Source organism: Catenulispora rubra (assembly GCF_015356825.1).
In the GTDB taxonomy this organism is placed as follows: domain Bacteria; phylum Actinomycetota; class Actinomycetes; order Streptomycetales; family Catenulisporaceae; genus Catenulispora; species Catenulispora rubra.
Genome location: NZ_JAACYW010000053.1, coordinates 1 through 52085, shown reverse-complemented (window position 1 = coordinate 52085; position 52085 = coordinate 1). Strand labels below are relative to the sequence as shown.

Below are 52085 nucleotides of genomic sequence, written 5' to 3'. Positions count from 1 at the left end.
GCGGGACGGAGCGCGCTCCGTTGGCTGTTCAGCGCTATCCGTTCAGCGTTCAGCCCTCAGCCGCGCGCCTTGGCCAGGAACATCAGCTCCTCGGCGGTGCGCCGCGCCGAACCGTTGTTGGCCTCGTAGTAGTTGGTGACGGTGAACCCGCCGCCGGCGGCCCCGGCCGCCCCGAGCACCGGCCCGCGCGCGCCGGCGAGCATCGCGGACAGCTTCGACAGCGGGAGCACCGCCTCGGACTGCCCACCCTCACCGACCAGCGCCAGCGTGCCGCCCGGACGAGGCAGCACGATACCGCCGTCGGCCAGGGTCGGGATGTGCGGGATGTTGACGCCGAAGGACTTGCCGCCGATGCCGGGGACCCAGGAGGGGATCGAGATGTGGACCGAGTCCAGCCCGTCGATGGCCCTGTTGACCAGGCCGATGATCGCGTTGATCGGGTCCCGGACGGCGGCCAGCACGGCCTGGAACGCCGCCTTGGCGATGTTCGCGAGCCCGCCCCACACCGAGCTGATGGTGTCGTGGACGTCGTTGACCACGCTGGTGATCATCTTCTTGATGTCGCCCCAGGCCTTCCCCACCTTGCCGGTGAGCAGGTCCATCGCGATCTGGAAGATCCCGGAGATGATGTCCCAGGTGACCTTGATCTCGCCCTTGACGTAGTTCATCGGGATCATGATCAGGTTCTTCACGATCTCGAAGCCCGACTTGACCTCGGTCACGATGTTGCCGATGACCGACTTGAACAGGCCCCAGACATAGGGCCAGACCACGTCGAACACGCCCTTGACGAACTTCGAGACGGTACTGATCGTGTCACCGATGATCTTGAAGGCGATCTGGATCGCGGCCTGCACCGCCTTGGAGTTCATGATCATGTCGGTGAACTTCTGGATCAGCGGCGCGAGCAGCGTCAGCAGCAGGCCGATCGCGTTGGCCTTCATCGCGCCGTTCAGGCCCTTCATGCCCTCCTCGGACAGCCCGAGGCCGGTCTTGAGCTTGGTGAACAGGCCCCCGCCGGTGGCCGCGGTGTCGGCGGACTTCTTCACCTCGCGCTCGGCGGCCGCCGAGCCGGTGGCGAGGTCCCGGGCCGAACGGGCGGCCTCGGACGTCCTGGTGCGAAAGGTTCCGAGTCTCGCGATCGCCGTGTTGAGACTCGCGTTCAACGTAGCCATGGTTCATCTCCACTTTGGTTCGGGGTCTCATCGGCCGGCGGTCAGACGCCGAGCTTTTCGGCCAGCTCTTCCACCGCCTTCTTGATCGCGTCGAGCTCGGCGGTGTTCGAGGCGACACCCCGCTTTCCACCTTGGGTGAGGTGGGTTTTGCGGGCGCCGCTCAGGCTGTCGGGCAGCTCTTTCACGGTCGTCGCGATCGCCAGGAGCTTCGCCTTCAGGGCTTTCGTCTCGGCGACCAGGCCCGTTCCCGGGTACTCGACCAGCTGAGTCAGCCTCCCGGAGGCTTTCGCGATCTGGTCGACCTGCGCCTTGAGCGGATCGTTGCCGAGCTTCTTGCCGAACAGGTAGAACCCGGTCTCGTCCGCCTTGAACGCGGTGTAGGTCGCCGAGGCGAGGTTGCCGCCGACGGCCAGCCCGGAGACGCTCGGGTTGACGAACTGGGCCGCCCCGGACCCGATGCCCTGGGCGGTGACGCTGTTCGGCTGTCTCGTGAACCAGGTCGAGCTGGAGCTCGACGACGAGCCCGAGGCCAGACCCACGAGGAAGTCGTGCACGACGCTCCATGAGCCTGACTTGGTTTTGTCGGCCGCGTCCGCGATCGCACCGATCGCGGGTGATTCAGCCATCTGGCACTCCTGTCATGTCGAAGATCCGATCCGGGTCGAGGTGCTGCATCGGTCACCGGCCTCAGCCGAAGAACCGCGCGATCTCCCACGGCGCCGGCATGGTCACGTCGCCCGAAGGCGGCGGTTCGGCTTCGCCGTCCGGCGAGGACGACGCTTCCGCCTCCCCCGGACGCGGAATCGGCTCCGGCGCCTCCGGCATCGGGCTGTCCTCGTCCCGGTTCACCGCCGAGAACATCCAGTTCCCGATGGCCAGGTGGTCGACCGCGGCGGCGAGCAAGTACTCTGCGACGCCCCATTCGGCACCCTCGCCGTGCAGTTCGCGGGCCAGTGCGCAGTCGGTGGGGAGGTGGCGGAGCAGGACGGACAGGCGGCGGGAGGACAGGTCGCCGCGGTACCAGTCGAGCAGGTCGACCCGGTAGTGCCGGAGCAGGTCGGCTTCTATCGCCTCGGCGTGGTCCTCGACCAGGACGCCGAGGCTCAGCCTTCCCCCAGGGACAGGCCCGTCTGCTCGCCGTAGGCGGTGAGGATCGCCGCGATGTCCTGGACCGTCAGGTCGTGCCGGGCGAAGCGCTCGTACTGGACGTCGCCGAGCAGCAGGCGCAGCATCGCGTCGATGTCGTTGTCATCGGTGGCGGCCATGGCGCGCGCGGTGGCCCGGGGCAGTTCGCGCGGCAGGGTGAAGGTCTCGGTGTCGAGGGTGAAGGCCCAGGTGTGGCCGCCGGCGGCCTCCAGGCGCTGGGCGCGCGCCGCGTTGACGTCGAACGTGGTCATGGATGTCTCCTTCGGGACGTGCGGGTGCGGAAGCTGGTGGATACGGGTTCTGTGAATACGGGTTCTGTGAAACGGGGCGCGCCGACCGGACGGCGGACCGAGCCCCCGAAGGGAACCCCGGCCGCCGATCCGGTCGGCGCGTTCAGCGCCTAGATCGCTTGGCTCGCCTAGCTCGCCCAACCCGCCTGGAACACCCAGATCGCCTACGACAGCGCCGGGTCGTTCATCAGCCAGGTGGCCAGCGGGGTGGCGTCGTTGACCTCCATGGCCTCGAAGGTCACGCCAAGCTTGATGGAGCCGTTGTTGACCAGGGACAGGTCGTCGGTGTCGATGACCGAGCCGCGGTTGACGATGACGCGGTACTTCACCGCGCCGCCGCCGGAGCCCTGGACGGTGTCGGTGAACTCGATGCCGAGCATGCGCTCGTCCAGGTCCGGGGTGGTCTGGACGGCGTAGGACCACAGGGGGGCCGGCGGGGTGCCGGTGCCGATGTTTGTCACCGCGTTGGTGGTCGGGTTGCCGCCGAAGAAGAACGGCAGGGTGTCGGTGTTGACCTGGATCATCGAGAACTTCAGGGTCAGCTCGCGGGCCGAGAACACGTGGCGGACCGCGGAGGCGGTCTGCCAGGAGTCGATCTTGTCGAGCTTGTCCTTCTTGCTGAACTTCACCCCGGTGTTGTCGGTGTAGCCGAGGTCGTGCCAGGCCGCGCCCCACGCGGTGGTGGTGTCCGCCGGCGCGGCGGTGCCCAGCGGGGCGACGAAGACGTGACCGTGGCCGGCCACGCGGATCTGGCTCGGGTTGGTTCCAGGCATGGACCATCTCTCCTTTGACTTGTCTGTTGAGGGTTACCTCACCCGGTCGGTACCGGACGGCCCGCCGGTGTCGTGGGCCCGCGGACCGCGCCGGAGGCCGGCGGGGCGCGGGCGGCGCAGGGGCGGCGCTCAGGCCATGCGCAGGTTGAGCTGCGTCATCGAGACGTAGCGGTTGGCGCCGTTGTGCAGGTAGTCCGGCAGCCAGCGCGGACCGTCGCACTCGGTCACCATCACGACGGTCGCGCCGCCGTCGGCGAACCCGTCGATCGCCAGCAGCCGCGCCCGGGCGGCCATGGCCACGGTCATCGCGATGAGCTTGGTCGACCCGTAGCACTCCAGCTGGATGATCGGGACGTCCTCGTAGGTCGTGTCGATCCAGGCGCCGCCCATCCGGGAGACGAGCACCACCGCCTGGGTGCCGTCGAATCCGCTCGGCGGGACGCGGTCGACGGTGGTCCACGGCGCGGACGCCGTGTTCTTGAGCCAGTCGATGACGACGAGTTCGACGTCGGGCAGGCTGCTCGGAGGCGAGGTGGTCATGCGGATCACTCCTTTCGCTACAGGTCTTGGGGCATAAGGCAGGGGTTACGGACACCGCGACGGTCAGACGGCCGCTCGGCGAAGCAGCGCCAGCCGCTCCATCTCGCCCATCCCGCCCCAGACCCCGTGCGCCTCGGGCAGGGACAGCGCGTGCTCGGCGCACTGGGCACGGACCGGGCAGTCGGAGCAGAAGACCTTCGCCTCTGTCTCCCGGCGCCGGCGCTCGGCGATCCGCTCGCGGCGGCCGTCGGTGCTCAGGAGGTCCGGGCCGAAGAACAGCGTCGGATCAGCCTCCTGACAGGCGGCCTGCTCGATCCAGGGCAGGGTCGAGACCGCGGGCCAGGCGTCCCCGAAGGCACCGGGTTCGGCACCGGATTCGGCAACAGGTTCAGCGGTTTCAGAAGGTTCGGGCGGTGGCTGCACCGGAACCGCCGACGGCTCGGGCTTCCGGCGGCGCCGCGCGGCCCGGATCCCGGTGAGCGCCTGCTCCAGAGCTCGCCGGCGCGCCGCCTGAGCTTCGGGTCCGTCATCGATCGGCGGCTGATTTGTGACGTCCACATCAGCAACTTCCATCAGCGCGAGAACGTCATACGAGTCGAGAGCAAGCAGCCACCCCTTCGCGGGAAATCGGGGAATCAGATGACGACCACACAGGGCCGGGCTCCGGACGCGGCATGCCGCGTCGCCGGCGGGGCGTGGGAACGCAAAAGCCCGGCGACCGCACCTGGGATCAGGCGACGATCGTCGGGCTCGAGGTTCTCGTTGCTCCGGGGCCCTGCGGCCACACCGAGAACAACTTATCGTCGAGAATGTTGCATCCTCCGACCACGGCGGCGCAAGCGTTTAGTTATCCACAGGGCCTGACCTGCGACCCGCCCGAATCAGGGTTCGAAGACGGCGGCGCGACGGTGTGCGGCCGGTTGCGGCCAGGCAACGCCTGAACGGTGGCTTTCGAAGCGGACCTCGGCCTATGCTTCGAATCAATTCGAACTGATGTTTGATTTGGCAGACCTGAGGGCACGCCAGAGCAGGCGTGGCCCCCGCCACGCGGCCACCGGCAGGTTCGGTGGCGCGCGGACCCACAGGTCCGCGACCATGAAGAGTGAATGAGGGCACTGTCAAACTATCGGGAACGCACCCGGCCGGCGGAGGCGCCGCGCCGGACGCGCATCCGATGACACCTTCGGTGACACAGGAGATGAGGTACGTGATCGAGGAACGGGGGCGCATCGTGCGGGAAGCCGCACGTGCAGCCGATCGGCTCCAACACGCCCTGGAGACCGGGGCCTCAGGACGCGGATCGGCAGGGGATTCCGAGCGGACCGGCGGCGGACGCAAGGCTCCCGTACACGGATCGGCACCGCTGGACGTGACGATCCTGGACTGCCTGGTGCAGTCCTACGAGGTGGTGCTCGACGAGATCGACACCATGCGACAGGCCCTGGCCCACCCCGAGGCGGCGACGGTGGACGTACCAGTTCAGACCCTGCAGGCGGGGTTCGCCTTCCTCGCCGAACACCTCGACGAGGTCCCCGAAGAAGTCGGCGACACCGTGGCGATGACCTGCCGCAGAGAGCACGGCCGGTACGCCAGGACCCTGGCCGGCGCGTACGGCGAACGGTCCCGCCGCTGCCCCACCTGCGACCAGGCGAGCCTGCTCCCGGAGACGGCCATCGCACCGGACGGCCGGGGGCACGTGCTGGTCTGCTCCACCCCGGAATGCGATCCGGCCCCGGGCCGCTGGCGCCGCTTCGACCTCGTCCGGGACTCGGGGATCATCCCCGGCGTCGACGACACCGCGCTGGTGAGCCTGAAAGAGCTCGCGGCGATGACCGGCATCCCGTACCGGACGTTGGACAGCGCGGTTCGCCGAGCGAAGATCGCGCCGGTGCCGACCACTACATCGTCGGCGGCTTCGACATCGGCCTCGGCCTCGGCTTCGGCATCGGCATCGGCATCGGCCTCATCGAGCGCCGGTCCCGCAACCCGCCTGTTCCGTCTCGCGGACCTCCAAGCACTCCCGGCGCTGCGAAGAGTCGCACGCGTCCGGCTCGGGGAGCTCCGCGACTGACCCGGCCAGATCTGCCGTATCCCGCCCAGACCTGCCGTATCCCGACTAGGCCTGCCGTATCCGGCCTAGTCCTGCCGGATGACGTCGCCGGCCTGGACCAGCGCGGCGACCGTGGCCACGACCAGGTCGTACGAGTCCTGATCCACCAGGTCGTTGGCCAGGTAGCCCTTGAACATCCCGGTGAGCGTCACCAGCGCGGCGGTGAACCCGGCGTGCGCGGCATCGTCGGTCAGATCGGCGCCGTTCCTGGCGCACGACAGCGCGACCGCCTCGGCCATCCGCCGGTCGGCGTCGGTCGCCGCCCCCGCGCCGGTCGGCATGGCGACATCCCGGAATTCCGTTCCCCGAACAACTTCCATGGTGTGAGGCCCCTAGTATCCAGCGTCGTCGACGTGTGATCCTTCTTCGCCCCCCCGGCGCAGATCGCGCCCCAACGGCTAGACCTGTCCACCAGGATGCGTCTCGGATCAATCGCCCGCAAGGGGAACCGGGCCCGGGGCCCGCCGTGCCCCCGCCGGGCCCATCGGTCCTCGCATGCTACTTCAGGATGCTGCGAAAATTAAGGATTCGGCACGGTTGTGGGCCCCGTGGGCTGGAAAGACGAGCAGTCGAACATCTTCCCGACCCGAGAGTCCCGGCGCTAATCTGAGCCGCCCACTTCAGAGGTTCTTGCGTCGCGGCCCGAAATCGCGACACGGGGGAGGAAAGATCACTTTGACTCGCGATTCAAGGGCTGCCCGCGCCCTCACCGCGGCCGCCGCGGTCGGTGCGGCCACCGCCTCGGGTGTCTGGGGTCTGGCGGCGCCGGCGGCGAACGCCGCGTCCGGGACACCGCACAACGGACAGCTCAGCTACAGCCAGGGCCAGATCTGGTACGGGGTCAACCCGGACGGTTCGGGGCAGCACATGGTCACGCCGTCCGGCACCGGCTTCAACCCGACCGACTCCATCACGTCGCCGGTGTTCTCGCCCGACGGCACGAAGGCGGTGTTCCAGGACGGGTACGACCTGTGGATCTCGAACGCCGACGGCACCGGGGCCCGGTTGTTGGACAAGGCGACCGGCCAGCCCCTCGACGGCGTCAACCCGGCGGACCTCTACCCGCAGTTCCTGGACGACTCGACGGTCGTGTTCGCGCGGAACAACAACGGCGGGAACTTCAAGATCAAGACCGACGGCACCGGGCTCACCGCCTACAAGGCACCCGGCGGCCTGACCGGCCACCTGGTCTTCGGCCCCGGCGGCCTGGTCGCCGGCATCACGAGCAACGCGGTGACGTTCAACATCGCGATCTACGACCCGGCCACGTCCAAGGTCGCGACGGTGACGAACGCCGACTCGATCAGCTTCTCCCCGGACGGCAAGAAGATCGCCTACACGGTGTACGGCGGCGGGCACGGCACAGCGCAGATCATCGTCGCGAACGTCGACGGCACGTCTCCGAACCAACTCACGCATGTCGCGGGCCAGACCTTCCAGCCGGTCTGGTCGCCGGACGGCACCGAGATCGCGTTCCAGGAGCAGACCTGGATCGCGAACAGCTCCGGCGGCACCTGGGGCCCCAACAACCTGGACGTGATCGCGGCCACCGGCGGATCCCCGAAGGCCATCATCACCGACGCCAACATCGGCGGGGGATACCTGGCCTGGGACAACGGACCGCTCTACACCGGCCCGACGAACACGCCCACGCCCTTCCTCCCGCCGGTGACCAAGCCCACGATCGACCGCCTCGGCGGCACCGACCGCGTCGACACCGCGGTCAAGGTGTCCGGCTACAACACCGCCGACCGCGGCACCGCCTTCTCCGACGCGAACGGCAACAGCATCGCGAAGTCCGCGGTGATCGCCCGCGACGACCAGTTCGCCGACGCGCTGTCCGGCAACGCGCTGGCCGTGGCGAAGGCCGGTCCGCTGCTGCTGACCGACCCGCACAAGCTCTCCCCGGAGGTCGCCAAGGAGCTGACCCGGATCCTGCCGCCCGGCTCCACCATCTACCTGCTCGGCGGCGAGAAGGCCCTGTCCCCGCAGGTGGCGGCGGACGTGGCGGCGCTGGGCTTCACCGTGGACCGGGTCGGCGGCACCGACCGCTACGCGACCTCGGTCCGCATCGCCCAGACCATCGGCGGGATCCCCGGCAGCGTGGCCATCGCCACCGGCGACAACTTCCCCGACGCGCTCACCGCGGGCGCCGGCGTCAACGGCAACCGCACCTCCCCGCAGCTGGGCACCGGCGTCGTCCTGCTGACCCACGACGGCGTCATGCCGTCGGAGACCAAGTCCTACCTCGCGGGCATCAACCCGGACGTCAGCAAGATCTACGCGGTCGGCGGCCAGGGCGTCACCGCGGTGGCCACCGGCGAGCCGAGCTGGCACGGCAAGGTCACCGACCTGGCCGGCCGGGACCGCTACGCCACCGCCGCGGCGGTCGCCGGCAGCACCATGTTCCCGGCGGTCGACGCCGGACCGCTGGTGCCGGGCATCGCCACCGGCCAGAACTGGCCGGACGCGCTGTCCGGCGGCGCGCTGACCGGGCGCTGGAACTCGCCGCTGCTGCTGGCCGACGGCACGACGCTGCCGGCGGCCGAGCTGTCCTGGCTGAAGCAGCACGCTCCGCTGACCCACATGGGTCCGAGCGCGCTGATGGGCGCGCTGCCGGTGTTCGGCGGGCCGTCCGCCGTGCCGGACAGCGTGATCAAGCAGGTCGGCACCGCGCTCTACGGCGCGGGCAAGTACGACGTCCTCATCAACCGGCACCTGGCGACGATCGCCGGACCGTTCTAGTCGGTGCTGATCGGCGCTGATCTGCGTTGATCGTCTCGGATCGGCGCTGATCCAGCCCATTGAGGCTGCGGGCGTCCAGCAGGGTCCTGATTCATCGGCCCCTACTGGACGCCTTCGCCGTTCCCCGCCCCGATCAGGCGGGCCCCTCCAGCGCGATGAGCACAGTGCGCAGGTCGTCGTTGATCCGACGCTGGGCGTCCGCCGGGATCGAGGAGAGCAGCGAGAACTCGGCATCGGTCTTGATCGCGAAGACCTCGACCGCCCGCTCGTGCCCGGCCGGGGTGAGGGTGACGAGCACGGAGCGGCGGTCGTTCGGGTCGAGCTCCCGGGTCAGCCAGCCGTTGCCTTCGAGCCGGGCGACGCGGTTGGTGATCGCCCCGGACGTCAGTTGCAGCTGGGCCATGAGCTGGCCGGCGGACAGCCGGTGGTCGGGTCCGGAGCGGATCAGGCAGGCGAGCAGCTCCAGCTCCCACAGCTCGATACCGTGCGGCGCGAGCTCCCGCTTGATGTCCGTCTCCAACCGGTGCGCGAGCCGGCGGAGCCGGTAGGCCAGCGCCTTGGCCCCGATCACCTCGGGCTCGTGGGCATACGTGATGGCCTCGATGAGCCGATCGACATAGTCCTGCTGCTCCGCTGAGCCCTGATCCATCGGTTCCGCCCTCTCGTGTCCTTGGCCGCGCGGCATCATACGGAGACGAGGCGTTCGCTGGAAGCAGTGGGCCGAGTCCAGGCGGCGACGGCGTCGGGCAAGGTCTCGGCCATGGACTCGGCCGAATCGACGGCGTACGCGACATGCCCGTCCGGCCGGATCAGAGCGGCGCGCACAGTGGCCCACGCGCCGGTGTGCCGCCGCGCGGAGCGCACCTCGACCCGCGCGCCGGCCAGCTCAGTCAGAGCACTGCCATCGCTGGCACTGTCATCGCTGGAACTGTCGCCGAAGTCGAGCAGCATGAACCGGTCCGGTCGCAGCGACCGCACCAGCCCCTCCCCACCGAGAACAGCATCCGGCGCCTTCGTACCGACCAGCGGATGGCTCCCTTCAGGCTGCGGGTAGTGGACCGCGAGTCCGGAAAGCCATCCCGACAACTCCTCGAAAACCTCACCGCGGCGCGCGATGAACCCATTGAACTTCTCGCGCAGCGCCCGGCCCGCAGGGCTGAAGGTGTGCATCAACGCGTCCTGCGCCAGTGTGTCGTCCAGCAGGCGGTGCGCGACGTGGCGGCGCTCGGCGAACGTGAAGATAATGAAGGTTGATGGAAGCAGCAACGCTCGAATCGTGTGAATCAGGACACAGAGAACATCGCGTCGACCCAGTAGTTGTTCCCGTTCCCCCCGGCGCCGGGGAACGTCGCCGAGCTCCCGTAGCCGTAGGTCCCGTCGCCCTGGCTGCTGGTGTTCGCCGGCGCGGTCAGCGGATAGGTCTGGTGCACGTAGGAGAAGTAACCGGTCGTGTAGGAGTAGTTCCCGACCGGCGCGTGGTACGAGGCGACGTACGTGGTCCCGGCGGTGACGGCCACCGGAGTCCCGAACGTCATGGTCTGCCAGCCGCTCGCGGTCTCGTTGCTGAAGGTGCCGGTCGCCAGGGCGGTACCGGTGTTGCTCCAGAGAGTCCCCGTGTGGGTTCCGGTGTTCGTCGAACCCTTATAGAAGCGAACGCCCGTGACGGTCCCGCTGATCGCCGGGACGAAGCGGACGCCGAGTTCCACGGAGTTGGGGTCGGTGGAATCCGTCACCGCCGGGGCCGCGCTGGACGAGAACAGCGAACAAGGACACGTATACGGCGGCGGAGTGGTCCCGACGGTGAAGTTCCAGGTACTCGGTCCGCTCATGGCGTTGCCCCAGGCATCCGCGGCCTGGATCGAGGCGGTGTAGGTCGTCTTCGCCGGCAGTTGGGTGCCGGGAGTGAACGTCACGGTACCGGCGTCCGCGCTGTAGCCGAGGGTGCCGGGAACCTGCGTTCCGGCGGCGTCGGTCAGGCTGAACTGCACGCTGTTGCGGTCCACCGGTGCGGAGAAGGTCGCGCTGACCGTGCTCGTGCCGGGCACCTGGGTCGCGTTGTCGGCCGGGGTGTTGGCGGTGACCGTCGGCCCGGCGGTCGGCACGCCGCCGTCGTCGAAGACCACGTCGACCCAGTAGTTGGCGGCGTTGTAGCTGGAGTTCGGGAACGCCGTGGCGCCGGCGTCGCTGTAGACGCCATTGCCACCCGCAGAACCGTCGGACGGCGCGGTGATCGGCGCGGTGCCGGCGGGGCCGTTCAGGAAGTAGCCGACGCTGTAGGCGTAGTGCCCCTTCGGCGCGTAGTAGGACGCGATGTACGTCGCACCGGCTCGCACCGGCACCGACGTGGAGAACATCAGCGTCTGCCAGCCGGTCGCGGTCTCACCGGTGAACGTGCCGGTCGCCAGGAGCGACCCGTCGGCCGTCCACAGCGCTCCCGTGTGCGTCCCGGTGTTGGCGCTCGACTTGTAGAACCGGACCCCCTGGATCCAGCCCGCCGCCGACGGCACGACCTTGACGCCGAGCACGACCGGGAAGTACGTGCCGGAATCAGGGTCGTCCGGCGTGGCGGACGCCGGGAAGACGGAGCAGGCGCACTGGGCCTGGCTCTGCGCCCGCGCCGGTCCCCCCGCCGCGATCTGGCCGCCGACCGCGGCCGTGCCGGCCAGCAGGAGGGCGACGAAGCCCGCTCTGATCCGCGCACCCCGGCGCGATGTGGACGCGATCATTCCAGAACCCCCTCGATACGGGAACAACCCGCTCGGACCAGCGGGCACCGGCACCGACCCGGATATCCGAGCACAGTAGGCGAGACTCGGCGCCTAAGTAAGTATTCTGATATTGCGGGGTTCGTGCCAGTACGGCCGGGTGCCCCGGCAGGGACAGCGATCACGAGCGGTGAAGGAGAGACACCGATGGCCCCGACCGAACCAATCGAACCGACCGAACCGACCGCGGAGCTCCACAAAGGGTTCAGCGAGCCCGACGCCACTCCCCCGCCGTGGACCGAGGTCTCCGAACTGCTGACGGACAGCGAGATGTTCTGGCTGGCGACGGTGCGCGAGGACGGACGGCCGCACGTGTCGCCGCTGCCCGCCGTCTGGCTCGACGGGACGCTCCACTTCTGCACCGGCGCCCACGAGCAGAAGACCAGGAACCTGGAGTCCAACCCGCACTGCGTCCTCACCGCGGGCCCCAACCGGTTCCGCTCCGGCCTCGACGCGGTCGTCGAGGGGGACGCCGTCCGCGTCACCGACGGGGAGCGGCTGCCGCGGCTGGCCGCGCTGTGGAAGTCCAAGCTCGACTGGGACTATGAGGTCACCGACGACGGATTCCGCGACGAGTTCGACAGGCCCGTCCTCGTCTTCGGCGTCAGCCCGGCGAAGGTCCTCGCCTTCAGTAAGGGCCCTTACAGTCAGACCCGGTACCGCTTCACCGCCTAGCGGTCGGGGTCGCGGAAACGGGCCGGGTCGTGGGTACGCCCGAGGGCGAGGTGCTCGGCGGCATGAGGGCGGACGGCGCCTGAGTGGTGGGGGCGGTGCTGCCGGACGGATTTTGAACGGGGGCCGACGGTTCGGAGGGCCGGCTGGCAGTCGTGCCGGCACCGGCCGCGGGCCCGGTCGAGGTGGACGTCGTGCCAGGCGGTGTCGTAGGAGGCTGCGATGACTGGTGCGTCGTATCGCTCGTCTTGCCGGTCGTGGCGCCGGTGGTGGCACCGCTCGTCACGCCGGTGGTCGCGTGCACCGGCGGACCGAGCGGGGTCACCGGCCCGGGCCCGGCGGCGCTGCCGGACGGCCACAGGACGATGGCGATCGCGGTAGCCGTCATCGCCGCACCGGCGCCGGCGGTCGCGACGGCGCGCACCAAGCGGCGGCGGGCGGCACGTCGGCGGACCCGCTGGAACGTGCCGGGCGGCGGGGCGAGCACCGAGACGCCGGGACGGAGCAGCACGGTCAGCTCGTCGCCGCCGTAGCCGTTGCCGGTGCCGTAGCCGCTGCCGTTGTCGCCGAAGTCGTCGAGGTCGTTGTCGTTGTCGTCGCCGTCGTCCGCGGGCTCAATGAGTGTGATCAAGATGTCCTCCGAGTCCGGCGCGCAGGAGTTCCCGTGCCGCGTGTAGATCGGATTTGACCGTTCCTTCTTTTCGCCTGGTCAGCCGGGCGATCTCGCGGACCGGGAGGTCGGCGTAGTAGTACAGCAGAACGGGGGTGCGCAGCCGCTCGGGGAGCGACCGCACCAGCATCCGCACCGGGACGGACGCGTCGGCGCCGTCCCGGTTCAGCGCCAGCGCCGCCTCGGTCGTCGCCTCGCGCAGCGCCCGGCGTTCGCGGTCCAGCTTGCGCCAGTGGTCGCGGACCAGGTTCGCGGCCGTCACGTACAGGAACCCGCGGGGCTCGCGCACCGCGGTCCAGTGTCCCCACAGGCGCGTGAACGCCTCGGAGGCGATCTCGTGGGCGGTGCCGTCGTCGTCGACGAGACGACGGCACCAGCCGGCGAGGCCGGGATAGAGATCGGTGAACAAGTCGGACGCCGCCCGACTCTTCTCTCCGGAATCCTTGAACCGGCTCAACTCTCTCCAGATGCTCGGAACGTGATGGGGCCCGTCGGCCCCGTCACGTGGTGGTGCCGGTCAGGGACGCGAAGACCAGCACATTGTCGAGGTAGCCGTCGCCGGTCCGCGGTCCCCCGCATGTGATCAGACGCAGTTCCGGGCGGTTGACGTTCCCGTAGACCTGCTGGGTCGGGAACTGGCTTTTGGCGACCGTCCGGACCGAGTCCACGGTGAAGTCCGCCGAGACCCCGTCCTGCAACCGGACCACCACGCGGGATCCGGCACGCAGCCGGTCCAGGTGCAGGAAGACGCCGTCGCCGTACTGGCCGACCGTCACGTGGCCGAGGACCACCGACGGCCCGGTCTGCCCGGGGGTGGGCGAACCGTCGTACCAGCCGGCCGGGCTCTTCGCCCCGATCGGCGGGACCTGGACCGTGCCGTCGGCGGCGAGGCCGAGCGACATCACCGGGGTGTCGACGCCGATGTCGGGGATCTGCAGCCGTACCGGAACGGAGCGCGCGATGGCGCCGGCCGCCGACGAGCCCGACGAGCCCGTCGAGCCCGAGGGACCCGAGCCCGACGAACCCGACGAACCACCCGCAGGGCCGCCTGGGGAGCTGCCTGCGGAGCCGTCAGAGGCGGACGCCACGCCCGGGATCGTCCCAGTCCCGCCGGCAGACCTCCCAGTCCCACCGGCGGGCGTTCCCGAAGCGGCGGCGCAGCCGGAAGCCAGCATCATGGCGGCCAGCATCGCGGGCCACCCGCGCGTCCAGACCGGCGGCCGCAAGATCAGCCCCGGCCCTTGAGCCTGCGGCGGGCCACCACGGTGCCCGAGCCGCCGAGGAGCACGACCAAGGAGGCACCGATCGCCGCGGCCTCACCGTGGCCGTTCGACGACGCCGCCGGCACGCCGGTGTTCGGCGCGCCCGAGGGCACGGCGCGGATCTGGCCGCCCTGCGGGGAGGTCGTCGTCGGCGCCGCGCTCGGGGAGGCGCTCCGGTCCTCGGTGGGCGGGTTGGAAGGCACGGCGGTGGGCGCGGAGGACGGCGTGCGGGGCGCGGTCGTGGGCGGCGCGGAGGCCGAAGCGGACGGCTGGCCGGAGCCGCCGTCGGCGAACGCCGACTCTGCTCCGGCTCCGGCGAGCACCGTGGCGAAGGCCAGGACGGTGAACAAACTCCGTGTACGCATGAGGGTCTCTCTCTTCGATCGATCCATGGTGGATCCGTCAGTGCGGAACCACGCGGAGAGACGACCGGGACGGCGGGCCGGTTGTAAAGCGTTGGCAAAGAAACCGAATGTCCTGGTCAGAGCACCAGAACTACACTCGACCGACCGCGTTTGTCGAGTCGTTAGCTGGACTACCGTCATGAAAAGTTCGCTCGACTCAGTCTTGACAGCGGGTCATCGCCCGAAGGTGATCCCGCCGGAGACGTCGTCGGCCTGGACCGCGTTGCGCGCGCTCCCGCTGAAGTTCTTGGTGTTGGTCGTCATGGTGACCGACGCGCCACGCTGCGCGTCCAGCAGCACGGGCAGCCCACCCAGGGCGTCGGCGAGCTCGGGACGTGCGGCGATCTGTCCCGCGAGGTAGCCGATCCAGAACAACTGCATCCGGTCGGCACGCTCGGATTCCGGCCCGTCCCCCGCGACGGCGAGCGCCTGCTGCCTGGCGAGGTCCAGTTCGGTGCCGGCAGCTTCGAGTGCTGCGACGCTCGGGCCCGTCGAACCGTCTTCAGCCCGGTGGCGCGCCCAGAGCCGGGACATCGCCGTGCGAACCTGGCTCCAGGAGTCGGTGACGATCGCAGTGACCAGAGACTGCGCGCCGGGCATGACCACACTCGTCAGATCCACGCTTCGATGGTACGCAGCGGGAGCATTCGGACTCCAGGCTCCGACCAGAGGGTTATGCCGACTCGCAATCCGGCACCTGGACCCCGCGCGCGAAACTGATGTAGTGGTCTGCGACCCACCACAACCGGTCCACGTAGTAGATCTCGAACCACCCGGTCGAGTTCTCGTGCCCGGTGTCCAGCCGCTCGTGCGTCATCCGGCCGTGCTCGGTGTGGCAGACGACCTCGACCAGGTCGCCGTCGTGGCGCGGGCCCGTGGATCCGTTGAGAGAGAGCGGCGTCGGGAACACCAGCACGCCGATGGAGCCGCCGTGGCCGTTGTTCGCATCCTGATTCCAGGTGCGCACGATCTTGCCCGAGACGGTCTTGGGCGGCGCGGCGGTCACCAATACGGCGGTCTCCGGGTGGCTGATCGGTGCCATGGCCTTGGCCTGCGGCTGCGAATGCGGATGAGCGCCGCCGATAAAGGCGAACGCACCAACAGCCAGAACCACAGCAGCGGAGCCCACGATCGTCGCCAACACCGGCAGCGACCGCCGCCGCTTCACCGGGACTGGCACAGGCAGAGGCAGCGCCACGGGCACCACAGCTTGCGACGCCAGACTCGTCTCCGCCCTCGGTTCCAGCTCCATGACCGATGCCAATACCGCGGTTCCCGCCTCCACCGGCTGCCGAACCGCCGGCAAAGCGGCGGCCGACTCCCCCCGAGCCCTGGCCTGCCATTCCTCTTGCGCGGCCTGCCATCGCACCTGGAACGGAGCCGGATCGACGTCCAGCGCACACAGCAGACCCTCGTAGTACGACCACGCCGGCAGGCTCTGGTCCTTCGCCGCCGGATCCGGTGTCAGGATGCGCGACAGCGTCGCCTTCGCCAACGTCCCGCGGCCGGCGCGGATGTTGCGGCTGTCCAGGAGTGTGAACGACGGCGAACCGGCACCCTGGTGCACGGCTCGGATCTCCACCGTGAACGCCCGCGTCAGCGGCGGCACAGCGTCATCGAGGTCCTTCAAAGCGCGCGCGGCCATGTCACCCGTCCCGTATCAACAGTGCGCGTCAGCTACGAATCGCCATTGCGCCCCGGAGTAGGAGCGTCCCCGCAGCGATGGCCGCAGTCACTCTACGGCCCCGTTCGCTTGCGCAGCGCCATAACGGCTGAACTGTTTACAAACTCTTTGGACGGCAAAGGTCCCCGATGCCGCAGTCGCACCGGGGACCCCCGAGACCAGCTATGACTCACCAAAACCTGAGTACTGGCCTACCAGTCCCGGGCCGGAGCCGCGACGGTCGGCACGTGGCCGCGGTAGAACCCGGAGCCCCAGCCGTAGTGCGAGGCGGCCCACGGCGAGCTCCAGATCGCCTTCTCGGTCACCGCCGGCGAGGCGGACGCCCGCAGGTCGGCGGTGATGTGGCCGTAGTCGGCCGGGCCTCCGTTCAGGTTCGCGGCGACGTAGTGCGCGGCCACGACCAGGTTCGGGTAGGCGCCCAGGCCCGCGCCGCCGCCGGAGCCCAGGCCGTTGTTCAGCGGGTTGTTCCGGTCGAACCAGTTCGAGGGCGGCTCCTCGCTGGCCATCCACTGCACCATCGTGGTGATGTTGTTCGTGCTCTGCGCCCAGCCGCCGTCGGACAGGACCAGGCGGGCGAAGTCGTAGTTGGTCGAGCGGCCGTTGGATGGCGGGGGCGGGGTGCTGCCGCCGTCCAGCGAGGCCTTGGTCGCCGGCCCGACTATGCCGTCCACCGACAGGCCGTGGCCGGACTGGTAGCTCTTGACCGCGGCCAGCGTGGCCGGGCCGAAGTCGCCGTCCACGCCGATGTGCGCACCGTTCTTGTTCAGCAGTTGCTGAAGCTCGGTGACACAGCCACTGATCTGGCCGTAGGAGATGTCAGCCGGACAGGCCGAGGACGTGAGCTTGATCGGAGCCGGCACGGACGCGGCGTTCGCGGTACCGGCGGTGATGGCGACGCCCGCGATCGCTGCGACGGTCGCGGCGACGGCGAGTCTGAGGTGGGACTTGCGGCTGCCCAGGTTCATGGCAGGACCTTTCGGAGCGGAAAAGTGCAGGGAAAAGTGCATAGCTGTGGTGCCGGAATCGGTGTTGGGATTGGTTCTGGGATCGGTTCAGAACGGTTCAGGCCAGATCAGAGCGATTCAGGCCGGATCAGAGCGGATCACCGGATCAGTACCGGTAGTAGCCGATGAGATGGCCGCCGGCGGAGATCGAGTCGGTCTCGATGTAGGTGCCGGTGTCCAGGGCGTCGATCATCTTGCCGCCGCCGATGTAGATGCCGACGTGCTCGGGGCTGCCCGCGTTGGATCCGAAGAAGGCGAGGTCGCCGGGCGCCGGGGTGGAGACGCGGTGCGTCCGGGCGATCTGCCCCGAGGTGCCGTCCGGGCCGAAGACGTCACGGCCGTAGGCGAGGTCGTAGACCCAGCGCACGAAACCCGAGCAGTCCACCGAGATCTGGCCGTTGTGGCCGAGGGTGTGGTTGGCGGTCGCGGTCCAGCAGGCCGGGTCCCCGCCGGCGGCGGCGCAGTCCGCCGGGCTCGGACCGGGGTTGGAGGCGTGCCCGCCGTCCCAGCCGTACGGCACGCGGCCGCCGCCCCAACCCCGCTCGGCCTTGCCGGCCTCGATGGCCCGGGCGTAGTCGACGACCTTCGCCTGGCCGCCACCGGTGGGCGGCGGGGGCGGGGCGCCGCCGTCGAGCGAGGCCTTGGTCGCGGGGCCGACGATGCCGTCGACCGCCAGACCGTGGCCGGACTGGTAGCTCTTCACGGCCGCCAACGTCGCGGGACCGAAGTCGCCGTCCACGCCGATGTGCGCGCCGTTCTTGTTCAGCAGCTGCTGAAGCTCGGTGACACAGCCACTGATCTGGCCGTAGGAGATGTCGGTCGGGCAGGCCGAGGACGTGAGCTTGATCGGAGCCGGCGCGGACGCGGCGTTCGCGGTACCGGCGGCGAGGGCGACCCCCGCGATCGCCACGGCCGACACGGTGGCGACTTGGACACGGATTATTCGGCGACGCAGATTCACAGAAGTACCCTTCGTGGGCTGACGGACAATCCGGTGACAAAGAATCGCCGTCGGCCGGATCCCGGCACAACGCTCTGGCCCGTTCGCCCCGCGACTCGGAACGTTCCATTGTTCCGAGCTGGCCGAACGCGGCCGCGACGAGGCCGACGCCACGCCGAAGGAGGACCCCGACAAGAAGTGACGAGGGACCGCCGGCGATCCGGCAGCCCCTCGTCGCATCAGTCGCCGCTCGCGATCAGCCCTGGTAGGGCGCGATCATCTTTGAGAACTCGTACGGCGTCTGCGGGATGTCAGTGCACTTCGACAGCGACCCGGTGCAGGCGTTGCCGTCGCGGGTCACGTCCCAGAACGCCAGCTCGCCGAGGTGCTGCTGCTGCGCGAACGCGAGCAGCTGCTGCATGTCGCTCTGGTAGAACACCTCCGAGGAGTTGTCGTTCTGCCCGATCATCGGCGTCACGCCGATCATGTTCCACACCTGCGCCGAGGTGAGGGACGGATACAACGGCGTCAGCTGGCTGTACAGCGACTGCGCCGTCTCGATCGCGTACTTGCCCATCTGGCCGCTGGGGTTGGGCGCCTCGACGTCGCCGAAGTCCATGGCCATGCCGTTCACCGTGCTGATCTTGGCGCCGTACTTGACCGCCGACTGCACCACGTAGAGCCCGTCGGAGGTGAGGCCGGAGGGCAGGATCGGCAGCGTCAGGGTGACGGCCAGCGTCTTGCCGGCCGCTGCGGCGCTGTGCTGGAGAGCGGCGATCGCCTGCGAACGACGGTCGATCGAGGCGGGGTCGGCGACCGCGGAGCCCTCGATGTCGAAGTCGATCTGCGTGAGGTTGTAGGCGGTGATCGCCGACTGGTAGGCGGCGGTCAGGGACGAAACGTCGGTGCACGACTGCGCCAGCTCGGTGCCCGCCTCGCCGCCGAACGACGGCTTCACGTCGCCGCCGATCGCCCGCAGGCTGGCGATGTCCGACTGCTCGAAGCCGGCGGACATGGCGTAGGCGTTGAACCAGCTGGGAGTGCAGGTCGCGGTGCCGTTGACGATGAAGCCGAGGGAGAACTGGCGCAGCCCCGTGGTCTCGGCGATCTGCGTCAGGTTCGGCGTCGGCCAGGCGCCGATGTCGACGAACGGCGCGGCGACGCCTGGCAGGTGCCCGCCGCCGGTGCTCGCCAGCGTCGTCGCGCTCACCGCGGCGCTGGCCCCCGACAGGTTCCCGGCCTCGTCGTACGCGCGCACGGTGAACGAGTACGACGTCGAGGGCGCCAGCCCGGTGACGGTCCCTGCAGTGCCCGGGGAGGTGGCGACGATCTTCGAGCCCGAATACACGTTGTACCCGGCGACCGAGACGTTGTCGGTGGACCCGGTCCAGGACAGGGACGCCGCGGTCGCGGTCGTGCTCAGCACCGTCAGCCCGGACGGCGCGGTCGGGGCCTGAACGTCCGCGCTGCCGTCACAGGGGTCTGAGTTGAGCAGACAGGCCGACGGATCGGCGTACGTCCCGGAGTTGCTGGCGTCGAACCCGATGGTGATCGAGGCCCCGGCCGCGATCGTGGTGTCGTAGGACTGCGCGACGACCTTGTGGGTGGTGCCGCTCACGGTGTCGGTGCCGCCCCACATGCTGGTGATCTTCTCGGTGGCCGGCAGGCTGAACTGGAGCGTCCAGGTGTTCAGCGGGACGGACATCGGGTTCGTGATCACGTACTGCGCCTCGAAGCCGCTGCCCCAGTCGGAGGTCTTGGAGTAGACCGCGGTGGGAAGCGCTGTCGAGGCCGCCGGGGACACCGGAGCGGCCGAGGCGACCGGCACGGACAGCGTCAGTCCACCCACGAGCAGGGCACCGGTGGCCGCGCCGATCAGGCTTCTCCGTATGGCTTTCAGCATGGTCCGCCGTCCGTCCAGACGTTCTGGGAGTTGGCGCCGGGCACGTCGCCCTGGGTCCACCACTTCGCGGTCCAGGTGTGGCCGCCGTAGCTGACGGTCGCGCCGCCGGTGTAGGCCGTGGCGGAGTTCCACGGCGCGGTGGTGCACGCGCCGGCGGAGCTGCTGGACGCGGACGTCGGCGGGGAGCTGGAGGAGCTGGACGGCGGCGGGGTCGGTCCGCTGAACGGGTTGGCGATGATGGTGACCGTGCGGTGCTGCACGCCCCAGCCGTCCGCCTGCGATCCGGGCAACCAGACGTCGACGGTGTCGTTCTGGATCCAGGTACCGATGTCGGCGGCGTAGCAGGTGCCGTAGCCGGGCACGGTGAAGTAGGTGCCCCACGGGATCACCCGCGGGTCGACCGCGCACACCCCGAGCTGGGCGTTGTAGCCCGAAGCCGTGTGCCCGCCGTCGTTGTAGGACGTCACCATCATCGTCACGGTGCTGCCGACCGGCGTCTGCCACGGCACCACCGCGCCGTCGGAGTCCAGCTGGTAGGGCGCCGACATCTCGCCCAGCGAGGAGTCGGACCCGCTCTGGTCGCTCATCGCCTCGAACGAGTAGTAAGCGTTCTGACACGGCGCGGTGTCGACCGCGGTGAGGGCGGGCTGGCCCCAGTCGGTGACCCACGCGACGGACTGGCCGTTGCGCCACACCCGGTAGGCCTGGGCGCCGGCCACACGGTTGAAGGTGATGTTGACCTGTCCGCCGGTCAACGTGCCGGTGACGCCGCCGGGGGCGGCCAGCCGCGAGGAGAAGTCGACCGGCTGGGCGGTCTGCGACGGCGGCACCCACGGGGTGTCCGTCCGCGGCGGCGGGGTGACGTTGGTCCAGAACGGACAGGTGGGCAGCGAGGACGTGCCGGCGGCGCGCGCCTGCTGCGCGGCCGCGACCCCGACGGCGCCGAGGGCCGCGACCGTCAAGGCCACCGCGCCCAGCAACGCGCGCATGCGGGGGCCGGGCCGGCGGCTCGGGGCGTGGCGGGGTATTCGTCGCCTGATGGGGAACAGGCTCATGGTGTGCTCCCAAGGACGTCGGACGGGGGATGGCTCCGGAGCCGCAGGGCACATAATTGGACTAGACCACAGGGCTGTCAAGGGAATCAGGACCCTTGCGCCGCCACAAGGGTCGGGCAAGGGAGTCTGCGGCTTTTCGCACCGGTTCGCCTGACCCGGCGAGCGCTTTCCTCATCGTCTTCGCGGCCGTCGCGCGCGCCCGCGCGCCGTTACCGATTCGTGATGTAACCGGGTCGCCCCGCCATTCGTAACCTCACCGAAGCCGCGACCGAAGGTCACGGTACCAACGGGGAGGGGGCGGCGTGGCGGCTGCGCTGGAGCAGGATTTCGACGCGTTCTACCAGGCGACGCACCGGCGGCTGGTCGGCCAGATCTATGCGATGACCGGCAGCATGCACGAAGCAGAGGACTGCGTTCAGGAGGCCTACGTGCGGGCCTGGCAACGGTGGACCAAACTCTCCGCGGAGCACGGCGATCTCGAAGCCTGGGTGCGGACGGTCGCCGGACGGCTCGCGATCTCGTCGTGGCGCAGAGCGGTCAACCGGCTGAAAGCACACAGCCGCGAAGTCCCGCGGACGGCGGTGTCCGGGATGAGCCCGGACCATCTCGCGGTCGTCGCGGCGCTGCGCAAGATCTCCGCCGACCAGCGGCTGGCCATCGTCCTGCACCACTACGCGGGCCTGTCGGTCGACGAGATCGCGGCCGAGACCGGCGTCAAGCCGGGCACGGTCAAGGCCCGGCTGGCACGGGGGCGCAGAGCCCTGGCACCGCATCTCACCGACTTCGCCGAGAGCCTCGAACCTCGGCAGCCGTCGCAGCAGAACGTCAAGCAGCACTCTCACCGAGGGGAGATCTGACCGTGTCCCAGGGCTCCAAGGACTTCGACACCACCCTCTCCGCCGCCATCGATGTCGCGGCGACAGCCGCACACACCCCGGGCGCCCAAGCCGCCCGGATCAAAGGAAGGAAGCGCACCGTGCGCAAGCGAATCGTCCTGTCCACCGCGTCGTTCGTGATCATCGCGATCGGCGCGTCCGCGGCGTTCCGGGCGGCATCGTCCAGCGGCGGCCAGCCGTCCTCGGACACGACTCCGCACCCCACGACGGCCACCAGCCCGGTCCATCCGACTCTTCCCCCGACGAACACGGCCGGAACGCCGACCACGTCGAGCACGCCGCACACGACGAGCGGTACGACCGGAGGCACCACGAACCCGACCGGTTCGCAGAACTCGACGCCGGGATCGCCGCCGGGACCGGCCGCCCCGAGCTGGCTCTCGCCCGCGCAGGTCCCGTTCGCCGGCCTCATGGACTGGACCTCCGGCGGCAGCCCCGTCCACTGCACCGGCAGCGAGCTCTTCCTCGACCTCTACTCGCCGACCGACTGCTCGATGCACAACCGGCCCGGTGCGCCCCACGCCGCGTCGAAGATGGACGTCCAGCTGTACCAGTCCAACGGCGTTCCGGTGCAGAAGAAGGGCGCCTGGCTCCCGCCGGTCGCGGCCCAGGAGTTCTTCACCTATCCCAGTGCCGCGGACGCCCAGTCGGCCTATGAGGCCATCACCGTGACCCTGCTCGCCGAGGACCCCGGTTTGGCGGGCGCTCAGGACCCCCTCACCCACCGTCCGGTCGTGAGCACCACGACCATCAGCGCGCAGACTGCCCACGGCATGGCCACCGAGCACAAGCTGCGTGACGACGACGGCGTCCCGGCCGAGGTGAACGGCAACTACAGCGAGCAGTCCGATCTGCACTTCTACTTCGCGGTCAAGGACAAGGTCATGGAGGTGCTGGAGATCAAGGGCGGCTCGGCGATCGGCGACACCTCCCAGGACGCGGCGGTTCTGCAGACCGTCATCGGGGCACTGGGCTGACCGGCTCCGGCCTGCTCCGCCTCGCTCCGGCCTGCTCCGACCCTTGTGGACGGAGCAGGCCGGCGGCCGTCGTTCGCTCGCGGCGACTTGAAAGGTAACCCCCAATAGCGATGTCCAGCCTGGTCAACGCCCCTCTCGGACCGCTACGATCCGGCCGACGTATCGATCCGGATTCGGGCGGCGAGATCGTCGCCAGCTTGTTCTATCCCGCTGATACGCTGCGCTCGAAAATCAGCGGCCATGAGGCAACAACCAGGGGGATTCACGTTGTCTGGCTGGACCGTTCCCGGCTACACGGAAACCGGGATGCTAGGCGCCGGCGCGACCGGCAGAGTGGTGTCGGCCGTCCAGGACGCGACCGGCACCGAAGTGGCGATCAAGTATCTGGCTCCGCGCTACGTCGAGGACCCCGAGTTCGTCGAGCGCTTCCGCGCCGAGGCCGCGCTCCTGGCCGAGATGCGGCACCCGAACGTCGTCCAGCTCTTCGAGTACGTCGAGTCCGAATTCGGCTCGGCGATGGTGATGGAGCTGGTCGCCGGGCCGACGCTGTACCGCGTGCTGCACGAGGGCGGCCCGATGATGCCGGAGGCGGCGCTGTCGGTGATGCGCGGCTCGCTGCTCGGCCTCGGCGCCGCGCACGAGATGGGCATCGTCCACCGCGACTACAAGCCGTCGAACGTCCTGCTGAACGCCTACGGCCTCAGCAAGCTGGCGGACTTCGGCGTCGCCGAGCGCGCCGCACCGAGCCCCGTCGCGGACTCGGACCCGGACGCCACGAGCCCGGCCGGCGTCGGCACCCCGGCGTACATGGCGCCGGAGCAGTGGGACGGCGCGCCGGCCCAGCCGGTGACGGACATCTACGCGGTCACCGCCTCGTTCTACGAGTGCCTGACCGGACGGGTTCCCTACTCCGCGGACACGGTCTACGAACTTCAGGAGAAGCACCGCACCGCGCCGATCCCGCTGGCCGAGGTACCCGCCGAGGTGCAGCAGCTGATCATGCACGGCCTGGCGAAGGACCCCTCCGAGCGGCCGCAGGACGTGTGGTCGTTCGTCGCGGAGGTCGAACGCGCGGCGACCGACGTCTACGGCGTCGAGTGGGAGGAGCGCGGGCGGCAGGAGATCGTCCTCGTGCTCTGGCCGCTGCTGGGGCTGCTCGCCCCGGGCGTCGGCGGAGGCGCGGGCGCCGGCGGGCTGAACTCGCTGGGCGTGGGATCGGGCGGCCCCGGCGGCCCCGAGAACCAGGGCCCGCCGAACGAGGGCGGGCCCGGCGGCCCCGGCGGCGCCGACCCCGACGGCTACTGGACCGAGGGCTTCCGGGGCGCAGCGCGCCGCCGCATGCCGGACAAGCTCAAGATGAGCGCCTTCGCGGCCGGCGCGCTGGCACTCATCCTGATCATCGCGGCGGTGGCCGTCGCCGGCGGGAACAAGACCAAGCACCGGTCCGACCCGCCGAGCGGCACGTCGGTGGTGTTCACGCCGACCCCGAGCCAGCCGACCGGCACGCCGACCAGCAACGACTCGGGCGCGGCCCCGACGCCCACGAGCTCCAGCTCTTCGAGCTCGTCAAGTTCGTCGAGCTCAAGCTCCAGCTCCAGTTCGAGCTCGAGTTTCTTCAGCTCGTCGTCCGGCTCGAGCTCCAGCTCCCGGTCGAGTTCGAGCTCCAGCTCGCCCTCGTCGGCGGCGAGCCTGCCCTCGCTGAGTTCCTCGACGTCGTCGAGCTCGAGCTCGCCGAGCAGTCCGTCGTCGAGCCCCAGTAGTTCGACGCCGACCACGCCGCCGACGAGTTCTACTCCGCCGCCGCCGCCTAAAATCACCGCCACGGTCTCAGTGCTGAGCGATCCGCCGGGACAGTGCACTGCCACCTATGTCGTCGATTTCTCGGTCGGGGATGTGCCGGGCGGCTCGGTAGTCATCAACTACACCTGGCATTTCGTGGACGGTGGCATCGTCGTCGGACGACCACCGATAACGCTGAAGAGCAACACATCGCAGCGTGCCACGACGACCGAGAACCCGGGTAGGTCCGAAGAAGGCAGCGTATACGTGTCATGGTCTGCCGCCGGGATCAGCGGCAAGACATCGGGGGCGCCCGTAAGCATCACCTGCCTTACATAGCACCGGGATCAGCCGGGCCGAACCAGCGCCCCAGCGCCTCCTCCAACCCCTGCTCCGACTCCGCGACCCACGCGACGAACCCGTCCGGCCGCACCAACAGCGCCCGCGACGGCGCGTCCGCACACGTCCCGACCGTCACCTCGACCCGATCGCCCCATCCGGACGCGGCCTTGATCCACTGAGCCGCGTCCGGTGACTCCGGCGTGTCCGGCGCGTCCAGAACCAGCAGCTGGCCGCGTCCGGAACGCAGCCGCTCGGCGAGCCGCACCGTACCGTCCGCGCCACCGGGCCCGTCGGCTTCATCGGCGCCGTGCGCCGTCCGCACCACCAGATCCGGGCAGAACCGTCCCACCACATCGAGGTCCGACCCGACCTCGTAGCGCACGTCCGTGCCGCCCATCATGTCGCTGAGCCAGCGGTTGGCGTCGTCGTGCTCGACGAGCCTGGCGAAGATGCCGCGCAGCGCCTCGGTGTGCGGGCCCGGCCGCATGAGCGCGACCTGTGCGCGGGTGTTGTCCAGCACCCGCGCAGCCACCGGGTGGCGCTCGGCGGTGTAGGTGTCCAGCAGAGTCTCCGGCGCGCGGCCGAGGGCCACCAGGGCCAGCTTCCAGCCCAGGTTCACCGCGTCGCCGAGGCCCAGGTTCAGGCCCTGGCCGCCGAACGGCGAGTGGATGTGCGCGGCGTCGCCGGCCAGCAGGACGCGGCCGTCGCGGTAGGTGTCGGCCTGGCGTGCGTTGTCGGTGAAGCGGGTCACGGTGGTGATCGACCGGATGCCGACCTCGGTGCCGCTGATCCGGCGCAGCGCGGCCTGCAGCTCCTCCCGCGTGACCGGGGCGTCGCGGTCGGCCGGCGGGCCGTCGAAGCCGACCATCAGCAGCCGCCCCGGGTTCGGGCCGTTCACCACCATGCCGCCGACGCAGCGGTTCCAGCCGAGCGGCACGAAGTCGGGATCGTCGAGCTCTGCGATGGCCTGGTAGGCGGTGATGACGCCGTCCGTCCCGGGGAAGGCGAACGCGCCGCCCTTGCGGATCTCCGAACGGCCGCCGTCGGCGCCGATCAGCCAGTCCGCGCGCAGTTCGTAGAGCCGGTCCTGCACGTCGGCTCCTGAACCGGCGGTCATGTCCGCGACGACCAGCGTCACGCCCTCAGGGTCCTGACGCCACTCCCGCACGACGTACTCGCGCCGGACGTCGACGCCGAGCTCGATCGCGCGCTCGTTCAGCACCTCCTCCAGCCTCTGCTGCGCCACCGGCAGCATCCACTCCCCGCCGTAGTTGCTCTCGCGCAGCACGAACATCCCGGAGAAGTGCCCCCGCAGCCCGCTGTTCCGCATCAGCGTCTCGAACTCGCGCAGCCCCTGTCCGCCGGCCTCGCGCACCCGCTCGGCCAGCCCGCGCCGGTCCAGCGCGGCCACGCCGCGGGCCTGGATCGCGCCGGCCTTGACGGTGGGGTCGATGTCCGTCCGGCGCTCCAGCACCACGGCCTCGATGCCGTACAACCGCAGCTCACACGCGGCCATCAGGCCGACCGGACCGCCCCCGACGATGACGACACGCATCGCGAACCTCCCTTAACGGCGTTAAACTTAACACTGTTAAGGTTGCCTTGAACGCTGTTAAGCTGTCAAGGGCCGCAGGTCGGCGGCACAACGGGACACAAGAACGCACAGGGACGCCAGGGGAACGGAGCCGGAGTGAAGCTGGAACGCGACGCGATCGTGACGGCGGCCATCGCGCTGCTCGACGAGGTCGGCCTGGACGGCCTGTCCATGCGCCGCCTGGCCAAGGAGCTGGGCGTCCAGGCCCCGGCCCTCTACTGGCACTTCAAGAACAAGCAGGAACTGCTGGACCACATGCTGGTCGCGATGAGCACCGAGGAACTGCGGGTCCCGCGTCCGGGCCAGGCCTGGGACGACTGGCTCATCGAACGCACCAGGATCCAGTACCACGGCCTGAACCAGCACCGCGACGGCGCCCGCCTGGCGGCCGAGACCCGGCCCACCGAAGACCTGTTCCCGAAGCTGGAAGCGATGCTCGAAGCACTCACCGCGGCGGGCTTCACCCCCGAGGAGGCTTTACGCGGCCTGCTGGCCATCAGCAACTACGTCACCGGCTCGGCCCTGGAACGTGAAGGCGCGAAAGGCCGCGCCGCCGACGACGCCGCCCGCGAGGCCGTATCGCAGTACCCGAATCTGCTCGCGGCAGCCGGTGCCGTCAGCGATCCCGACGCGATCTTCGAGCACGGCCTGCACGCCATCGTCGCCGGCATGCGCGCGGAGCTGGAGAAGGGCCAGAAGGGCCGGCAGTAGGGGCCCCTGGGGTGGGGACACCAGGGTCCGGCACGGGCCCGACGGAAGGCCACCACGGGGGAGGCTGACTCACGTCGAAAGATCCACACGTGAGGAAGTCCCACCATGGAAAACACGCCGGACGGCGCTCCCGTGGCCCGCAGGACCCTCTTGGGCATGCTCGGCGCCGGGGCCGCGGGCCTGCTGGCGGCGCCGTACCTGCAGTCCGGCTGGGAACGCGTGCTGGCGAAGGCGTCCGAGGACGATCCGACGGGCCTGACCGGCCTGCTTCCGAACCCCGGCGGGTTCCGGTACTACAGCATCGTCGGCTCGGTGCCGCGCAAGGACGAGACGGACTACGCGTTGCGGATCGACGGCCTGGTCGCCCGGGCGCGGACGTACACGCTCGGCGACCTGCGCGCGCTGCCGCAGACGCGGGTCGTCCACGACGTGCAGTGCACCGACGGCTGGCGGGTCGAGAAGACGCCGTTCGAAGGGGTGCGGCTGTCCGATCTGCTGGACGACGCGGGCGTCGCCGCGAATGGCAAGGCCCTGCGATTCACCTGCTTCGACGGCGCCTACTCCGAGAGCCTGACGATCGAGCAGGCGCGGCGCTCCGACGTGCTCGTCGCGCTGCGGATGCAGGACGCGCCGATCACGCACGACCACGGCGGTCCGGTCCGGCTCTACGTGGCGCCGATGTACTTCTACAAGTCCGCCAAATGGCTCTCCGGCATATCGGTCACCGACCGGGTGATTCCCGGCTACTGGGAGGAGCGCGGTTACGACGTCGACGGCTGGCTCGACGGCGCCGACAAGAACGACGGCACGAGTGGCGGCACGAGTAGCGGCACGGCGTGAGCGGCGGGGTGAGGCGCGGGACGGCAGAGTCCGGCGCTTCACCCGCGCGGAGCGGATGGTCCATCGCACCACCGGCGTCCTGATGCTGCTGTGCGTGGCGACCGCGGCTTGCCTCTACATCGCGCCGCTGGCCCAGGCGGTCGGCCGACGGCACCTCATGGTCACCGTGCACGAGTGGTCCGGCATCCTGTTGCCCGCGCCGCTCCTGATGGGCCTGTTCTCGCCGGCCTTCCGCGCCGACCTCCGCAGGCTGAACCGCTTCGCGCCCTACGACCGGCGCTGGCTGCACGCGGTGCGCCGGCGCATCACCGCGCCCGTGGAACGCCCCGCCGGCAAGTTCAACGCCGGGCAGAAGCTCTACGCGGGCTGGATCGCCGGCGCGGTGCTGGTGATGATGTCCACCGGCCTGCTGATGTGGTTCACCCACCTGCTGCCGGGCATCTCCCGCACCAGCGTCATCTTCGTGCACGACATCCTCGCGTGGGCCGTTGCCGTCGTGCTGGTGGCACACATGCGCAAGGCGTATCAGGATCCTGAAGCCAGGCGCGGCATGCGGACCGGATACGTCGACCGCGCGTGGGCGCGGCGGGAGCACTCCAGGTGGCTGGCGAAGGACGAGCCGGACGACGACTGAGCAGGAAGGCGAACCTCAACACTGCGAACCCGCGTCGTCGCAGCCAGCGAGAAAATGGGGTTCTCGCAGTAATCGAGAGAGGTTGTCGGCATTCAATCAATACCCTTACGATCCCCCATCGCAACCCTGATTCCGGGCATGGAGGGGAACAATGGGGAATGATGTGACGCTGGCCGCCGACTATTCAACCGGCGTCCTGAGCAAGGACACCCCCACCGAGTACGAACGGATCCACCTGCTCCAAGACTGGATAGACCCCGAGACCCGCGAGGTGATCTCGAAGATCGGCGTCCGGCCGGGCTGGCGCTGCCTGGAGATCGGGGCCGGGGCCGGATCGGTCGCGAACTGGCTCGCCGACCAGTGCGTCCAGGGTTCCGTCACCGCCGTCGACATCGACGCGCGCTACCTGAACGACCTGGACCGCCCCAACCTGCGCGTGCTGGAGGGCGACATCGGTGCGATGGGCTTCGAGCCGGGCTCGTTCGACCTCGTCCACGCGCGCCTGACCTTCTGCCACCTCCCGAACCGCAACGAGGTCCTGGCCGACGCGGTGCGCTGGCTGGCGCCGGGCGGGTGGCTGGTCATCGGCGACCTGTTCAGCTTTCCCGAGGAGTTCTCCACCTATGAGCTCAGGCGGCGGTTCCTCAGCGGCATGGCGAAGCTGTACCAGGCTCAGGGGTCGGACATGGCGTGGGCGCCGACCCTGCCGTCCCGGATGGGACAGGAGGGGCTGCGGGCGATCGGCACCCGGATGATGGCGAACAACGTCGGCGACGGCAGTGCCTACGACCGCTTCTCCCTCGTGAACACCCGGCAGCACTGCACGTATCTTGTGGAGCGCGGACTGCTCACGACGGAGGAGATGGACCGGTTGGTGGCGCAGTTGGACGACCCGACCTTCCTGGAACTCCGGACGATCACCATCTACGCCTGGGGGCAGCGTCCCTGAGCCCCTCGGACCACCCGCCGGACGACGGTCCGAGGTCCCCCTTGAACCGATCGGCGCCCGGGAACGTGTCGGTCGGTACAGGAGTTGCCAATACCCCACGCAGACGCCACAGACACAGGAGACGACCCCGACGATGACCACCGTTGACCTCGCCACCGCCCAGACTGAACCCGTCGCGCCCCAGGCCCCCGACGAGCCCGCCTGCCTCTCGCACCCGGACGGCACCCGCCGCCGCGCCCTGCTCGGCGGCATCGTCGTGGCCGCCGGCGCACTGTGCGCCGCCTGCTCGTCCTCGAAAAGCAGCCCCGCCGCCGCCGGCACCAGCAGCAGCGCCACCACCGGCAGCACGTCATCCGCAGCCGGCAGCAGCACATCATCAGCCGGATCCTCGACCTCGAGCAGCGGATCCGCCTCGTCGTCCTCTTCCACCGGCGCGTCCACGTCCACCGGCACGACCGCAGCCCTCGCGGCCACCTCAGCCGTCCCGGTCGGCGGCGGCACCATCCTGGCCGACAAGAAGATCGTCCTGACCCAGCCCACCGCAGGCACCTACAAGGCCTTCACCGCGATCTGCACGCACGCGGGATGCACCGTCTCCGCGGTCGAGAACGGCCTCATCGCCTGCCCCTGCCACGGCAGCCGCTACCACATCGCCGACGGCTCGGTGGCGAACGGCCCCGCCACCCAGGCGCTGGCCGCGGTCAACATCACGGTCGCGAACGGGCAGATCACACAGGCCTGAGGGTAGGGAACCTCGCCCCAGGTCTGTGCGGTGACCTGGGGCTTTCTCGTGCGGTGCCGGGGCCGGGCAGCGGGCGACGAGCGGACTCGGACCGACACGGACCGACACGCGGTCGTATTCGCGCGGCTCGGCGTCTAGTGATCGCGCGCCACGCGATCCAGCTCGCCGGCCCAACGATCGGCCCAGCCCACCAGCCCCCGCAGCTCGTCGAAGACCTCTCGGCCGAGCGCGGTCAGCTGGTAGGCGCCAGCGCCGGCCGCGTCGCGATCGACGAGCAGCGCCTCCTGCAACTCGGTGAGCCGCTGCTGGAGGACGCTGGAGGACATGGCGTCGCAGCGCTGCTGCAGCGGGCGGAAGCCGAGCGGGCCGTCGCGCAGCTCCCAGATGACGCGCAGGATCCAGCGGCGGCCGAAGAGGTCGAGGGCTGCCATGAGGGGGCGGCCGGTGGTCGAGCCTCGGACGGGTTGGTGGGGGCGCGGGCTAGGCGGCTCCTGGTCTGGTGCCGGTTCCTGGCCCGGCTTCGGCTCCCGGTCTGGCTTCGTCGGCATCCGCGGTCCCGATCTCTGGTGTGGTGCTTCGAAAACAGAAACGCTACTCTGCCCACAGCGCTTCGGAAATCGAAGCATCCGCGAAGGAGGAGCCCACCGCCATGGCCACCCGGATCCCACCCCTGACAGCGCCCTACCCCGACCCGGCCGCCGCGATCCTACGGCGCATGATGCCCGGCGACGAGGAACCGATCGCCCTGTTCCGCACCTTCGCCCGCCACCTCCCGCTCTCGGAGGCGCTGAACGGCTGGGGCGCCTACCAACTCAGCCGGAAGCTCAGCCTGAGCCTGCGTGATCGGGAGATCGTCATCGACCGGACGTGCGCGCGGTGCGGCTGCGAGTACGAGTGGGGCGTGCACGTCGCGCGGTTCGCGGCGCGCGCCGACCTGACAGACACGCAGATCAGCTCTCTGACGCACGGCTCCGGCACCGACGCGTGCTGGACCGACGAGCGCGACCGCCTCCTGATCGACACCGCCGACGCCCTGCACGACGCCAACGACATCGACGACGCGCTGTGGAGCCGCCTCGACGCCGAGTTCAGCCCCGAACAGCTCCTCGACCTGCTGATGCTCTGCGGCTGGTACCACGCCATCAGCTTCACCGCCCGGGCGACCAGGCTGGCACCGGAGCCGGGCGCGCCGCGGTTCGACGCGTTCTAGGGCGTGTTTGAAAAGTCGGGCGGGGCGCGACGACTGATCGGCGGCGTCTGGCGGCGCCGGACGACCAGCCACAGCCAACCAGGATGAGGCAGGCCGTCCGTCTTGCCAGACTTGCCGCTGAGCCGTCGCGCTCGACCTGCTCATCGGCGGCGGGACATTGCCCACCCGACTTTCCAAACACGCCCTAGACCGCATCATCCCCGCAGTACGCCTCAGCGAAAGCACACACGCCTTCACCACGTCGGCCGCGCGCCCACCCCGCCGTCGACGACGAGGTCCTGCCCGGTGATCCAGGACGCCATCGGCGAGGCCAGGAAGACGCAGGCGTCGCCGACGTCCTCGGGGCGGCCGAGCCGGTGCAGCGGCGCGGCGGCGTGCCAGCGCGCCACGCCGGAGGGCCAGGCCTGCTCGATGCCGGCGGTGTGGATCAGGCCCGGGGAGACGGTGTTGACGCGGATCCCGCGCGGTCCGTATTCGAGGGCTGCGGAGCGCGCGAACATGATCAGGGCCGCTTTGGAGGCGCTGTAGTGGGCATGGCCGGCGGCGGGCTGGCTGCCCTCGATCGAGGCGATGTGGGTGATGGAGGCGCCGGCCGCCATGATGCGCGCGGCGGCCTGGGTGCAGCTCAGGGCACTGGTGACGTTGGCGTCCATCATCTGACGCCACTGATCGGCCGTCATCTGCTCCAGCGGCAGGACCGGTTGGATGCCGGCGTTGTTCACCAGGACATCAAGCTGTCCGTGCCAGGCGGCGGCCTGCTCGACCAGCTCGTGGCACGCGGTCTCGACGGTGAGGTCGGCGCCCAGGACCAGCGCCTCGGCGCCCACGGCGCGCAGACGCTCGGCCAGGGCTTCGGCGGCGTCGTGATTGCGACCGTGGTGCAGCACGACCGCAGCCCCGGCGGCGGCGAAACGGCTCGCGATACCGGCGCCGATGCCGCCGCTGGCGCCAGTGACGAGCACGGTGGTGCCGGTCAGGTCGGGCAGAGCGGGGTCGGTGCGGCTCATCGGACGGCCGCCGCATTCTCGGCAGGCTCGCCGGGCACGCCGGGCACATCACGCTCTTCGAGCGAATCAGGCATGCGGCTCGGAGCATCAGCCCGACACAAAGCCCTGATCATGCCCCCGCGCTCGGGATACCGCCGACACAACTCCTCGACATCGCCGCCCTCATAGTCCGCCGGGATGAAGCCGGGCGCCATCGTCGTCCCGATCAGCGACCACGCCCCGTCCCCCGCGACACGAGCACCCATCCAGCACCCGGCCGGCACGACCGTCTGCACCAGCTCACCGCCACCGAGCAGCCGCACCTCAGCCCGCCCATCGGGATGCAGCAGCAACAACTCCATCGCATCCCCACGGTAGAAGTGCCAGACCTCGTCAATCGGCAGCCGATGCATCGCCGAGAACCCACCAGGATCGTTCGACAGCAGCATCAGAATCGCCGTCCCGGCCGGACGCCCGCTCGCGTCCACCGGACCCGACCACGTACTCCGGAACCGCCCACCCTCAGCCGGCAACGGCACCAACCCAAGCCGAGCGGCGATGTCGTCGGCCCCTTCTTCGGTCTGATCGCCGGCCTGATCCAGAATCTCGATGTACCCGTCCGTCCCGTTCACACGGATTCGCTGCCCGTCCCTGATCAGCCGAGTGGCGCGTTCCACCCCGACAACCGCAGGCAGCCCGTACTCCCGCGCGACGACAGCCCCATGCGTCATCAGGCCCCCGACCTCCGTCACCAGACCCTTGATCGTCACGAACAGAGGCGTCCAACTGGGATCGGTATACGCGGTGACGAGAATGTCGTCGGCTCCCAGATCAGCCTGCGCCATATCAACGACGACACGAGCTCGCCCCTCAACAGTGCCGCTGGAAACAGGCAATCCGACCAGCGCGCCATCCGGAAGCCCGGTACGCCGATACGACCCGGAGACCGCCTCGCCATCCGACGTGAGCACGCGCGGCGGCGTCAGCGACTGATACGACCGGAACGCCTCCCTGCGCTGACGGATCAACTCGGCATCAGCCTGCTGAGTCTGCACGACCTCGGCGAGTTCCTGGAACGTGAGATAGAAGATGTCTTCCTTCTCGCCGATCACGCCAGCGTCTACGAGCCGTTCAGCTTCTCCCAGCAGCGCCAGCTTGTAGACGAAATAGCGGCTGATCATCCCGTACTTCGGATACTCGCGATACCCGATGAACGTCCGCACCCGATCGATCTTCCGCTTGGTCTCATCAGTCTTCTGACCGCCGTCGGGCAGCAGCCGCAGCCGCTCCAGCAGCTCCCGCTCCTTCGCGACAGCCTCCAGCCGCCCTTGCCCGAACCGCTGCTCTCCGGCGCCGGGCTCGAAGTTCTTGACGTTGCCGAGGATGGTCGGCAGGAGCATGGTCGGCTGCTCGCTCCATCGCGGTCGGGTGATGTCGATCTCGCCCGCGCAGCGCATTCCGTACTTGCCGAGGAAGGCGCGAATGGCTTCTTGCGCCTCGCGTCCGCCGACGACCGCCGGTAGCTCGTCCAGAAAACTCTCGTCCTCAGCCTTCGCCAAGAACGCCACGACATCCGGATACGGACGGATCACATCCGCGACATCCAGCAGCGCCAGCCCCATCTCCGACGTGACGTTGTCGGGCACGGACTGCGTGAGCGTGTCCGCCACGTTCGTCTCGCCGAGCCAGGTCTCCATGTGCTCGTTGAGCCACGCCGTAGCATCCATCGCAGTCATGAAGACCTGCGTACTGCGTGGATCGAACAGGAAGCGTTGCAGCTCACCGATGTCGGCCTGGATGAAATCGAGCAGTTCCACTCCGGTTTTCGTCCCGATGCCCTGCTTCAGCGTCGCGATCGACGCCTGGCTCCGCTCGATCAGCTCGGCGACGACGGCCGGATCGGTCTCGATCGGCGCGCGCGCAGACGCCGCGCCTCCCGTCGGCGCCGAGGCGGCGGTAGCGTCGGCAGGAGCCTCATCGGGAACCGTCAGAATGAAGTCGCTGCGGTCGATGACGCTCCGCAAGGCGTCCCCGGTCAGCGGATCGCCCTGCCCCATGACCTTCACGAGCGCCGCACGCCGCATCGGCGACGACAGCTCTCGGGTGACGTCGACGAACAGCCTCCCCGCAGCCTCAACCATGGGCCGACGCGTCGTCATCCGCCACATCGACAGCCCGAGCGGCTTCATCGCGTCGGTCATCATCTGCGGATGCCCGACGGACACGTAGACGTGGTTCTCGTCGTCGCCGACCTCCGGGACGGGGAACAGCGTCGTGATCGGCCGGCTCTGGACGATCTGGAACCCGCCTTCCGCCAGGCACCACTCGATGTCCTGCGGACGGCCGAAGTGCGCTTCGATCCTCCGTCCCAGCTCGACCAGATGCACGGCCTGCGCATCGGTCAGCGCCGGCTTCGCCACGATGGTCTTCTCCACGATCGCGCCGTCGCGCACCTTGTAGATGTCAGCGTTGACCAGCCCGGAGACAAGCGCTTCGCCGAGGCCGAACACGGCCTCCACCGAAGCGACCCTCCGGTTCCCGGTGATGGGGTCGGCCGTGAACAGAATGCCCGCCGCCTGGGGGAAGACCATGCGCTGCACGACCACGGCCATCTGGACCTTCCGCTGGTCGAAGCCGTTCTGCAGGCGGTAGGTCACGGCCCGCTCGGTGAACAGCGACGCCCAGCACCGGCTGACGTGCCGCAGGACGTCCGCCAACCCCACGACGTTGAGATACGTGTCCTGCTGACCGGCGAACGAGGCCGTCGGCAGGTCCTCCGCCGTCGCGCTCGATCGGACCGCGTAGGCGGCGTGCTCGCCGTGGGTGGCAAGCGCGGCGGCGATCGACGCCACCAGATCGTCGGGGAGCGCGATGCCCTCGATGATCTGGCGGATTTCCGCGCTCTGGGCGCCGATCGCCTCGCGGTCGTCGGGTTTCAGGCGTGACAGCCGGTCGAGGCGGCCGTCGAGCGACGGCGCCGCGGCCAGGACTCGCCGGAAGGCGTCCGTGGTGACGCAGAAGCCGGCCGGCACAGGGACGCCGTCGATGCGCGACAGCTCCCCCAACGCGGCGCCTTTGCCCCCGACGGCTGCGACCTGCGTGCGGTCGATCTGCTGGAAGTCCACCACGTCGCCGTTCATCTAACCCACTTTACGGACGTCGGCCAGCGGAATGTCGCAGGACTCGGAGTAGCCCTGCGAGGTGATGCCGTGCGCCGTATTCACCCGGCCGGCCATGTTGGCGAAGCCGATGTAGGCGGTCAGCTCGACCAGGCCGGCGGCGCCGAGCCGGTCCAGCAGGCGCGCCGCCAGCTCGTCGGTGACGGTGGTCGGCGTGGTGGTCATGGCCTCGGCGTACTCCAAGACGTCGCGCTCCAGCGGGGAGAAGGCGTCCGACTCGCGCCAGCGCGGGACCTGACTCGCCTTGGCGGGGTCAAGGTTCCGGCTGATGGCCAGGAAGTAGTTGATGTCCAGGCACCAACTGCAGCCGATCTGCGCCGCGACGGCCATGTGCGCGAACGTCTTCAGGTCGCCGTCGACGGCGTCCCAGGTCCCCAGCCCGGCGGCGAAGTCCTGGTTGGCCGCGGCCACGGCCGGGTTGTTGTGGATCACCGCCAGCGGCTCGGGCACCGAGCCGAGCTGCGCGATGAGGGCTTCCTGGAGCTCGGCCGGCAGGTCGGCTCGGGGAACGCGGATGGTCATGGGGTCCTCCAGTCGGTTGTTGACGCCATGAGACGCCGGCCGGAGGTGATCTGTGACAGAAAGAAGCGACTAAAAGACGGGACCGCCGCCGGACAGCGCGGCGCAGGCAAAAGCGAATAGAAAGGCCGAACCGTCGCGGACCGCCGCCCGACAGCCCGACGCGCGGCTCGCGGCTCGCGGCTACTTCGCCTCCGTCAGCCCAAGCCGCTTCTGCTCTGCGTCGATGAGACGTCCACGCGCCGTGGCGTCGGACAGGTCCCTAGCCTCCGGCATAGTCTCGGCCGTCTCGCTGCGCCGCGCATAGGCGTCAAAGAGCCCTGACTTGGCGTCCAGGATCTCCAGCATCCGCTGGTCGACACTGTCGGCGACCAGCAGCCGGTGCACCTGCACCCGGCGGATCTGGCCCATGCGGTGCGCCCGCGCGATCGCCTGGGTCTCCAACGTGGGCTTCACCTGCGGCTCGCACAGGATGACCACCGACGCGGCCTGCATGTTGAGCCCCACACCGCCGGCCTGGATCTGGCTGACCAGCACAGCATGCCGTTTGGCAGCGCTGAACTCGTCGACCAACTCCTGCCGCTGCTGCGGCTGCATGGAACCGGTGAGCGGCCCGATGGCGCGGTCGCCGAGCGCCCGGCACACGGTTTCCAGGACGTCCCGGAAGTACGAGAAGACGACCACCTTCCGGCTGTTCGCCTCGGCTTCGTCGACGATCTCCACCAAACGCCGCAGCTTCGCCGACGTACCCGCATCACCCGAGGCGTAAGCGGCCCGACGCATCGCCATGAAGTTCCGTGCGGCGACGGCGTCCCGGTAAATCGCCTCCTCCTCGGCGCCGAACTCCTCCCACTCCTCGATCTGCACCATCTCGGGCAGCTCGGAGAGCACGTCCTCCTGGTTCCGGCGCAGGTAGGCCGGAGCGACGGCCTTGCGGAACGCCTCCGACCCGGCGACGGCGTCGATCTCGCCGACCGACCCGACCAGCTCCGGCTGCAGGTAGCCGACCAGGTTACGGAACTCCTCGACGCGGTTCTCCATCGGCGTGCCGGTCAGGAACAGGACGCGGTCCACGCGGTCCGTCCAGGCGCGCACCGCCTGAGAACGCAGTGTGTTGGGATTCTTTACGTAGTGCGCCTCGTCGACGACGAGCATCGAGATCTTCGTCCGGGGCGGCAGATCCAGGTTGGGGAGGGCTTCGAACGTGGTGACGCCGACGCCGCCGCCGGACAGCCAGGCGCGTTTCGCAGCTTCCTGATCCGGCCCGTGCAGCCGGTGGGGACGCAGCGCGCTGTGCGAGCGCACCTCCCGCAGCCAGTTGATCAGAACACTGGCAGGCACGACCACCAGGAAGTGCTTGGCGCCCTCCGCGCGCAGATGCGCCAGCGCGGCTATCGCCTCGACGGTCTTGCCGCAGCCCATCTCGTCGCCGATCACGACGCGTTCCTGAGCCAGCACGAACCTGGCTCCGAACGCCTGGTAGGCCCGCAGCGAGACACGCAGATGCGTCTCGTCCAGCTTCTGCATCGCGATCCGGTCGGCCAGGCTGGTCGGCAGGAACCCGCGCGCCGCCTCGCCGTTCGCCCGCGCGCCGGCGATGCGGCTCAGGGTGCTGAAGTAGTCGGCGGAGCGCTTCTCGAAGTCGGTGCGGACGGTGCTGCGCCGCGGCGGCTTCACCCCGCGCAGCTTCTCGTTCGCCGCCCGGATCCGGTCCAGGTCCTGGTTCGTCTGCGGGTCGGCGAGCAGCCCGGCCAGCCGGTCGACAGCGTCCTGCGCCTGCTCCCGGCGCGTGCGGCCGGTCAGGGCGCGGCGCATCCGGCTGCTCAGCGGCTTGGCGGCGGTCGCCAGCGTCGACAGCGCGCCGCCGATCCGCTTGGCCGGCTCGCGGACCTTGACCAGCACCCGGTCCGCGGTCTGGACCCGGTAGAGCGCGGCGAGCAGCGCGGCGGCGTCGTTGACCCGCAGGTCCATGTCGGCGGTGACGTGGGTGTTGGACATCGCGGCGTCGGCGATCCGGCGGGCGGCGTCCACGGTGCGCTCGGCGCCCTTGGTGCCGATCCCCTGGACCTGCTGCAGCTGCTCCGGCGTGGCTTCCAGCAGGTCCGCGATCGACTTGTAGCCGGCCTCCTCCAGCTTCGTGACCGGCAGGCGAGCGCCGGTGACGTCCCTGAGGCGCTCGATCGGTATCGCGCGGAGGCGGCCGAGGACGGCGACCGCGTGCGAGGCCTGATAGGCCTCGCGCACGTCTTGGTGGCGGCGTTCTTCGCCCGCGTGCATCTCGCCGATGACGGCTTCGGCATCTGCGGCCGCGCCGAGGACGGCTTTCACATCGGAGGAGTTGGTGAACGCTTGGCGTCTGGGCGTGGGGACCTCCCCCTCTCGGCGGTCGCGGTAGCGGCGCCAGGCTACCGGGCCGGTCTGTCAGAACGTTCACCGAGTTCGTCGACGGCCGTCGGCGGCCGTCTGCGGCCGTCTGCGGCCGTCTGCGTTCATCGACGTTCATCGGCAGGACGTTGACGCCACAGTAAGTGGACGATATCGTCCGTTTAATATGACCCAGCAACAGCGCCAAGCCCTCGACGAACTCCTGCGGCACGGCCCCCTCGACCTCGGCGGCGACGTCACCGAACAGCGCGCGATCTTCCACGAGATGATGACGTCCGTCCCGTTGCCCGACGACGTCTCGACCAAGCAGGACCAGCTCGGCGGCGTGCCGGTGGTGATCGTCGAGACGCCGGACCTCGATCCGAGCGCGGTGATCCTCTACCTCCACGGCGGCGCGTACGCGGTGGGCACCGCGGGCGAGTTGGTCGGCCTGGCCGCGGACGTCGCGCGCCGTGCCGGGGCGCGGGCCGTGTCCGTCGACTACCGGCTCGCTCCGGAGCATCAGTTCCCCGCGGCCCTCGACGACGCCCTGGCCGCCTATCGCGGCCTGCTCGACTCCGGCGTTCCGGCCGAGCGCATCGCGTTCGTCGGCGAATCGGCGGGCGGCGGGCTGGTCGCGGCCACGCTGGTGGCGGCCAGGGATGCCGGTCTGCCGCTGCCCGCGTCAGCCGCCGTGTTCTCGCCGTGGGCCGACCTGTCGGCGTCGGGCGCGAGCGTGACCGGCAAGGCCGCCCTCGACCCGGCGCTCACTCCGCGGGCGCTGCACGTCAGGGCCCAGGACTACCTCGGCGACCGCGACCGCGCCACGCCGCTGGCCAGCCCGATCTTCGCCGACCTCACCGGTCTGCCGCCGCTGCTCGTTCAGGTCGGCTCGCACGAGATCCTGCTCGACGACGCGATCCGGCTGGCCGCGCGCGCCGCAGAGCACGACGTGCAGGTCGAGCTGCAGGTCTGGCCCGGGGTTCCGCACGTCTTCCAGAGCTTCGCCGTGATGCTCGACGAGGCGAAGGAGGCCCTGGACGCCGCCGGTGCGTTCCTCAAGCGGAACTGGTCCGAAAAGATCTAGAAAACTTCTCGCCGTTTGTTGTCGTTGGTTGTCGAGACCGGCCGGCCGGCTCCGTCCCCGGGGTGCGAGCAGCCGACCGGCCGACTCGACGACAGCGGAACAGAGGAGCGCAAGACCATGGAGCAGCACGAGATCACCGAGATCCTGAACCGCCCGCTCAGCCAGGAGCTGCTGGCGCGCGACCTGACCCGCCTGGCGTATGTCGCCAAGGACGGGACGCCGCGCAACGTGCCGATCGCGTTCGCCTGGAACGGTTCGCAGATCGTGATGTGCACGACGAAGAACGCCCCGAAGCTGCCGTCGCTTCGCAAGAACCCGCAGGTCGCGCTGACCATCGACACCGAGTCGCACCCGCCGAAGATCCTGCTGATCCGCGGGAGCGTCGAGCTGGACGTCGTCGACGGCATCCCCGAGGAGTACCTGCAGATCAACGGCAGCTACGAGATGACGCCGGAGCAGCGCGTCGAGTGGGAGGCCGAGGTGCGCTCGCTGTACGACGGGATGGTACGCATCGTCCTGACCCCGACGTGGGTAAAGCTGATCGACTTCGAGACCACGCTGCCCAGCGCTGTCGAGGAGCTGGTGCAGGAGCGGGCTGCGCGGCAGGCCTCGTGACAGCGGCACCCGTTTTCAATCTCAATTCAAGGAATTGAAACCGCCCGCCAGAGGCACTGTGAACCGGTCTATCAGCCGTCCCCACCCTTCTCCACACTCCCTCTCAACCCCCGGAATCAGGCTGCGAACAACGCGGCCGACGGGGTTTGAGAGGAGCACACATGAGGCGGATACTCCTGGCCGGCGCCTTGCTGTCGGCCGTATCCACCGCCGTGGCCATGGCTTATGTGGCGCCGGCCGAAGCGGCTTCGGCCCCGCAGATCGTCCCTGCCGCCTGTACCAGTGCCCCCGCCGGGCATGCGCATTGCAACGCGTTGCAGCTGGTGCATGGTGGGGCTCGGTCCGGGGCTCGGTCCGGGGCGCGGTCGGCGGCTCCGACCGGCTTCGGGCCCAGTGACATCCAGTCCGCGTACAACCTCGGCAACAACCCGGGCAGTGGGCAGACGGTCGCCATCGTCGACGCCTACGACGACCCCAACGCCGAGAGCGACCTGGGGACGTACCGCTCGCAGTGGGGCCTGCCGGCGTGCACCACGGCGAACGGGTGCTTCACGAAGGTGGACCAGAGCGGCGGCAGCAACTACCCGACCGGGGACTCCGGCTGGGGTGTGGAGATCACGCTGGACCTGGACGCGGTGAGCGCCGCGTGCCCCGGGTGCCACGTGCTGTTGGTGGAGGCGAACTCCAACAACGACACCGATCTGGGGGCGGCCGTCGACGAGGCGGTGAAGCTCGGTGCGAAGTTCGTGTCCAACAGCTACTCCGACGCCGAGAGCAACTTCAGCACCGGCCTGGACTCGCACTACAACCACCCCGGCGTGATGATCGCGGCGGCGACCGGCGACAACGGGACCCAGTCCGGGTCCAACGCCCAGTTCCCGGCGACCTTCCCGAGCGTGGTGGCGATCGGCGGGACTTCGCTGAGCAAGAGCTCGAATTCGCGCGGCTGGTCGGAGTCTGTGTGGAACAACGGCGGCTCGGGCTGCTCGTCGCTGTTCGCCAAGCCGGCGTACCAGCAGAACGTCACCACCGACTGCAACAACCGGGCCAGCGCCGACGTCTCGGCCGACGCGGACCCGAACACCGGCCTGGCGGTCTACGACACGTACAGCCAGTCCGGCTGGCTGGAGTACGGCGGCACGTCGCTGGCCACGCCGCTGATCTCGGCGATGTGGGCGCAGGCCGGGGCTCCGGCCTCCGGCGACAACGGTGTGTCGTACGTGTACGCCAACGAGGCGAAGTTCAACGACGTCACCTCCGGCAGCAACGGCTCCTGCGGCACGGTCATCTGCAACGCGGGCACCGGCTGGGACGGTCCGACCGGTGTCGGGACGCCGAACGGCGTCGCCGGCTTCGCCTCGGGCAGCACTCCGCCGCCGCCGAGCAACGACTTCTCGGTGTCGCTGAGCCCGACGTCGGGTTCGGTGAACGCGGGCTCGTCGGCCACATCGACGGTCGGGACGAAGGTCACGGCCGGTTCGGCGGTGACGGTGCAGTTGTCCGCGTCGGGTCTGCCGTCGGGTGGCTCGGCGAGCTTCAGCCCGGCGTCGGTGAGTGCCGGCAGCAGCTCGACGATGACGATCAGCACCTCGGCCTCCACGCCGGGCGGGACGTACTCGGTGACCGTGACCGGGACCGCGGGGAGCACGACGCATTCGGCGACGTACTCGTTGACCGTCAACGGCTCCGGCGGCGGCGGGACCGTCACGGTGACCAATCCGGGCAACCAGTTCGGGTTCGTCGGGTTCCAGTCCCCGGACCTGCAGATCCGGGCCTCCGACAGCAAGAACCTGCCGCTGACGTTCAGCGCCAAGGGCCTGCCGCCGGGGTTGAGCATCAGCTCGTCCGGCGACATCTCCGGCACCCCCACGACGGCGGGCACCTACCGGGTGACCGTCACCGCCACCGATTCCGGCGGCGGTTCGGGCACCACGACGTTTGGAGACACCGTGTATGGATTCTGATGCGCTCTGACGGGTCCTGTCTCAGGGCACTGCGGAGCCGCCCTGCTGCGGGATAGGACCGGAATTCACTGACCGGGCGGGTCTGCACGACGTATCGACGGTGCGTCGTTCAGGCCCGCTCCCCAGTCCCAGCGCAGGCCGACGACGCCCGGCGGGACGTCGGTCGCCATGACGTGGGCCTGGCCGGTCGCGCCGACCCAGACTTCGCGGACGCCCTGGTCGGGGGCGGCTTCCGTGCGCCGCTCGTACCGCACGCAGCGCGCCGGGACGGTCGCCGGGTCGAACTGGACGCGCAGGACGTACATCGCGGTGGCGTAGGGGAAGAAGCGCTGGTAGAAGTCGGTCTCGGTGGGCGGCGTCGGGGACAGGCCGGTGAGCTCGTAGTCCACGACGGCGGTGTCTCCCCGGCGCAGCACCCGGTCGAAGAGCAGCTCGGCGGCGACGAAACCGCTGTCGGCGGCGATGCGCACGCGCCCCACGCGGCAGCCGTGCAGCGCGGTCAGGACCGGCGACGGCGAGGGCGGGTCGTAGGTGCGGTAGAGCACTGTCATACGGCTCAGGTCATCGACCTCGGCCCGCAGCACCTGGCACGTCGACAACGACAGCTCCCGACGGTCGGGCCCGAGGCTGTAGCGGTCCAGCGTGGACAGGCGCGTGAGTTCCAGGCGCCCGGCGGGATCGAGGCCGCGCAGCAGGTCGTCGTACTCCCGGTGCGCACCCCACGCGTCGACGACATCGAGCCCTGACTCCCGCCGCGCCGCCGACCGCCCCCGCGGCCGCCGCGGCCCCAACTGCCCGCTCAGAGCGCCCGCCGAAAGCCCCAGAACCTCCTCCAGCAACCGCACGGCGTTCAATGACTCCGGCCGCTCCGGCCGACTCAGCCCGCGCCGCCAGTAACTCAAAGTCGCCATCGACACGAACGCCCCACGGGCGGCGAGCTCCGCGCGCACCTGATCGAGCGTCAGCCCACTGGCCTCGATGGCCAGGTGCAGCGTCGCGGAGAAGGGTCCCATGCGCACCGCATGGGCCAGGTCACGCTGTAGCGGTCCCAAGCGAGCGGGCTCCATGGATAGCAGTATCGCGCCGAGGTCAAGGATGGTCGGGAAGCAGCATGTTGACGCACTGTCGCCACGGCGGGAAACGCTTGTCCCCGCTCAGCAAAACGGCCGAACCGTCACAGGCTCCTGCCGTGTTCGACGTCAGCACCCTGCTCTTCGTCGGCGTTGAGAACCCCCGCGCCGCCGGTGCCCTCAAGAAGACCGGCGCCCTCCATGTCCAGCAGCACCATCGCGTCGTAGTCGGCGGTGCCCGGTTCGGCGCTGTAGACCACGACGCGGCCGCCCTCCATGCGGTTGATCTCCATCACCTCGTGGCTCAGCGTCATCGTGCCGACCGTGGGGTGCAGGAAGGTCTTCTGGCCGTTGCCGACGCGGCGGACGTCGTAGCGCTCCCACATGCGGCTGAATTCCGGGCTCTTGACCGCGAGTTCGCCGACGATGGCGGCCAGTTCGGGGTCGTCGGGGTCGCTGCCGGCCACGGCACGCAGGTGCGCGACGCAGCTTCGGGCCTTGATCTCCCAGTCCGGCCAGAGGGAGCGGGCCTGCGGGTGCAGGAAGGTGTAGCGGATGGTGTTGCGCTGCTTCTCGGGGTAGTCGACCATGCCGGGGGTCAGGGCCAGACCGCTCGGGTTCGTCGCGAGCATGTCGTTCGTGCGGCCCAGGACGTAGGCCGGGCAGGGACGCACCGTTTCGAGCAGCCGGCGCAGGGTGGGGCGGACCGTGCGCGAGGTCGATGCCGCCGGGCGGAAGCCCGCGCCGCCGCGTGCGGCTTGGGCCGCGAGCTCGCGCAGGAAGGCGAGTTCCTCGGCGTCCAGGCGCAGGGCACGCCCGAGCGCGTCGACGACGGCGGGGCTCGGCCGGGTCTCCTTGCCGCGCTCCAGGCGGATGTAGTAGTCGATGCTGACGCCTGCGAGCGCCGCCAGCTCCTCGCGGCGCAGGCCCGGGGTGCGGCGGGTGCCCGCGCCGACTGGCAGGCCGAGGTCGGCCGGGGCGACGCCGGCCCTTCTGGCGCGCAGGAATCTGCCGAGTTCGGGTTGCTGCTCGGTCATGATCCCGAGTGTGCCGAACGCCGCCGCACAAAGGGAAGGCGCGAGAGGGGCCCTGTCGCACCCCCCGCTGCCACAGCCTGGAACAACGCGGTCTGCCTGTCCCGCACGGGTCCTGCGACGGTGGTTTCGCGGCGGCCAGACCGGCCGTCCGCAAGGGAGGGGCCACCATGCCTATCGCCGGCAACACACAAGACGTGCAGCGTGCACAGCGCGCGCAGGACACGGACCGCACGCACGATCGCAGCCACACGAACGACGCCACAACCCGCACCACCTCACCGAAACTCACCCTCTTCGCCGCGCTCCTCGGCTTCGTCATGATCGCCCTCGACACCTCCGCCGTGAACGTCGGCCTCCCGGCCGTCGGCCGCGGCCTCGGCGGCTCCACGGCCGGACTCCAGTGGATCGTCGACGCCTACACGCTCATGTTCGCCGCACTCCTGCTGTCCGCTGGCGCCTTCTCCGACCGGCTCGGCGCGAGCCGCCTGTACGCCGACGGCGCTGCGGCCTTCACCCTGGCCTCGGTGGCCTGTGGTCTGGCCCCGAACCTCGCCTTCCTGATCGTGGCCCGCCTCGTGCAGGGCAGCGCGGCGGCGTTGATGCTGCCGTCCTCGCTGGCGCTGGTACGTCAGGCGTTCCCGGACGCGAAGGCCCGCGCTTCCGCCATCGCGCAGTGGACGATGGCCGGTGCCGCCGCCACCGCGGTCGGCCCGGTCCTCGGCGGCGCTCTCACCAGCTCGGTGAGCTGGCGCTCGATCTTCTTCCTGAACCTGCCGGTGGGTCTGGTGATCCTGGCCGCGATGCGGCGCACCGAGCGTTCCGTGCGGCGTCCGGCCCCGCTCGACCTGCCGGGCCAGATCACCGCGATCCTGGGCCTGGCCGCCTTGACCTACGGCGTCATTTCCGGCGGCGCCTCCGGGTTCGGCCGGCCGCAGTCCTGGGCGAGTCTGCTGGTGGCGCTGGTGTCCATGAGCGCGTTCGTGGCGGTCGAGCGCCGGACGAAGGAGCCGATGCTGCCGCTGGGGCTGCTGCGCGACCGGGTCGTCGCGGTGTGCCTGGCGGTCGGCTTTGTCATCAACGCCGCCTACTACGGTCTGATCTTCGTCTTCGGCCTGTTCGCGCAGGACATCCTGGGACGCTCCGCGGTCGGCGCCGGGCTGGTCTTCGTGCCGACCGCCGTGCTGTGCACGGTCACCAACCTGTTCTCCGCCCGGGCCGCCGCACGCTGGGGCGCGCGCACGCCGGTGCTCGTCGGACAGTTCGCCTGCGCGGTCGGACTGCTGCTCCTGCTGCTGGTGAACCGCCACACGAGCGCCACGACCCTGGCGCTGTTGCTGCTGCCGCTGGCCGGCGGCCTCGGTTTCGCGGTGCCCTCGCTGACCGCGATGATGCTCGGCGGGATCGCGCCGGAGCGGGCCGGCCTGGCCGGCGGGGTGCTCAACTCGTTCCGGCAGACCGGCGGGGCGCTCGCGGTGGCCGGGTTCGGCGCGCTGGTCGCGCAGCACGGCGGGTTCGTGACCGGGATGCATCTCAGCCTGCTGATCGCAGTGGTGCTGCTGGCGGCCACGACGCTGGCCACGCTGGCACTGCCGAAGGTGAATCGGTGACGTCGGCCTGACGACCTGCCGGCCTGACGACCTACTGCCGCCTACTGCCGACTTACTGCCGCGTGAAGTAGTCCAACGTCGTGTCGGCCTTGGTCGGACACGGCCCCGACTGTGTGATCCGGTGCAGGTCCAGCAACGCCTTCGCGTCCAGCGCGGTCTGGAGCAGATCCGTCGACGTGCACCGGGTCGACACCTCCAGCAGCCGTGAATCGTCCGGATACATCCACTCCTGAAGCTCCAGACCGTCACCCGGCTCGCCGTCGCGCGGCCGGGTGCGGTGCACCTCGACCGGGCCCAGCGCGTCGAGCTCGTCGATGGTGACGCGGCCGGACAGCCGGCTGTCCATCAGCGCGATCTGGTCGTCGGAGAACAGCGTCCGCAGCTTGCTGCGACCCTCCACGGCGCGCTCGACGGAGGTTCGGCCCAGGCGCTGCTTGAGCGCTCCGGAGCAGACGAAGCTGTCGGGCGTCACGTCCACCTCGACGCTGAAGTCCTCGCACCGGCGCATGGCGGTCGGGACCCGGTCGGGATCTATCGGCCGGAGCTTGACCACCGAATCGTTGAGCCGCTCACCGCCGCGCACTCGCGCCAGCACCCCGTGCCGACGCAGTGTCAGGTCCGGCGTGTCGAGGTAGTACACGTTCCGTACGCGCTCGACTCCGATGCCGAGCAACGCGCGAACGGCGTCATAAGACTCCTCGGCCACGGTGAACTTCAGCTCCACCTGGCCGACCTCGCGCACCAGCGTGAACATCCGCTCCAGATCGCTGCCGGGCAGCCTCCAGGCCTGCCGGGCCGCGTGGCGCTCCGGCTTCTTCAGCGCTTTCAGGTCCGCCACACCTCCCCGTACATCGGCCATCGAGAGTCCCGACGGCACACAAAGAATCCATCATACGTGAACTCTTCTCATTATTCGAGGACTGACGCTCACTTGTGAGCACCGGCACATCGGGAAGGATTGCGGATTGAGCACATCGATCGCTCCGTAAGGCATCGGTGACCTACCGTAGCGAGCGGCTCAATAGCAGAGACTTGCCGGCCGCGAGGTCAGCTCAGAACACTGAATACCTCCTCGCCGCGATCGCGAGCCGCGTACATCTCCCACGCGGTGCCGGCGATGTCGTCCGGGTTCAGCGTCGCGGGCGGCACGTCGCCGAAGTTCTCCGGATGCGCCAGGACGTATCCGTGGATGTCGCCGCGCTCGATCAGCCCGCCGATCGTGAGGGTGCCGGCGTAGACGCCGGTGTCGGCCAGGCCGGCGTTGAGGGTCAGCGCGTAGTTGCGCATCGCGGCCGAGGTGATGGCGAGGGCGCCGAGGGACGAGCGCGACGGCGCGGCCGGCGCGGCCGAAACGGCGGGCCATGGACATGCCGAGGCCGGGACCGACCCCGGTGACGACAGCAGCACGCTGTACGCGCACTTCCCGACGCGCGACGCCTTCTTCGAGGCGATCTTCCCGGCGCGCTTGGCGGCGCTGGAGGAGCTGGGCAGCACGGCCCTGGCCGATCCCGATCCGTGGCAGGGCTTTGTCGGCTACCTGGAGAACCTGTTCGCGATGCACGCCGAGGACCACGGCCTGAACGAGGCCCTGGCCCGCGACCTGCCCGACGCGGCCGGCGCGGTGAAGTCGTGCCAGCAGGGCGTGGGGCACGCGAGCGAGCTGATCGACCGGGCCCACGCCGACGGCCGGCTGCGCGCCGACTTCACGGTGGCCGACCTGTCCACGCTGACGCGCGCCATGACCCGGGTCATCGGGGACTCGATCGACGCCGGCACCGACGAGTGGCGGCGCTTCCTGGCGATCTACGTCGACGGCCTGCGGGCCGGGGCTTGATCCGGATTCGGCGTAGATCGTTTTCCCGGCAAGATCGAGAAATACCCGCCTACACCCGCCTACACCAAGCGGAAGTAAATTAAAGATGATCAAGTGATGGACGATTGCGCAACCGGGTGCGACGGTGCTTCGATTCTCGTTAGGAAACTTTACTGACGAGAAGCGGAAGGCCACCACCCCATGTCGTCGACCCGTACGCGCATTGCCCTGGCAGCCGCCGGAGCACTCGCGCTCGCCACCCAGTTCGCCGTCGCGAACGCCCACGCCGCGGTCCCCCACGCCGCCGCGACCCCCCACACCGTCTCGGCGCAGCCCGTCGCCGCGGACACCACGTACACGGCCGCCCAGGTCCTGGCCGGTGTCAAGAGCCACTCCACGACCTCGACCAAGGTCAACACCAAGCCCCACATCAACACGATGACGCGGGCCATGAACGTGAACGTGTACCAGGTCGCCACCGGCGTCTACGCCTACTCCTCGAGCATGGCCATCGACGACGACGGCAGCGACCCGGACCCGGACCCCGACCACCAGGGCCAGACGACGTTCCAGGACAGCAACGGCAAGCAGCTCGGTGCGCACCACGTGCCGTACTACGTCCTGGGCGACGACTGCTGGGACAAGAAGTCCCCGTGCCCGCACTTCTTCTACAAGGAGCACGGCATCTCGGGCCGGCAGTTCGCGCTGGTCTTCTACAAGAGCAAGGTCATCGGCGCGATCTTCGGTGACACCCAGACCGGGAACAGCCAGACCACCTCGTCCAACGACTCGCGCGAGCTCGGCGAGGCGTCGGTGAAGGCAGCCTCGCTGCTCGGCATCCCGAGCAGCGGCACCACCGGCGGCGTGGACAACGGCGTGACCGTCGTGATCTTCTCCGGTTCGTCGTGGGTCGTGAACGGCACCAACGCGAACCTGAGCAACAACGCCCAGGCACTGGTGCAGAAGGCGCTGAACACCCTCGGCCCGAAGGTCGTCGGCTAGGCGAGTAGGCAATTGAGCAAGTAACCCCCCACGCACAGCAAAGGGCGCGGTCAGGCGGTGTTCACCGCCTGACCGCGCCTTTCGTTCGCGTCCTGCTACACGTTCCGAACCACTAGGCGTGGATCGCCGGGGCCGCGTCCGGGTCCGCCGGGTCGGGCTTGCCGGACTTCAGGATCAGGCCGCAGATGAAGGCGCCGACGCCGAAGATCGCCGCGGCCCACCAGAACGCGACCACGTAGCTGTGGATCGCGGCGTTCGCCTGCACCACCGGGCTACCGGCGTTCTTGCCGACCAGGTAGTTGGTCAGCGCGGTGGCGGCCAGCGAGTTGAGCAGCGCGGTACCGATCGAGCCGCCGATCTGCTGCGCGGTGTTCACCATCGCCGAGGCGACACCGGCGTCGTGGGCCTCGACACCGGAGGTGGCGGCGTTCATCGCCGGGGCGAAGATGGCGCCCATGCCGATGCCGACGAGCACGATCGGGCCGAGGATGTTCGAGACGTAGCTGGAGTTCAGGCTGATGCCGGTGAGCCAGACCATGCCGCCGCCGGCCAGCAGCATGCCGACGAAGACCAGGATCTTCGCGCCGATCCGCGGGTAGAGCTGGGTGGTGCTGATCGTCGCGGTGATCATCAGGGCGGCGACCATCGGCAGGAAGGCGACGCCGGTCATCACCGGGGAGTACTTCAGGATCTCCTGCAGGTAGTAGTTCAGGAACAGGAAGACGCCGAACATGCCGATGCCGGTCAGGAACATCGCCAGGTAGGAGCCGCCACGGTTGCGCTCCAGGATGACGCGCAGCGGGAGCAGCGGGCTCTTGCTGCGGGTCTGCCAGAAGGTGAACGCGACCAACAGCACCACGCCGGCGGCCAGGAAACCCCACGTGCCCGGGGCGCTCCACGGGTGGGACTCGGCGTTGGCGAAGCCGTAGACGATGCCGAACAGGCCGGCCGAGACCAGGACCGTGCCGGGGATGTCGAGCGAGGGCCGGTCGGCGCTGCGCGCGTGCCGCGGGATCAGCACGGCGGCGCCGGCGATCGCGATCACGCTGATGCCGACGTTGACGAACAGTGTCCAGCGCCAGTTCAGGAACTCGGTCAGCACACCGCCGAGCAGCATGCCGATCGCCGCGCCGGAACCGGCGATACCGCCGAACACGGCGAACGCGGTGGCGCGCTCCTTGGCCTCGGTGAAGGTCGTGGACAGCAGCGACAGCGCGGCCGGGGCGAGCATGGCCCCCGCGACACCCTGCAGCGCCCGCGCCAGGACCAGGATCTCGAAGTTCGGGGCGGCACCGCCCAGGGCGGAGGCCGCGGCGAAGCCGACCAGGCCGATCAGGAACATCGCGCGCCGGCCGATGACGTCGGACACGCGGCCGAACAGCAGCAGCAGGCTGCCGAAGGCCAGGGAGTAGGCGGTGACGATCCACTGCCGGTCGCCGTTCGAGAAGCCCAGCGCCTTCTGCGCGTCCGGCAGCGCGATGTTCACGATGGTCACGTCGAGCACGATCATCAGCTGGGCCAGACCGATGATCCCCAGAATGAACCAGCGCCTGGCGTGGTGGGGGTCGGTGGAGACGGAAGGTGGGGCGTCGGCTGTCTGCGCACCCGCTCCCGTCGTCGTGACATCTGCCATGGTTCTCGTCCCCTGCATCCGGAGGTGCCTCTTCCACTTACCGGATCGACTGTACCAGCAATGTGGAGGACTTGCCTCCACATGGAGAGAGGTGTTCCATTTAACTGCGTCTAAGATTCACCCGGCCCTCCACCCGGAGGCGCCGCCACTGGCAGGAGCAAGCCGTGACGAACGCGAAGACCGAGGTGGCGACACCCGTGGCGGCCCCCAACCCGCCCCCGGCCCGTCCGCTCCGCAGGGACGCCGAACGTAACCGGCAGCTCATCCTCGACACCGCGAAGACGGTCTTCGCCCACCGAGGCCTCGACGCATCACTCGACGAGGTGGCACACGAAGCGGGCCTCGGCGTCGGCACCGTCTACCGCCGCTTCCCCAACCGCGACGCCCTGATCGACGCCCTGTTCGCCGACATGCTCACCTCCATCGAACGCATCGTCGCCGAATCGATGGCCCTCCCCCGCGCCTGGGACGGCCTGGTCCACTTCATGACGGCGATGCTGGAATCCCAAGGCCGCGACAAGGCACTACGGGACCTGATGCTGTCCCGGCAGAAGTACCTGGAACAGTGCGAGGTGGACAAAGAGGAGGTCGTCCGCGAGACCGTGGAACCGGCCCTCTACGAGATGATCGACCGCGCCCAGATCGAGGGCGACCTCCGCCCAGACGTGGTCGCGACGGACGTCGGTGTGCTGCTGATCTCAGCCGTCGGCGTAGTCGACTTCACGGCCCCGGCCGACCCCGAGGTCTGGCGCCGGCACCTGGCGGTGATGCTGGACGGGCTACGCGCACGAGCGGCCGGGGACACCTTCGCGCTCGCGCCCGAGCCGCTGGACGACGACCAGCTTGAGGTGTGCATGACCGGCTGGAAGTACGGGACGCGGGATACGCCGCGGCGGCGGTCTTAGGGCTCGCAGTGGGCGGGCGGTCGGGGGCCAGTGGTGACGGGTGAGCCCGGCCCGGCCGTGTCGTTCGAGGGTCCGAAGGACCATGCGGGGTGTTGGTTCTGGGTCCCTCGCCGCGTCAGCGGGCGCAGCCAACCTGCCCGGTTTGGCGGAATCAAGCCGGGCGCAACCGGACCACAGCAGCAGCGATGCGGCTTGATTCCGCCAAACCGGGCTGGTTCCGTTTACGGCGATGACGCGGCGAGGGACCCAGAACCCGGCGACCACAAGCAGCACCGCCACCGCACAACGCGACGCAGGCAACAGCGGATGCAAAGCCGAACAGTCGCGGACCGCCGCCAAACAGCCGGACGCACGGGTCGCCCCCTCGTCGAGGAGGCCCCAATGCCGTTGGTTGTGGTGGGCATGTATGTGTTCTGGTTGGTGTTGGAGGTGGTGTGAGTGGTTTGAGGCATCCGTGGACCGGGTTGACGTCGTTGGTGAATCTGGGTGTGT

At 69.6% G+C, this 52085-nt stretch carries 51 protein-coding genes and 1 pseudogene; 19 read left to right on the top strand and 33 right to left on the bottom strand.

Annotated elements, in window-relative coordinates; genetic code table 11:
* Window positions 1-56 precede the first annotated feature (56 nt).
* The 7 genes from GWK61_RS17515 to GWK61_RS17485 form a co-directional block, all read right to left on the bottom strand.
* On the bottom strand, window positions 57-1175 hold the full coding sequence (locus GWK61_RS17515; RefSeq protein WP_194909453.1) for a phage tail family protein: 1119 nt from the start codon (window positions 1173-1175) through the stop codon (window positions 57-59).
* A gap of 41 nt (window positions 1176-1216) precedes the next feature.
* Window positions 1217-1801, bottom strand: a complete 585-nt coding sequence (locus GWK61_RS17510) for a hypothetical protein (RefSeq protein ID WP_194909452.1) — start codon at window positions 1799-1801, stop codon at window positions 1217-1219.
* A 61-nt stretch (window positions 1802-1862) separates the two neighbouring features.
* A complete protein-coding gene (locus tag GWK61_RS56495; RefSeq protein ID WP_228562472.1) occupies window positions 1863-2078 on the bottom strand; it encodes a hypothetical protein in 216 nt (71 codons plus the stop codon).
* 200 nt (window positions 2079-2278) lie between these two features.
* Window positions 2279-2572 (bottom strand): hypothetical protein, encoded by a 294-nt coding sequence (locus GWK61_RS17500; RefSeq protein WP_194909451.1) that lies wholly within the window; start codon window positions 2570-2572, stop codon window positions 2279-2281.
* Between the two features lie 203 nt (window positions 2573-2775).
* Window positions 2776-3384 carry a phage tail tube protein gene (locus GWK61_RS17495; protein WP_194909450.1) on the bottom strand — a complete coding sequence of 203 codons (609 nt, stop codon included), beginning with the start codon at window positions 3382-3384 and terminating at the stop codon, window positions 2776-2778.
* 129 nt (window positions 3385-3513) lie between these two features.
* Window positions 3514-3924 (bottom strand): hypothetical protein, encoded by a 411-nt coding sequence (locus GWK61_RS17490; RefSeq protein ID WP_194909449.1) that lies wholly within the window; start codon window positions 3922-3924, stop codon window positions 3514-3516.
* Window positions 3925-3987: 63 nt separating this feature from the next.
* Window positions 3988-4482 (bottom strand): WhiB family transcriptional regulator, encoded by a 495-nt coding sequence (locus GWK61_RS17485; protein ID WP_323747616.1) that lies wholly within the window; start codon window positions 4480-4482, stop codon window positions 3988-3990.
* 640 nt (window positions 4483-5122) lie between these two features.
* Here GWK61_RS17485 and GWK61_RS17480 point away from each other — a divergent pair.
* Window positions 5123-5995 (top strand): hypothetical protein, encoded by an 873-nt coding sequence (locus GWK61_RS17480; protein WP_194909447.1) that lies wholly within the window; start codon window positions 5123-5125, stop codon window positions 5993-5995.
* Window positions 5996-6060: 65 nt separating this feature from the next.
* Here GWK61_RS17480 and GWK61_RS17475 read toward each other — a convergent pair whose 3' ends face one another.
* Window positions 6061-6315 carry a hypothetical protein gene (locus GWK61_RS17475; protein ID WP_194909446.1) on the bottom strand — a complete coding sequence of 85 codons (255 nt, stop codon included), beginning with the start codon at window positions 6313-6315 and terminating at the stop codon, window positions 6061-6063.
* Between the two features lie 394 nt (window positions 6316-6709).
* Between GWK61_RS17475 and GWK61_RS17470 the strand changes: the two genes are divergently transcribed.
* A complete protein-coding gene (locus GWK61_RS17470) occupies window positions 6710-8779 on the top strand; it encodes a cell wall-binding repeat-containing protein (RefSeq protein WP_194909445.1) in 2070 nt (689 codons plus the stop codon).
* 133 nt (window positions 8780-8912) lie between these two features.
* Here the strand turns inward: GWK61_RS17470 and GWK61_RS17465 are convergent, their stop codons facing one another.
* The 3 genes from GWK61_RS17465 to GWK61_RS17455 are packed head-to-tail and all read right to left on the bottom strand — an operon-like array spanning window position 8913 to window position 11505.
* On the bottom strand, window positions 8913-9428 hold the full coding sequence (locus tag GWK61_RS17465) for a MarR family winged helix-turn-helix transcriptional regulator (RefSeq protein WP_194909444.1): 516 nt from the start codon (window positions 9426-9428) through the stop codon (window positions 8913-8915).
* Window positions 9429-9463: 35 nt separating this feature from the next.
* Window positions 9464-10045: an aromatic-ring hydroxylase C-terminal domain-containing protein gene (locus GWK61_RS17460; RefSeq protein WP_194909443.1), complete on the bottom strand. Its 582-nt coding sequence runs from the start codon at window positions 10043-10045 to the stop codon at window positions 9464-9466.
* 17 nt (window positions 10046-10062) lie between these two features.
* Window positions 10063-11505, bottom strand: coding sequence for a DUF4082 domain-containing protein (locus GWK61_RS17455; protein WP_194909442.1), 1443 nt, complete (start codon window positions 11503-11505; stop codon window positions 10063-10065).
* A gap of 186 nt (window positions 11506-11691) precedes the next feature.
* Here GWK61_RS17455 and GWK61_RS17450 point away from each other — a divergent pair, with 186 nt between their 5' ends.
* Entirely contained in the window at window positions 11692-12219 is a 528-nt protein-coding gene (locus tag GWK61_RS17450) for a pyridoxamine 5'-phosphate oxidase family protein (RefSeq protein WP_194909441.1), read from the top strand.
* Here GWK61_RS17450 and GWK61_RS17445 read toward each other — a convergent pair.
* The 10 genes from GWK61_RS17445 to GWK61_RS59560 form a co-directional block, all read right to left on the bottom strand.
* On the bottom strand, window positions 12209-12847 hold the full coding sequence (locus GWK61_RS17445; protein ID WP_194909440.1) for a hypothetical protein: 639 nt from the start codon (window positions 12845-12847) through the stop codon (window positions 12209-12211). The two genes, GWK61_RS17450 and GWK61_RS17445, sit on opposite strands and share 11 nt — an antisense overlap.
* Window positions 12831-13343, bottom strand: coding sequence for an RNA polymerase sigma factor (locus GWK61_RS17440; RefSeq protein ID WP_194909439.1), 513 nt, complete (start codon window positions 13341-13343; stop codon window positions 12831-12833). Before GWK61_RS17440 ends, GWK61_RS17445 begins: the two co-directional genes overlap by 17 nt.
* A 43-nt stretch (window positions 13344-13386) precedes the next feature.
* A complete protein-coding gene (locus GWK61_RS17435) occupies window positions 13387-14064 on the bottom strand; it encodes a class F sortase (protein WP_499701070.1) in 678 nt (225 codons plus the stop codon).
* A gap of 50 nt (window positions 14065-14114) precedes the next feature.
* On the bottom strand, window positions 14115-14513 hold the full coding sequence (locus GWK61_RS17430; RefSeq protein WP_194909438.1) for a Tat pathway signal sequence domain protein: 399 nt from the start codon (window positions 14511-14513) through the stop codon (window positions 14115-14117).
* A gap of 213 nt (window positions 14514-14726) precedes the next feature.
* A complete protein-coding gene (locus GWK61_RS17425) occupies window positions 14727-15173 on the bottom strand; it encodes a hypothetical protein (protein WP_194909437.1) in 447 nt (148 codons plus the stop codon).
* Between the two features lie 52 nt (window positions 15174-15225).
* Window positions 15226-16197, bottom strand: a complete 972-nt coding sequence (locus GWK61_RS17420; protein ID WP_194909436.1) for a hypothetical protein — start codon at window positions 16195-16197, stop codon at window positions 15226-15228.
* A 230-nt stretch (window positions 16198-16427) separates the two neighbouring features.
* Window positions 16428-17201, bottom strand: coding sequence for a peptidoglycan-binding domain-containing protein (locus GWK61_RS17415; protein WP_228562470.1), 774 nt, complete (start codon window positions 17199-17201; stop codon window positions 16428-16430).
* Window positions 17202-17346: 145 nt separating this feature from the next.
* Window positions 17347-18150: a C40 family peptidase gene (locus GWK61_RS59565; protein ID WP_323747614.1), complete on the bottom strand. Its 804-nt coding sequence runs from the start codon at window positions 18148-18150 to the stop codon at window positions 17347-17349.
* A gap of 286 nt (window positions 18151-18436) precedes the next feature.
* Window positions 18437-20083, bottom strand: a complete 1647-nt coding sequence (locus GWK61_RS17405; RefSeq protein WP_194909433.1) for a cellulose binding domain-containing protein — start codon at window positions 20081-20083, stop codon at window positions 18437-18439.
* Window positions 20077-21138: a 3D domain-containing protein gene (locus tag GWK61_RS59560; protein WP_323747613.1), complete on the bottom strand. Its 1062-nt coding sequence runs from the start codon at window positions 21136-21138 to the stop codon at window positions 20077-20079. The genes GWK61_RS17405 and GWK61_RS59560 overlap by 7 nt, the downstream gene beginning before the upstream one ends.
* 302 nt (window positions 21139-21440) lie before the next feature.
* Here GWK61_RS59560 and GWK61_RS17395 point away from each other — a divergent pair, with 302 nt between their 5' ends.
* From GWK61_RS17395 to GWK61_RS17385, 3 genes are all read left to right on the top strand, one after another.
* Window positions 21441-21995, top strand: coding sequence for a SigE family RNA polymerase sigma factor (locus tag GWK61_RS17395; protein ID WP_323747612.1), 555 nt, complete (start codon window positions 21441-21443; stop codon window positions 21993-21995).
* 2 nt (window positions 21996-21997) lie between these two features.
* Window positions 21998-23011 carry a hypothetical protein gene (locus tag GWK61_RS17390; protein ID WP_194909432.1) on the top strand — a complete coding sequence of 338 codons (1014 nt, stop codon included), beginning with the start codon at window positions 21998-22000 and terminating at the stop codon, window positions 23009-23011.
* Between the two features lie 240 nt (window positions 23012-23251).
* On the top strand, window positions 23252-25129 hold the full coding sequence (locus tag GWK61_RS17385) for a serine/threonine-protein kinase (protein WP_228562469.1): 1878 nt from the start codon (window positions 23252-23254) through the stop codon (window positions 25127-25129).
* Here GWK61_RS17385 and GWK61_RS17380 read toward each other — a convergent pair.
* On the bottom strand, window positions 25122-26687 hold the full coding sequence (locus tag GWK61_RS17380) for an FAD-dependent monooxygenase (protein ID WP_194909430.1): 1566 nt from the start codon (window positions 26685-26687) through the stop codon (window positions 25122-25124). The two genes, GWK61_RS17385 and GWK61_RS17380, sit on opposite strands and share 8 nt — an antisense overlap.
* Before the next feature lie 135 nt (window positions 26688-26822).
* Here GWK61_RS17380 and GWK61_RS17375 point away from each other — a divergent pair, with 135 nt between their 5' ends.
* From GWK61_RS17375 to GWK61_RS17355, 5 genes are all read left to right on the top strand, one after another.
* Window positions 26823-27437, top strand: coding sequence for a TetR/AcrR family transcriptional regulator C-terminal domain-containing protein (locus GWK61_RS17375; RefSeq protein ID WP_323747611.1), 615 nt, complete (start codon window positions 26823-26825; stop codon window positions 27435-27437).
* A 105-nt stretch (window positions 27438-27542) separates the two neighbouring features.
* A complete protein-coding gene (locus GWK61_RS17370; protein WP_194909429.1) occupies window positions 27543-28277 on the top strand; it encodes a molybdopterin-dependent oxidoreductase in 735 nt (244 codons plus the stop codon).
* A complete protein-coding gene (locus tag GWK61_RS17365; protein ID WP_323747610.1) occupies window positions 28249-28911 on the top strand; it encodes a cytochrome b/b6 domain-containing protein in 663 nt (220 codons plus the stop codon). The genes GWK61_RS17370 and GWK61_RS17365 overlap by 29 nt, the downstream gene beginning before the upstream one ends.
* A gap of 151 nt (window positions 28912-29062) precedes the next feature.
* The gene (locus tag GWK61_RS17360; RefSeq protein ID WP_194909427.1) at window positions 29063-29860 is read left to right on the top strand and encodes a class I SAM-dependent methyltransferase; all 798 of its coding nucleotides are present in this window, start codon (window positions 29063-29065) and stop codon (window positions 29858-29860) included.
* A 133-nt stretch (window positions 29861-29993) separates the two neighbouring features.
* Entirely contained in the window at window positions 29994-30602 is a 609-nt protein-coding gene (locus GWK61_RS17355; protein WP_194909426.1) for a Rieske (2Fe-2S) protein, read from the top strand.
* 134 nt (window positions 30603-30736) lie between these two features.
* On the opposite strand, the gene GWK61_RS17350 is transcribed toward GWK61_RS17355, so the two are convergent.
* Window positions 30737-31033, bottom strand: a complete 297-nt coding sequence (locus tag GWK61_RS17350; protein WP_194909425.1) for a winged helix-turn-helix transcriptional regulator — start codon at window positions 31031-31033, stop codon at window positions 30737-30739.
* A 218-nt stretch (window positions 31034-31251) separates the two neighbouring features.
* On the opposite strand from GWK61_RS17350, the gene GWK61_RS17345 reads away from it, so the two are divergent.
* A complete protein-coding gene (locus GWK61_RS17345; RefSeq protein WP_194909424.1) occupies window positions 31252-31812 on the top strand; it encodes a carboxymuconolactone decarboxylase family protein in 561 nt (186 codons plus the stop codon).
* 233 nt (window positions 31813-32045) lie between these two features.
* Here the strand turns inward: GWK61_RS17345 and GWK61_RS17340 are convergent, their stop codons facing one another.
* The 5 genes and pseudogenes from GWK61_RS17340 to GWK61_RS17325 form a co-directional block, all read right to left on the bottom strand.
* Window positions 32046-32819, bottom strand: a complete 774-nt coding sequence (locus GWK61_RS17340; RefSeq protein WP_194909423.1) for an SDR family NAD(P)-dependent oxidoreductase — start codon at window positions 32817-32819, stop codon at window positions 32046-32048.
* Window positions 32816-33358, bottom strand: a complete 543-nt coding sequence (locus GWK61_RS60790; RefSeq protein ID WP_369125590.1) for a cupin domain-containing protein — start codon at window positions 33356-33358, stop codon at window positions 32816-32818. The genes GWK61_RS17340 and GWK61_RS60790 overlap by 4 nt, the downstream gene beginning before the upstream one ends.
* 39 nt (window positions 33359-33397) lie before the next feature.
* Window positions 33398-35938, bottom strand: a pseudogene (rph, locus tag GWK61_RS17335) (rifamycin-inactivating phosphotransferase); the annotation flags it as partial.
* Window positions 35939-36499 carry a carboxymuconolactone decarboxylase family protein gene (locus GWK61_RS17330; protein ID WP_194909421.1) on the bottom strand — a complete coding sequence of 187 codons (561 nt, stop codon included), beginning with the start codon at window positions 36497-36499 and terminating at the stop codon, window positions 35939-35941.
* A gap of 180 nt (window positions 36500-36679) precedes the next feature.
* Window positions 36680-38773 (bottom strand): DEAD/DEAH box helicase, encoded by a 2094-nt coding sequence (locus GWK61_RS17325; protein WP_228562474.1) that lies wholly within the window; start codon window positions 38771-38773, stop codon window positions 36680-36682.
* Window positions 38774-39047: 274 nt separating this feature from the next.
* On the opposite strand from GWK61_RS17325, the gene GWK61_RS17320 reads away from it, so the two are divergent.
* The 3 genes from GWK61_RS17320 to GWK61_RS17310 all read left to right on the top strand — a co-directional run bounded on the left by GWK61_RS17320 (window position 39048) and on the right by GWK61_RS17310 (window position 42526).
* On the top strand, window positions 39048-39947 hold the full coding sequence (locus GWK61_RS17320) for an alpha/beta hydrolase (RefSeq protein WP_194909419.1): 900 nt from the start codon (window positions 39048-39050) through the stop codon (window positions 39945-39947).
* Between the two features lie 117 nt (window positions 39948-40064).
* Entirely contained in the window at window positions 40065-40562 is a 498-nt protein-coding gene (locus tag GWK61_RS17315; RefSeq protein ID WP_194909418.1) for a pyridoxamine 5'-phosphate oxidase family protein, read from the top strand.
* 161 nt (window positions 40563-40723) lie between these two features.
* Window positions 40724-42526 (top strand): S53 family peptidase, encoded by a 1803-nt coding sequence (locus tag GWK61_RS17310; protein ID WP_194909417.1) that lies wholly within the window; start codon window positions 40724-40726, stop codon window positions 42524-42526.
* A gap of 65 nt (window positions 42527-42591) precedes the next feature.
* On the opposite strand, the gene GWK61_RS17305 is transcribed toward GWK61_RS17310, so the two are convergent.
* Both GWK61_RS17305 and GWK61_RS17300 read right to left on the bottom strand, forming a co-directional pair.
* Window positions 42592-43593: a hypothetical protein gene (locus GWK61_RS17305; RefSeq protein WP_194909416.1), complete on the bottom strand. Its 1002-nt coding sequence runs from the start codon at window positions 43591-43593 to the stop codon at window positions 42592-42594.
* A 107-nt stretch (window positions 43594-43700) separates the two neighbouring features.
* Window positions 43701-44633, bottom strand: coding sequence for a helix-turn-helix domain-containing protein (locus GWK61_RS17300; RefSeq protein ID WP_194909415.1), 933 nt, complete (start codon window positions 44631-44633; stop codon window positions 43701-43703).
* A gap of 167 nt (window positions 44634-44800) precedes the next feature.
* On the opposite strand from GWK61_RS17300, the gene GWK61_RS17295 reads away from it, so the two are divergent.
* Complete coding sequence (locus tag GWK61_RS17295) at window positions 44801-46240, top strand: MFS transporter (protein WP_194909414.1); 1440 nt, start codon at window positions 44801-44803, stop codon at window positions 46238-46240.
* Window positions 46241-46292: 52 nt separating this feature from the next.
* Here the strand turns inward: GWK61_RS17295 and GWK61_RS17290 are convergent, their stop codons facing one another.
* Both GWK61_RS17290 and GWK61_RS17285 read right to left on the bottom strand, forming a co-directional pair.
* On the bottom strand, window positions 46293-47078 hold the full coding sequence (locus tag GWK61_RS17290; RefSeq protein ID WP_194909413.1) for a CYTH domain-containing protein: 786 nt from the start codon (window positions 47076-47078) through the stop codon (window positions 46293-46295).
* A gap of 209 nt (window positions 47079-47287) precedes the next feature.
* The gene (locus GWK61_RS17285) at window positions 47288-47527 is read right to left on the bottom strand and encodes a hypothetical protein (RefSeq protein ID WP_194909412.1); all 240 of its coding nucleotides are present in this window, start codon (window positions 47525-47527) and stop codon (window positions 47288-47290) included.
* 13 nt (window positions 47528-47540) lie between these two features.
* Between GWK61_RS17285 and GWK61_RS17280 the strand changes: the two genes are divergently transcribed.
* The gene (locus tag GWK61_RS17280; RefSeq protein ID WP_194909411.1) at window positions 47541-48074 is read left to right on the top strand and encodes a TetR/AcrR family transcriptional regulator; all 534 of its coding nucleotides are present in this window, start codon (window positions 47541-47543) and stop codon (window positions 48072-48074) included.
* A 180-nt stretch (window positions 48075-48254) separates the two neighbouring features.
* The gene (locus GWK61_RS17275) at window positions 48255-49055 is read left to right on the top strand and encodes a glycoside hydrolase family 75 protein (RefSeq protein WP_194909410.1); all 801 of its coding nucleotides are present in this window, start codon (window positions 48255-48257) and stop codon (window positions 49053-49055) included.
* Window positions 49056-49167: 112 nt separating this feature from the next.
* Here the strand turns inward: GWK61_RS17275 and GWK61_RS17270 are convergent, their stop codons facing one another.
* Complete coding sequence (locus tag GWK61_RS17270; RefSeq protein ID WP_194909409.1) at window positions 49168-50688, bottom strand: MFS transporter; 1521 nt, start codon at window positions 50686-50688, stop codon at window positions 49168-49170.
* Between the two features lie 164 nt (window positions 50689-50852).
* Here GWK61_RS17270 and GWK61_RS17265 point away from each other — a divergent pair, with 164 nt between their 5' ends.
* Window positions 50853-51593 carry a TetR/AcrR family transcriptional regulator gene (locus GWK61_RS17265; RefSeq protein WP_194909408.1) on the top strand — a complete coding sequence of 247 codons (741 nt, stop codon included), beginning with the start codon at window positions 50853-50855 and terminating at the stop codon, window positions 51591-51593.
* The last annotated feature ends 492 nt before the right edge of the window (window positions 51594-52085 follow it).

Excerpts from the sequence above, each read along its gene's own strand:
- GWK61_RS17515 (WP_194909453.1), bottom strand. The coding sequence starts at position 1,175 with ATGGCTACGTTGAACGCGAGTCTCAACACGGCGATCGCGAGACTCGGA.
- GWK61_RS17510 (WP_194909452.1), bottom strand. The coding sequence starts at position 1,801 with ATGGCTGAATCACCCGCGATCGGTGCGATCGCGGACGCGGCCGACAAA.
- GWK61_RS17500 (WP_194909451.1), bottom strand. The coding sequence starts at position 2,572 with ATGACCACGTTCGACGTCAACGCGGCGCGCGCCCAGCGCCTGGAGGCC.
- GWK61_RS17495 (WP_194909450.1), bottom strand. The coding sequence starts at position 3,384 with ATGCCTGGAACCAACCCGAGCCAGATCCGCGTGGCCGGCCACGGTCAC.
- GWK61_RS17490 (WP_194909449.1), bottom strand. The coding sequence starts at position 3,924 with ATGACCACCTCGCCTCCGAGCAGCCTGCCCGACGTCGAACTCGTCGTC.
- GWK61_RS17480 (WP_194909447.1), top strand. The coding sequence starts at position 5,123 with ATGAGGTACGTGATCGAGGAACGGGGGCGCATCGTGCGGGAAGCCGCA.
- GWK61_RS17475 (WP_194909446.1), bottom strand. The coding sequence starts at position 6,315 with ATGCCGACCGGCGCGGGGGCGGCGACCGACGCCGACCGGCGGATGGCC.
- GWK61_RS17465 (WP_194909444.1), bottom strand. The coding sequence starts at position 9,428 with ATGGATCAGGGCTCAGCGGAGCAGCAGGACTATGTCGATCGGCTCATC.
- GWK61_RS17455 (WP_194909442.1), bottom strand. The coding sequence starts at position 11,505 with ATGATCGCGTCCACATCGCGCCGGGGTGCGCGGATCAGAGCGGGCTTC.
- GWK61_RS17450 (WP_194909441.1), top strand. The coding sequence starts at position 11,692 with ATGGCCCCGACCGAACCAATCGAACCGACCGAACCGACCGCGGAGCTC.
- GWK61_RS17435 (WP_499701070.1), bottom strand. The coding sequence starts at position 14,064 with ATGATGCTGGCTTCCGGCTGCGCCGCCGCTTCGGGAACGCCCGCCGGT.
- GWK61_RS17430 (WP_194909438.1), bottom strand. The coding sequence starts at position 14,513 with ATGCGTACACGGAGTTTGTTCACCGTCCTGGCCTTCGCCACGGTGCTC.
- GWK61_RS17420 (WP_194909436.1), bottom strand. The coding sequence starts at position 16,197 with ATGGCCGCGCGCGCTTTGAAGGACCTCGATGACGCTGTGCCGCCGCTG.
- GWK61_RS17415 (WP_228562470.1), bottom strand. The coding sequence starts at position 17,201 with ATGAACCTGGGCAGCCGCAAGTCCCACCTCAGACTCGCCGTCGCCGCG.
- GWK61_RS17405 (WP_194909433.1), bottom strand. The coding sequence starts at position 20,083 with ATGCTGAAAGCCATACGGAGAAGCCTGATCGGCGCGGCCACCGGTGCC.
- GWK61_RS59560 (WP_323747613.1), bottom strand. The coding sequence starts at position 21,138 with ATGAGCCTGTTCCCCATCAGGCGACGAATACCCCGCCACGCCCCGAGC.
- GWK61_RS17385 (WP_228562469.1), top strand. The coding sequence starts at position 23,252 with ATGAGGCAACAACCAGGGGGATTCACGTTGTCTGGCTGGACCGTTCCC.
- GWK61_RS17380 (WP_194909430.1), bottom strand. The coding sequence starts at position 26,687 with ATGCGTGTCGTCATCGTCGGGGGCGGTCCGGTCGGCCTGATGGCCGCG.
- GWK61_RS17370 (WP_194909429.1), top strand. The coding sequence starts at position 27,543 with ATGGAAAACACGCCGGACGGCGCTCCCGTGGCCCGCAGGACCCTCTTG.
- GWK61_RS17360 (WP_194909427.1), top strand. The coding sequence starts at position 29,063 with ATGGGGAATGATGTGACGCTGGCCGCCGACTATTCAACCGGCGTCCTG.
- GWK61_RS17355 (WP_194909426.1), top strand. The coding sequence starts at position 29,994 with ATGACCACCGTTGACCTCGCCACCGCCCAGACTGAACCCGTCGCGCCC.
- GWK61_RS17350 (WP_194909425.1), bottom strand. The coding sequence starts at position 31,033 with ATGGCAGCCCTCGACCTCTTCGGCCGCCGCTGGATCCTGCGCGTCATC.
- GWK61_RS17345 (WP_194909424.1), top strand. The coding sequence starts at position 31,252 with ATGGCCACCCGGATCCCACCCCTGACAGCGCCCTACCCCGACCCGGCC.
- GWK61_RS17340 (WP_194909423.1), bottom strand. The coding sequence starts at position 32,819 with ATGAGCCGCACCGACCCCGCTCTGCCCGACCTGACCGGCACCACCGTG.
- GWK61_RS17330 (WP_194909421.1), bottom strand. The coding sequence starts at position 36,499 with ATGACCATCCGCGTTCCCCGAGCCGACCTGCCGGCCGAGCTCCAGGAA.
- GWK61_RS17325 (WP_228562474.1), bottom strand. The coding sequence starts at position 38,773 with ATGCACGCGGGCGAAGAACGCCGCCACCAAGACGTGCGCGAGGCCTAT.
- GWK61_RS17320 (WP_194909419.1), top strand. The coding sequence starts at position 39,048 with ATGACCCAGCAACAGCGCCAAGCCCTCGACGAACTCCTGCGGCACGGC.
- GWK61_RS17315 (WP_194909418.1), top strand. The coding sequence starts at position 40,065 with ATGGAGCAGCACGAGATCACCGAGATCCTGAACCGCCCGCTCAGCCAG.
- GWK61_RS17310 (WP_194909417.1), top strand. The coding sequence starts at position 40,724 with ATGAGGCGGATACTCCTGGCCGGCGCCTTGCTGTCGGCCGTATCCACC.
- GWK61_RS17305 (WP_194909416.1), bottom strand. The coding sequence starts at position 43,593 with ATGGAGCCCGCTCGCTTGGGACCGCTACAGCGTGACCTGGCCCATGCG.
- GWK61_RS17300 (WP_194909415.1), bottom strand. The coding sequence starts at position 44,633 with ATGACCGAGCAGCAACCCGAACTCGGCAGATTCCTGCGCGCCAGAAGG.
- GWK61_RS17295 (WP_194909414.1), top strand. The coding sequence starts at position 44,801 with ATGCCTATCGCCGGCAACACACAAGACGTGCAGCGTGCACAGCGCGCG.
- GWK61_RS17285 (WP_194909412.1), bottom strand. The coding sequence starts at position 47,527 with ATGCGCAACTACGCGCTGACCCTCAACGCCGGCCTGGCCGACACCGGC.
- GWK61_RS17280 (WP_194909411.1), top strand. The coding sequence starts at position 47,541 with ATGGCGAGGGCGCCGAGGGACGAGCGCGACGGCGCGGCCGGCGCGGCC.
- GWK61_RS17275 (WP_194909410.1), top strand. The coding sequence starts at position 48,255 with ATGTCGTCGACCCGTACGCGCATTGCCCTGGCAGCCGCCGGAGCACTC.
- GWK61_RS17270 (WP_194909409.1), bottom strand. The coding sequence starts at position 50,688 with ATGGCAGATGTCACGACGACGGGAGCGGGTGCGCAGACAGCCGACGCC.